The organism is Microbacterium sp. A93 (assembly GCF_051842835.1).
In genome coordinates, this window is record NZ_JBPXMT010000019.1 from 1 (window position 1) to 54,190 (window position 54,190).

At 63.4% G+C, this 54,190-nt stretch carries 60 protein-coding genes and 1 pseudogene (1 of these 61 cut by a window edge); 31 read left to right on the forward strand and 30 right to left on the reverse strand.

Annotated elements, in window-relative coordinates; all coding sequences use genetic code 11:
- Positions 1–187 precede the first annotated feature (187 nt).
- From ACSU1G_RS33050 to ACSU1G_RS33060, 3 genes are all read left to right on the forward strand, one after another.
- On the forward strand, positions 188–970 hold the full coding sequence (locus ACSU1G_RS33050; protein WP_439285655.1) for an isoprenyl transferase: 783 nt from the start codon (positions 188–190) through the stop codon (positions 968–970).
- Positions 971–1,007: 37 nt separating this feature from the next.
- A complete protein-coding gene (locus ACSU1G_RS33055; protein ID WP_439285657.1) occupies positions 1,008–2,126 on the forward strand; it encodes an aminotransferase class V-fold PLP-dependent enzyme in 1,119 nt (372 codons plus the stop codon).
- A 277-nt stretch (positions 2,127–2,403) separates the two neighbouring features.
- Positions 2,404–3,678 (forward strand): PhoH family protein, encoded by a 1,275-nt coding sequence (locus ACSU1G_RS33060; protein ID WP_439285877.1) that lies wholly within the window; start codon positions 2,404–2,406, stop codon positions 3,676–3,678.
- Between the two features lie 90 nt (positions 3,679–3,768).
- Here ACSU1G_RS33060 and ACSU1G_RS33065 read toward each other — a convergent pair whose 3' ends face one another.
- The gene (locus tag ACSU1G_RS33065; protein ID WP_439285659.1) at positions 3,769–4,605 is read right to left on the reverse strand and encodes a DUF559 domain-containing protein; all 837 of its coding nucleotides are present in this window, start codon (positions 4,603–4,605) and stop codon (positions 3,769–3,771) included.
- 217 nt (positions 4,606–4,822) lie between these two features.
- On the opposite strand from ACSU1G_RS33065, the gene ACSU1G_RS33070 reads away from it, so the two are divergent.
- Entirely contained in the window at positions 4,823–5,269 is a 447-nt protein-coding gene (locus ACSU1G_RS33070) for an ASCH domain-containing protein (RefSeq protein WP_439285661.1), read from the forward strand.
- A gap of 193 nt (positions 5,270–5,462) precedes the next feature.
- On the opposite strand, the gene ACSU1G_RS33075 is transcribed toward ACSU1G_RS33070, so the two are convergent.
- From ACSU1G_RS33075 to xseA, 5 genes are read right to left on the reverse strand one after another with little or no spacing between them, the layout of a single operon-like run.
- Positions 5,463–6,857, reverse strand: coding sequence for a class II fumarate hydratase (locus tag ACSU1G_RS33075; protein WP_439285663.1), 1,395 nt, complete (start codon positions 6,855–6,857; stop codon positions 5,463–5,465).
- Positions 6,854–7,528 (reverse strand): carbonic anhydrase, encoded by a 675-nt coding sequence (locus ACSU1G_RS33080; protein ID WP_439285665.1) that lies wholly within the window; start codon positions 7,526–7,528, stop codon positions 6,854–6,856. Before ACSU1G_RS33080 ends, ACSU1G_RS33075 begins: the two co-directional genes overlap by 4 nt.
- Positions 7,525–8,166: a DUF4245 family protein gene (locus tag ACSU1G_RS33085; protein WP_439285666.1), complete on the reverse strand. Its 642-nt coding sequence runs from the start codon at positions 8,164–8,166 to the stop codon at positions 7,525–7,527. Before ACSU1G_RS33085 ends, ACSU1G_RS33080 begins: the two co-directional genes overlap by 4 nt.
- Positions 8,163–8,402 carry an exodeoxyribonuclease VII small subunit gene (locus ACSU1G_RS33090; RefSeq protein ID WP_439285668.1) on the reverse strand — a complete coding sequence of 80 codons (240 nt, stop codon included), beginning with the start codon at positions 8,400–8,402 and terminating at the stop codon, positions 8,163–8,165. The genes ACSU1G_RS33085 and ACSU1G_RS33090 overlap by 4 nt, the downstream gene beginning before the upstream one ends.
- Positions 8,403–8,447: 45 nt before the next feature.
- Positions 8,448–9,725, reverse strand: a complete 1,278-nt coding sequence (gene xseA / locus ACSU1G_RS33095; protein ID WP_439285670.1) for an exodeoxyribonuclease VII large subunit — start codon at positions 9,723–9,725, stop codon at positions 8,448–8,450.
- Between the two features lie 74 nt (positions 9,726–9,799).
- Between xseA and ACSU1G_RS33100 the strand changes: the two genes are divergently transcribed.
- The 4 genes from ACSU1G_RS33100 to ACSU1G_RS33115 all read left to right on the forward strand — a co-directional run bounded on the left by ACSU1G_RS33100 (position 9,800) and on the right by ACSU1G_RS33115 (position 14,048).
- Positions 9,800–10,864 (forward strand): 4-hydroxy-3-methylbut-2-enyl diphosphate reductase, encoded by a 1,065-nt coding sequence (locus tag ACSU1G_RS33100; RefSeq protein WP_439285672.1) that lies wholly within the window; start codon positions 9,800–9,802, stop codon positions 10,862–10,864.
- Between the two features lie 68 nt (positions 10,865–10,932).
- Positions 10,933–11,706 carry an IclR family transcriptional regulator gene (locus ACSU1G_RS33105; RefSeq protein WP_439285673.1) on the forward strand — a complete coding sequence of 258 codons (774 nt, stop codon included), beginning with the start codon at positions 10,933–10,935 and terminating at the stop codon, positions 11,704–11,706.
- Between the two features lie 297 nt (positions 11,707–12,003).
- Entirely contained in the window at positions 12,004–12,543 is a 540-nt protein-coding gene (locus tag ACSU1G_RS33110; protein ID WP_439285675.1) for a DUF6264 family protein, read from the forward strand.
- Between the two features lie 176 nt (positions 12,544–12,719).
- Positions 12,720–14,048, forward strand: a complete 1,329-nt coding sequence (locus ACSU1G_RS33115) for a hypothetical protein (protein WP_439285677.1) — start codon at positions 12,720–12,722, stop codon at positions 14,046–14,048.
- A gap of 105 nt (positions 14,049–14,153) precedes the next feature.
- On the opposite strand, the gene fbaA is transcribed toward ACSU1G_RS33115, so the two are convergent.
- Positions 14,154–15,182, reverse strand: a complete 1,029-nt coding sequence (fbaA, locus tag ACSU1G_RS33120) for a class II fructose-bisphosphate aldolase (RefSeq protein ID WP_439285679.1) — start codon at positions 15,180–15,182, stop codon at positions 14,154–14,156.
- Positions 15,183–15,367: 185 nt separating this feature from the next.
- Between fbaA and glpX the strand changes: the two genes are divergently transcribed.
- The gene (gene glpX / locus ACSU1G_RS33125) at positions 15,368–16,354 is read left to right on the forward strand and encodes a class II fructose-bisphosphatase (RefSeq protein ID WP_439285681.1); all 987 of its coding nucleotides are present in this window, start codon (positions 15,368–15,370) and stop codon (positions 16,352–16,354) included.
- A 129-nt stretch (positions 16,355–16,483) separates the two neighbouring features.
- Entirely contained in the window at positions 16,484–16,777 is a 294-nt protein-coding gene (locus ACSU1G_RS33130) for a hypothetical protein (protein ID WP_439285683.1), read from the forward strand.
- A gap of 51 nt (positions 16,778–16,828) precedes the next feature.
- Here the strand turns inward: ACSU1G_RS33130 and rmuC are convergent, their stop codons facing one another.
- The 3 genes from rmuC to ACSU1G_RS33145 are packed head-to-tail and all read right to left on the reverse strand — an operon-like array spanning position 16,829 to position 19,172.
- Positions 16,829–18,088 carry a DNA recombination protein RmuC gene (gene rmuC / locus ACSU1G_RS33135; protein WP_439285685.1) on the reverse strand — a complete coding sequence of 420 codons (1,260 nt, stop codon included), beginning with the start codon at positions 18,086–18,088 and terminating at the stop codon, positions 16,829–16,831.
- Positions 18,089–18,135: 47 nt separating this feature from the next.
- Positions 18,136–18,543 carry an ankyrin repeat domain-containing protein gene (locus ACSU1G_RS33140; protein ID WP_439285687.1) on the reverse strand — a complete coding sequence of 136 codons (408 nt, stop codon included), beginning with the start codon at positions 18,541–18,543 and terminating at the stop codon, positions 18,136–18,138.
- Between the two features lie 35 nt (positions 18,544–18,578).
- Positions 18,579–19,172 carry a 3'-5' exonuclease gene (locus ACSU1G_RS33145; protein ID WP_439285689.1) on the reverse strand — a complete coding sequence of 198 codons (594 nt, stop codon included), beginning with the start codon at positions 19,170–19,172 and terminating at the stop codon, positions 18,579–18,581.
- 59 nt (positions 19,173–19,231) lie between these two features.
- Here ACSU1G_RS33145 and ACSU1G_RS33150 point away from each other — a divergent pair, with 59 nt between their 5' ends.
- From ACSU1G_RS33150 to ACSU1G_RS33160, 3 genes are all read left to right on the forward strand, one after another.
- On the forward strand, positions 19,232–19,972 hold the full coding sequence (locus ACSU1G_RS33150) for a class I SAM-dependent methyltransferase (protein WP_439285691.1): 741 nt from the start codon (positions 19,232–19,234) through the stop codon (positions 19,970–19,972).
- 130 nt (positions 19,973–20,102) lie between these two features.
- Positions 20,103–21,176, forward strand: a complete 1,074-nt coding sequence (gene ychF, locus ACSU1G_RS33155; RefSeq protein ID WP_439285693.1) for a redox-regulated ATPase YchF — start codon at positions 20,103–20,105, stop codon at positions 21,174–21,176.
- 147 nt (positions 21,177–21,323) lie between these two features.
- Positions 21,324–22,262 (forward strand): MerR family DNA-binding transcriptional regulator, encoded by a 939-nt coding sequence (locus ACSU1G_RS33160; RefSeq protein ID WP_439285695.1) that lies wholly within the window; start codon positions 21,324–21,326, stop codon positions 22,260–22,262.
- A gap of 458 nt (positions 22,263–22,720) precedes the next feature.
- Here the strand turns inward: ACSU1G_RS33160 and ACSU1G_RS33165 are convergent, their stop codons facing one another.
- Entirely contained in the window at positions 22,721–23,554 is an 834-nt protein-coding gene (locus ACSU1G_RS33165; protein ID WP_439285697.1) for a hypothetical protein, read from the reverse strand.
- A gap of 811 nt (positions 23,555–24,365) precedes the next feature.
- Between ACSU1G_RS33165 and ACSU1G_RS33170 the strand changes: the two genes are divergently transcribed.
- The 7 genes from ACSU1G_RS33170 to ACSU1G_RS33200 all read left to right on the forward strand — a co-directional run bounded on the left by ACSU1G_RS33170 (position 24,366) and on the right by ACSU1G_RS33200 (position 27,463).
- Positions 24,366–24,647 (forward strand): type II toxin-antitoxin system RelE/ParE family toxin, encoded by a 282-nt coding sequence (locus ACSU1G_RS33170; RefSeq protein ID WP_439285699.1) that lies wholly within the window; start codon positions 24,366–24,368, stop codon positions 24,645–24,647.
- Positions 24,622–24,942 carry a HigA family addiction module antitoxin gene (locus tag ACSU1G_RS33175; RefSeq protein ID WP_439285701.1) on the forward strand — a complete coding sequence of 107 codons (321 nt, stop codon included), beginning with the start codon at positions 24,622–24,624 and terminating at the stop codon, positions 24,940–24,942. Before ACSU1G_RS33170 ends, ACSU1G_RS33175 begins: the two co-directional genes overlap by 26 nt.
- Positions 24,939–25,778 (forward strand): ornithine carbamoyltransferase, encoded by an 840-nt coding sequence (locus tag ACSU1G_RS33180; RefSeq protein ID WP_439285703.1) that lies wholly within the window; start codon positions 24,939–24,941, stop codon positions 25,776–25,778. Before ACSU1G_RS33175 ends, ACSU1G_RS33180 begins: the two co-directional genes overlap by 4 nt.
- Positions 25,779–25,896: 118 nt before the next feature.
- Complete coding sequence (locus ACSU1G_RS33185; RefSeq protein ID WP_439285705.1) at positions 25,897–26,304, forward strand: RidA family protein; 408 nt, start codon at positions 25,897–25,899, stop codon at positions 26,302–26,304.
- 91 nt (positions 26,305–26,395) lie between these two features.
- Positions 26,396–26,677, forward strand: coding sequence for a type II toxin-antitoxin system RelE/ParE family toxin (locus ACSU1G_RS33190; protein WP_439285707.1), 282 nt, complete (start codon positions 26,396–26,398; stop codon positions 26,675–26,677).
- Positions 26,652–26,972: a HigA family addiction module antitoxin gene (locus ACSU1G_RS33195; RefSeq protein WP_439285709.1), complete on the forward strand. Its 321-nt coding sequence runs from the start codon at positions 26,652–26,654 to the stop codon at positions 26,970–26,972. Before ACSU1G_RS33190 ends, ACSU1G_RS33195 begins: the two co-directional genes overlap by 26 nt.
- A complete protein-coding gene (locus tag ACSU1G_RS33200; protein ID WP_439285711.1) occupies positions 26,969–27,463 on the forward strand; it encodes an HIT family protein in 495 nt (164 codons plus the stop codon). The genes ACSU1G_RS33195 and ACSU1G_RS33200 overlap by 4 nt, the downstream gene beginning before the upstream one ends.
- A 134-nt stretch (positions 27,464–27,597) precedes the next feature.
- On the opposite strand, the gene ACSU1G_RS33205 is transcribed toward ACSU1G_RS33200, so the two are convergent.
- Positions 27,598–27,885: a transcriptional regulator gene (locus ACSU1G_RS33205; protein WP_439285713.1), complete on the reverse strand. Its 288-nt coding sequence runs from the start codon at positions 27,883–27,885 to the stop codon at positions 27,598–27,600.
- Position 27,886: 1 nt separating this feature from the next.
- The gene (locus ACSU1G_RS33210; protein ID WP_439285714.1) at positions 27,887–28,318 is read right to left on the reverse strand and encodes a hypothetical protein; all 432 of its coding nucleotides are present in this window, start codon (positions 28,316–28,318) and stop codon (positions 27,887–27,889) included.
- A 279-nt stretch (positions 28,319–28,597) separates the two neighbouring features.
- Here ACSU1G_RS33210 and ACSU1G_RS33215 point away from each other — a divergent pair, with 279 nt between their 5' ends.
- A complete protein-coding gene (locus ACSU1G_RS33215; RefSeq protein WP_439285716.1) occupies positions 28,598–29,146 on the forward strand; it encodes a hypothetical protein in 549 nt (182 codons plus the stop codon).
- 268 nt (positions 29,147–29,414) lie between these two features.
- Here the strand turns inward: ACSU1G_RS33215 and ACSU1G_RS33220 are convergent, their stop codons facing one another.
- Entirely contained in the window at positions 29,415–30,416 is a 1,002-nt protein-coding gene (locus tag ACSU1G_RS33220) for a zinc-binding dehydrogenase (protein WP_439285718.1), read from the reverse strand.
- Between the two features lie 69 nt (positions 30,417–30,485).
- Here ACSU1G_RS33220 and ACSU1G_RS33225 point away from each other — a divergent pair, with 69 nt between their 5' ends.
- Both ACSU1G_RS33225 and ACSU1G_RS33230 read left to right on the forward strand, forming a co-directional pair.
- Complete coding sequence (locus ACSU1G_RS33225; RefSeq protein ID WP_439285720.1) at positions 30,486–30,719, forward strand: FitA-like ribbon-helix-helix domain-containing protein; 234 nt, start codon at positions 30,486–30,488, stop codon at positions 30,717–30,719.
- Entirely contained in the window at positions 30,716–31,135 is a 420-nt protein-coding gene (locus tag ACSU1G_RS33230) for a type II toxin-antitoxin system VapC family toxin (protein ID WP_439285721.1), read from the forward strand. The genes ACSU1G_RS33225 and ACSU1G_RS33230 overlap by 4 nt, the downstream gene beginning before the upstream one ends.
- Before the next feature lie 316 nt (positions 31,136–31,451).
- Here ACSU1G_RS33230 and ACSU1G_RS33235 read toward each other — a convergent pair whose 3' ends face one another.
- From ACSU1G_RS33235 to ACSU1G_RS33245, 3 genes are all read right to left on the reverse strand, one after another.
- Positions 31,452–32,648 (reverse strand): N(5)-(carboxyethyl)ornithine synthase, encoded by a 1,197-nt coding sequence (locus ACSU1G_RS33235; RefSeq protein WP_439285723.1) that lies wholly within the window; start codon positions 32,646–32,648, stop codon positions 31,452–31,454.
- Positions 32,649–32,803: 155 nt separating this feature from the next.
- Positions 32,804–33,031 carry a tautomerase family protein gene (locus ACSU1G_RS33240; RefSeq protein WP_439285725.1) on the reverse strand — a complete coding sequence of 76 codons (228 nt, stop codon included), beginning with the start codon at positions 33,029–33,031 and terminating at the stop codon, positions 32,804–32,806.
- Between the two features lie 180 nt (positions 33,032–33,211).
- A complete protein-coding gene (locus tag ACSU1G_RS33245) occupies positions 33,212–34,282 on the reverse strand; it encodes an alpha/beta fold hydrolase (RefSeq protein WP_439285727.1) in 1,071 nt (356 codons plus the stop codon).
- A 122-nt stretch (positions 34,283–34,404) separates the two neighbouring features.
- Between ACSU1G_RS33245 and ACSU1G_RS33250 the strand changes: the two genes are divergently transcribed.
- From ACSU1G_RS33250 to ACSU1G_RS33265, 4 genes and pseudogenes are all read left to right on the forward strand, one after another.
- A complete protein-coding gene (locus ACSU1G_RS33250) occupies positions 34,405–34,983 on the forward strand; it encodes an alpha/beta fold hydrolase (RefSeq protein ID WP_439285729.1) in 579 nt (192 codons plus the stop codon).
- Between the two features lie 106 nt (positions 34,984–35,089).
- The gene (locus ACSU1G_RS33255) at positions 35,090–35,647 is read left to right on the forward strand and encodes a HEAT repeat domain-containing protein (RefSeq protein WP_439285731.1); all 558 of its coding nucleotides are present in this window, start codon (positions 35,090–35,092) and stop codon (positions 35,645–35,647) included.
- A gap of 28 nt (positions 35,648–35,675) precedes the next feature.
- Positions 35,676–37,340, forward strand: a complete 1,665-nt coding sequence (locus tag ACSU1G_RS33260; RefSeq protein WP_439285733.1) for an ABC-F family ATP-binding cassette domain-containing protein — start codon at positions 35,676–35,678, stop codon at positions 37,338–37,340.
- Positions 37,341–37,363: 23 nt separating this feature from the next.
- Positions 37,364–37,501, forward strand: a pseudogene (locus ACSU1G_RS33265) (pyridine nucleotide-disulfide oxidoreductase); the annotation flags it as partial.
- A gap of 6 nt (positions 37,502–37,507) precedes the next feature.
- On the opposite strand, the gene ACSU1G_RS33270 reads toward ACSU1G_RS33265, so the two are convergent.
- The 5 genes from ACSU1G_RS33270 to ACSU1G_RS33290 all read right to left on the reverse strand — a co-directional run bounded on the left by ACSU1G_RS33270 (position 37,508) and on the right by ACSU1G_RS33290 (position 40,167).
- Positions 37,508–37,897 (reverse strand): barstar family protein, encoded by a 390-nt coding sequence (locus ACSU1G_RS33270; protein WP_439285735.1) that lies wholly within the window; start codon positions 37,895–37,897, stop codon positions 37,508–37,510.
- Between the two features lie 2 nt (positions 37,898–37,899).
- Positions 37,900–38,496: a flavin reductase family protein gene (locus ACSU1G_RS33275; protein ID WP_439285737.1), complete on the reverse strand. Its 597-nt coding sequence runs from the start codon at positions 38,494–38,496 to the stop codon at positions 37,900–37,902.
- A 127-nt stretch (positions 38,497–38,623) separates the two neighbouring features.
- Positions 38,624–38,923: a Fe-S cluster assembly protein HesB gene (locus ACSU1G_RS33280; protein ID WP_439285739.1), complete on the reverse strand. Its 300-nt coding sequence runs from the start codon at positions 38,921–38,923 to the stop codon at positions 38,624–38,626.
- A gap of 108 nt (positions 38,924–39,031) precedes the next feature.
- Positions 39,032–39,607, reverse strand: a complete 576-nt coding sequence (locus tag ACSU1G_RS33285; protein WP_439285742.1) for a 1-acyl-sn-glycerol-3-phosphate acyltransferase — start codon at positions 39,605–39,607, stop codon at positions 39,032–39,034.
- Between the two features lie 68 nt (positions 39,608–39,675).
- The gene (locus ACSU1G_RS33290) at positions 39,676–40,167 is read right to left on the reverse strand and encodes a DUF6328 family protein (RefSeq protein ID WP_439285744.1); all 492 of its coding nucleotides are present in this window, start codon (positions 40,165–40,167) and stop codon (positions 39,676–39,678) included.
- Between the two features lie 70 nt (positions 40,168–40,237).
- Between ACSU1G_RS33290 and ACSU1G_RS33295 the strand changes: the two genes are divergently transcribed.
- Positions 40,238–40,369 (forward strand): hypothetical protein, encoded by a 132-nt coding sequence (locus tag ACSU1G_RS33295; protein WP_439285746.1) that lies wholly within the window; start codon positions 40,238–40,240, stop codon positions 40,367–40,369.
- A gap of 26 nt (positions 40,370–40,395) precedes the next feature.
- Here ACSU1G_RS33295 and ACSU1G_RS33300 read toward each other — a convergent pair whose 3' ends face one another.
- Positions 40,396–41,823: an MDR family MFS transporter gene (locus ACSU1G_RS33300; RefSeq protein WP_439285878.1), complete on the reverse strand. Its 1,428-nt coding sequence runs from the start codon at positions 41,821–41,823 to the stop codon at positions 40,396–40,398.
- Positions 41,824–42,019: 196 nt separating this feature from the next.
- Here ACSU1G_RS33300 and ACSU1G_RS33305 point away from each other — a divergent pair, with 196 nt between their 5' ends.
- The gene (locus ACSU1G_RS33305) at positions 42,020–44,098 is read left to right on the forward strand and encodes an ABC transporter ATP-binding protein (protein ID WP_439285748.1); all 2,079 of its coding nucleotides are present in this window, start codon (positions 42,020–42,022) and stop codon (positions 44,096–44,098) included.
- 5 nt (positions 44,099–44,103) lie between these two features.
- Here the strand turns inward: ACSU1G_RS33305 and ACSU1G_RS33310 are convergent, their stop codons facing one another.
- From ACSU1G_RS33310 to ACSU1G_RS33340, 7 genes are read right to left on the reverse strand one after another with little or no spacing between them, the layout of a single operon-like run.
- On the reverse strand, positions 44,104–44,877 hold the full coding sequence (locus tag ACSU1G_RS33310; protein WP_439285750.1) for an SDR family NAD(P)-dependent oxidoreductase: 774 nt from the start codon (positions 44,875–44,877) through the stop codon (positions 44,104–44,106).
- A 24-nt stretch (positions 44,878–44,901) separates the two neighbouring features.
- Complete coding sequence (locus ACSU1G_RS33315; protein WP_439285752.1) at positions 44,902–45,843, reverse strand: glycosyltransferase family 2 protein; 942 nt, start codon at positions 45,841–45,843, stop codon at positions 44,902–44,904.
- A gap of 9 nt (positions 45,844–45,852) precedes the next feature.
- The gene (locus ACSU1G_RS33320; RefSeq protein ID WP_439285754.1) at positions 45,853–46,992 is read right to left on the reverse strand and encodes a cysteine desulfurase family protein; all 1,140 of its coding nucleotides are present in this window, start codon (positions 46,990–46,992) and stop codon (positions 45,853–45,855) included.
- 16 nt (positions 46,993–47,008) lie between these two features.
- Positions 47,009–47,860 (reverse strand): carboxylating nicotinate-nucleotide diphosphorylase, encoded by an 852-nt coding sequence (gene nadC / locus ACSU1G_RS33325; RefSeq protein WP_439285756.1) that lies wholly within the window; start codon positions 47,858–47,860, stop codon positions 47,009–47,011.
- Positions 47,860–49,380, reverse strand: a complete 1,521-nt coding sequence (gene nadB / locus ACSU1G_RS33330) for an L-aspartate oxidase (RefSeq protein WP_439285758.1) — start codon at positions 49,378–49,380, stop codon at positions 47,860–47,862. The genes nadC and nadB overlap by 1 nt, the downstream gene beginning before the upstream one ends.
- Positions 49,377–50,696: a quinolinate synthase NadA gene (gene nadA, locus ACSU1G_RS33335; protein WP_439285760.1), complete on the reverse strand. Its 1,320-nt coding sequence runs from the start codon at positions 50,694–50,696 to the stop codon at positions 49,377–49,379. Before nadA ends, nadB begins: the two co-directional genes overlap by 4 nt.
- Positions 50,693–51,421: an NUDIX hydrolase gene (locus ACSU1G_RS33340; protein WP_439285762.1), complete on the reverse strand. Its 729-nt coding sequence runs from the start codon at positions 51,419–51,421 to the stop codon at positions 50,693–50,695. The genes nadA and ACSU1G_RS33340 overlap by 4 nt, the downstream gene beginning before the upstream one ends.
- A gap of 237 nt (positions 51,422–51,658) precedes the next feature.
- Here ACSU1G_RS33340 and ACSU1G_RS33345 point away from each other — a divergent pair, with 237 nt between their 5' ends.
- The gene (locus ACSU1G_RS33345) at positions 51,659–53,359 is read left to right on the forward strand and encodes an ABC transporter substrate-binding protein (RefSeq protein WP_439285764.1); all 1,701 of its coding nucleotides are present in this window, start codon (positions 51,659–51,661) and stop codon (positions 53,357–53,359) included.
- Positions 53,360–53,405: 46 nt separating this feature from the next.
- Positions 53,406–54,190, forward strand: partial view of an ABC transporter permease gene (locus ACSU1G_RS33350; RefSeq protein ID WP_439285766.1) — the 5' portion only. Its footprint extends 211 nt past the window's final position; the window shows 785 of its 996 coding nt (coding positions 1–785); its start codon is at positions 53,406–53,408; the stop codon falls past the right edge of the window.

Genomic DNA, 54,190 nt, shown 5'->3' on the forward strand with positions numbered 1-54,190 from the left:
GGCATCCTCGACGGCTGCCTCCGACACCACACCCCATACGACGAGGAACTTGCCTGGGCGCACCAACACGCCCTCGCGGCTTGACAACTTGCACCCCTGGGATATCTAGATCCCGGCCCATGCCGTTACATGCACGTATCCGGAGCCATACCCCAGAGAAAAGCGGAAGGCGCGGTAGCGTAGACACGTGAAAGCACGCACGAGCGAGGGCCGAGGGCCGCTGTACTGGCTGTACGGCAATCGGCTTCGACGCCAGCTGGATCCGGCATCCGTTCCGCACCATGTTGCGATGATGATCGACGGCAACAGGCGCTGGGCCCGTCAATTGGGCTTTGACTCTCCGGCGGACGGTCACCGCGCCGGCGCTGCAAAGATGCGTGAGTTCCTCGGGTGGTGTGACGACATCGGTGTGCGCGTGGTCTCGTTGTATCTGCTCTCCAGCGACAATCTGATCAAGCGAGACTCGAAAGAGATCGAAGACCTGATCGAGATCATCGCTGAACTTGCCGAGGCACTGTCTCAGGAGGGTGGCTGGCGCGTCAAGCACGTCGGTCGCACTGACATCATCCCTGATGAACTCGCTCGAGTGCTGCACGATGCGGAAGAGCGCACCAAGGAGCACACCGGCCTGCACGTGAACCTCGCGGTCGGCTATGGCGGGCGTCACGAAATCGTTGATGCGGTGCGGTCAATCATCGCGGAGCAGGACGCCTCCGGCGGCACGATGGAGAGCCTCGCGGCTCACCTCACTCCGGAGATGATCGGCGAACACCTCTACACCGGCGGTCAGCCCGACCCCGATCTGGTGATCCGCACCAGCGGCGAGCAGCGGCTCAGTGATTTCCTGCTCTGGCAGAGCGCGCACAGTGAGTTCTACTTCGTGGAGGCCCTGGGACCCGATTTGCGTGAGGTCGACTTCCTGCGAGCGATCCGCGATTACGCCGATCGGGATCGTCGCTTCGGCCGCTGAACTGCGCTCTTATGCAGTTGCATGGGACACTCATAGGGTGAGTACTTTCGATGACTACCTCGCCACTTTCGATGGTGACCCCGGATATCTCGACTGGGCAGCCTTCGGGCCGATATCGCCCACCGTCCGCGCCGAGGTCTTCGCCGACGCCGACTTGCTCGGCAGCGGGCGCCCCTCATCACGTGCGCTGATCGCCGAGCGCGTCGACCAGGCACAGGAATTCGCGGCCGAACTTCTCGACATCGACATCGACAAGGTCACCCTGCAGCCGTCGGCAACGCACGGTCTGATGCACGCGTTCTACGGGCTGAAAGGCACGGTGATCGCCTCTTCCGCAGAGTTCCCGAGCATCAGCATGACGTTGGAGCGCGCTGCGCAGGCATCCAATGGTGAACTCGCTCCGCGTTGGATCACGCCCGAGCACACCTTCGTCACTCCGGAGGCCGTCGCCGAGGCGTTGGACGATGACGTGACCGCGCTCGCTGTCAGCCACGTCGACTTCCGCACCGGCTACCGTGCCGATCTTGCAGCGCTGCGTGAAGTTCTCGGGCCTGACCGCCTGCTGATCGTGGATGCAGTGCAATCCTTCGGCATCCTCGAAGAGGACTACTCCGTGGCGGATGTCGTCGTCGGACATGGCTACAAATGGCTGCGCGCAGCGCGCGGGACCGGATTCGCGTCGTTCTCAGCGAGGGCCAGAGAGCGCATCGCACCGGTTCTGTCGGGGTTCGGAGGGGTCGAGGGCGGCCTTCCATTCGATGACCTGCCTGCGCCTGCGGCATCCGCTCGCGCCTATCAGATCAACGGCGCGGATCAGCTCTCCGTCGCTCGTCTGGCCATCGGTCTGCGCGACGTGCGCGACGCCGGGGTGGCCACGATCGAAGCGACGATCCGTGACCACGTCGACAGAATCTTCGAGATCGCCGATCGCCACAGCATCCCGGTACTCACGCCACGTGACCCCGCGCGCCGCGCAGGCATCGTCGCACTGGCGCCCGAGGCACCCGCCGCGCTCGCCGCAGCACTGACCAACGCCGGAATCGTCGCCACCACGCGGGGGTCAAGCGTGCGTGTTGCGCCGCATGCGGGCACGAGCGACGAGACGCTGCGGATGCTTGATGAGGCGATCGGAACCGCCGTCGTCCCCGGCGTCTGAGCGCGTTCAGCGGCCGTTCACAGAGGCTTAACCCTGCGTGGTGCGTGTCGCTCGCAGGCATCGGCCTGGTCAGTCGTACCTTCGAGGCATCGGGCACGGTGTCCGGTCGAGTCGGCCCTCAGGTCCGCGACTCGTGGCCCCAGGTCGACTCGTGGCTTAGCCGGGAATCATCCCGGGTCGGGAGTGGGTCGTGACCACACGTACAGCGCAGCAGTCCACCCGTCAGGTCTCGCGTCGGGCATCCTCAGGGAAACCCGATCAGGACCTCCGCACCTATGTGCTCGATACCTCGGTGCTGCTGAGTGATCCGCAGGCGTTCTTCCGTTTCGCTGAACACTCGATCGTTCTTCCGATCGTCGTGATCACAGAGCTGGAGGGCAAACGCCACGATCCAGAGATTGGCTACTTCGCCCGGCAGGCTCTTCGCCACCTCGATGATCTGCGCATTGCGCACGGCCGGCTCGACTTCCCGGTGCCAGTCGGCGAAGGCGGCACGCTGCGCGTCGAGCTGGGCAACACCGACGGATCGGTGCTGCCCAGCGGTATCCGGCTCGGCGACAACGACAGCCGCATCCTCTCGGTCGCCATGCACCTTGCCGAAAACGGCCAGGATGTCACGATCGTGTCCAAGGATCTGCCGATGCGCGTCAAAGCGGCCTCGCTGGGTCTTGCGGCGGAGGAGTATCTCGCGGAGCAGGCCGTGGACTCCGGGTGGACCGGCATCGCCAATCTCAACCTCTCCGGCGATGACATCAGCGACCTCTACGAGAGCGAAGTCGGCATCAGCGAGGACGCCAGGGGGCTTCCGGTCAACACGGGACTCATCATCCATTCCGAGCGCGGTTCGGCGCTCGGACGCGTGACAGGCGACGGCGAGTATCGACTGGTGCGTGGCGACCGCGAGCTGTTCGGGATGCATGGACGCTCGGCCGAGCAGCGCATCGCGATCGACCTGCTCACGGACCCGGATGTCGGAATCGTGTCTTTGGGCGGTCGGGCCGGGACAGGAAAGTCGGCCCTCGCGCTGTGTGCCGGACTCGAGGCGGTTCTGGAGCGGCAGCAGCAGAAGAAGATCATCGTGTTCCGGCCGCTGTTCGCCGTGGGCGGGCAGGAGCTCGGATATCTTCCCGGCGACCAGGGCGAGAAGATGGGCCCGTGGGGGCAGGCGGTCTTCGATACGCTCGGTTCGGTCGTCTCGGGCAATGTCATGGAGGAGGTCGTGGAGCGCGGCATCCTCGAAGTTCTTCCCCTCACGCACATCCGCGGTCGTTCGTTGCACGATGCCTTCGTGATTGTGGACGAGGCCCAGTCGCTGGAGCGCAACGTACTGCTGACTGTGCTCAGCCGCATGGGCCAGAACTCTCGCGTCGTGCTCACTCACGACGTCGGACAGCGCGACAACCTGCGGGTGGGTCGCTACGACGGCGTCGCTTCGGTGATCGAGACGCTGAAGGGGCACGACTTGTTCGCTCACGTGACGCTGATGCGCTCGGAGCGCTCGGCGATTGCCGCGCTGGTGACCGAGTTGCTGGAGGGTCGGGAACTTTCTTAGCCCGTTACACCAGTCGGAGATTGTTACACCCGTCGGAGGTTTCTTGGAGAAAACTCCGACGGGTGGAACATCCTCCGCTGTCTGTAACGTTCACGCGTGGTCGCGGAGCCGAATCAAAGCCCCGATGATTGCCGATTGCACTGTCGGCCAGTCGTAGATGAGCTGCGCATAGTCGAAGTGCAGGGTCTCGTATCCCAGGATGGATGCCGCGGCATCCCGCTTCAGATCCTTATGGCGCATCGTCGTACCGTCGTGATTCTCCTTGCCGTCTGCCTCGATGATTAGACTCCCACCGACGACGAAATCGACCCTGCCGACACCGGGTATCTTCACTTGGCATTCGAGTTGGATGCCGATGAGATGCAGCCGGAGCCGCAAAAGAGACTCCAGCCCGCTCTCCGCGTCGGCCCGCGCGAGCTCAACCAGCCAGCGAGCGGATGCCGGCAACAACGCCCGTACTCGGGCTCGGGCCGCGCGGGAGATTAGGCGCTGATTCCATGCCGATTCGAAAGCAGCGAAAAAGGCCTCCTCGCCCTGGCATCGGTACAGATGCAGGAGCGCTTGCTCTATCGAGGCGCGACCCAGCGGAGGTTCGCCCTGGTAGTAGTGGCTCACGCACGCACAGTCCGCATGTGCGCGAGCCTTCCCGGACGTGCCCATCCAGACGTGCGCCTCGGTGCCATCGTGAAGAACCCACACCTTGTGCATGCGCAGGACCGACGTGCAGGTGAGGGCGCCGCCATGGGCGATCGCATCGTGCACGATCGGCGGGAGCGATGGCACGGCGAACACTCCGCTGCGAATACGTTCGATGTTGCCTCTGGCGACGTGCCGAGACAGCATCATGCGCGTGACGCCGAACTTCTGCAGGCGTGAGCCCTTGGCCACGCCGCCGAACTGGGTGATGAGGTGGGCTGGATCGATCATCGATCCAGGGTCGTCATTTGTGTGCGGTTGTGGGGGCCGCGGCATCTGAATGTGGACAAAATCGCGGAATCCGGAAATGTGCAGAACAAGTCAGGGTGTGCCGACTAGCGGGGCCTGTTACGGAGGCCGGAGGTTTTGGCCCATGAACTCCGACGTGTGTCACAACCTCCGCCGTGCGTAACGGAGCGGTTGATCGGACGGCCGATACGATGTGCGGATGCCGGAAGAAAAAAGTCTCCTGTCGGAGAAGGACCTGCCCGTATCTGAGTACGGGTTTCCCGGTGCGCTGCGGGATCAACTCGTCGCCGCCATCCTCCGCGGAGAGAAGACCGCGACGACCTCTCTCGCCGTCGAGTACGAGATCGAGGGTGAAGCGTTGCCCACTGTGGGCGATCGCGCCTTCGTGATCGACTCGGACGGCGAGCCTGTATGCATCGAGGAAATCGTGGGCGTACGGGTGGCGCGGTTGGCGGACGTGGACCTCGAACACGCGATCGCGGAGGGCGAAGGGTTTACGACCGTTGCTGAGTGGCGCGTTGGGCATGAAGGATTCTGGCACGGCGCCGAGTACCGTGCGGCCATGGGCGACCCGACGTTCGCCGTCAATGACGAAACCACGGTCGTTTTGGTGCAGTTCCGTACGGAGCCGCTGCCTCAGGTGTGACACCTGGCGGGGCCTGTTACGGAGGCCGGAGGTTTTGGCCCAATAACTCCGTCGTGTGTCACAACCTCCGCCGTGCGTAACGGGCAGGGGTGTCGACGGGCACGGCCGACGACGGGCAGGGCCGGCGGCCAAGACCCCCAGAAACACGGATGCCGCGAGGTCTGAGCCCCGCGGCATCCGTGTCAGTCAGGCATCAGCCCGGGTGGGTCATGCTCAGCAGGTCGAGCTTCTCGTCCAGCTGCTCAAGGGTGATCGCGCCATTTTCCACGTATCCGAGGGCAATGACGGCGTCGCGCACTGTGATTCCCTCAGCAACGGCGTACTTGGCGATCTTGGCGGCGGCCTCGTAGCCGATGAGCTTGTTCAGCGGCGTCACGATCGACGGGCTCATGCCTGCGAATGCGGCGGCGCGCTCGGTATTGGCGACAAGTCCGTCAATGGTCTTGTCGGCGAGAACACGCGAGGCGTTCGCGAGCAAGCGGATTGACTCCAGCAGGGCGGTGCCCATCACCGGGATGGCAACGTTGAGTTCGAATGAACCGGATGCTCCGGCCCACGCCACGGTTGCATCGTTGCCGATGACTCGAGCACACACCATGAGCACGGCCTCCGGGACGACCGGGTTCACCTTGCCGGGCATGATCGACGAACCGGGCTGCAGGTCGGGGATGTGCAGCTCACCGAGGCCGGTGTTGGGGCCAGAGCCCATCCAGCGCAGATCGTTGTTGATCTTCGTGAGCGAGACAGCGATGGTGCGAAGAGCTCCGGATGCCTCGACCAGGCCGTCACGGTTGGCCTGAGCCTCGAAGTGGTCCTTCGCTTCGGTGATCGGCAACTCGGTTTCCTCCGCCAGCAGTGCGATGACCTTCTGCGGGAAGCCGAGCGGCGTGTTGATGCCGGTGCCGACGGCCGTGCCGCCGAGGGGAACCTCAGCGACGCGGGGGAGAGCCGACTGCACGCGCTCGATGCCCAGGCGAATCTGCCGGGCGTAGCCGCCGAACTCCTGGCCGAGGGTGACGGGGGTCGCATCCATGAGGTGCGTGCGGCCCGCCTTGACGGCATCCTTCCACAGCACAGCCTTCGCCTCGAGAGCCACAGCGAGGTGGTCGAGCGAAGGGATCAGCGTGTCGATCAATGCCTGCGTCACGGCGATGTGCACCGACGTCGGGAACACGTCGTTCGACGACTGCGATGCGTTGACGTGATCGTTCGGATGCACGGCAGAGCCGAGGATGCCGGTCGCCAGGGTCGCGAGCACCTCGTTCATGTTCATGTTCGATGAGGTGCCAGATCCGGTCTGGTAGGTGTCGACGGGGAACTCTGCGTCGTGTACGCCAGAAGCCACCTGGTCGGCGGCCTGAGCGATTGCATCTGCGATGGAACCGTCAAGTGTGCCGAGGGCCTTGTTCGCGAGCGCCGCAGCCTTCTTGATGCGTGCGAGAGCAGCGATCTGCGTCGATTCGAGCCCCTTGCCGGAGATCGGGAAGTTCTCCACAGCACGCTGCGTCTGCGCTCCATACAGCGCATTAATGGGCACGCGAACCTCGCCCATGGTGTCGTGTTCGATGCGGTATTCGGTATCGGTCACTTCGATCCCTCCTGGCTTGTGGGGACGTCTTTGATCCCCGTGTCGATTCCAACAGTGATGGCGGGCACCGCAGTGCCCTCGGAAAGTCGGTAGTTGGCGCCCACGATGCCCAGGCGGCCCTCAGTGACAGCGTCGCTGATCAGCTCGGAGGACTGCAACAGGTTGGCGACCGTGTTACGCAGGTGTTCACGACCGACCTGTTCCGCGTCGATGTCAGCGGGCGATGTTCCGCCGTTGGTGGCGAACACCTTGCGAGCGGCGGGGATGATCGGCGCGATCAGCTTCCAGATGTGCGGCGGCAGCGGGGCTGCGTCGATCGCGGTACCGTCGATGGCAGCGCGCACGGCACCGCATTCGTCATGTGCGAGCACGACGATCAGCGGGACCTTCAGGATCTCGACGGCATACTCCAGGCTGCCGACGATCGATTCGCCGATGACCTGTCCGGCGTTGCGCACGACGAAGAGGTCGCCGAGGCCGAGGTCGAAGATGATCTCAGCGGCCAGGCGCGAGTCGGAACAGCCGAACAGGGTGGCCACCGGATCCTGCGTGTGGGCGAGATCGTGTCGACGCTCGACATCCTGGTTGGGATGCCGGGGCTCCCCGCTCACGAATCGACGATTGCCGTCCAGCATCTGCTGCCACGCCGCCGTCGGGGTGAGAGGGGTCATGAGTTCTCCGCAATCTCTTCGATCTGTGGGATGAGCGACTCAGCGAGCTCAGCCGTCGATTCAGGGGAACGCGAGCCGTACAACAGCACGTAGTCGTCCCCTGCCTGCGTACCGATCGCGTACGAGACGTTGTCTGCCGCGTCGCGGTTGAGCGTGTAAACGTCCCACTCCAGGCCACCGATCTCAGTGGTGTCTGTTGCCGCGGTGCCGTTCAACATCTGAGGTGCCCACGCGGCATCGGCGTCGAAGGCCTGGGCGATGCGGATGAAACCGCGCTCGTCGTCGGCGGCGGGGGCGAGCGTGATGTTCCAGACGACCGTCGCTCCGCCCTGGAGTTCTGCCGCGTTGACACGCCAGAAATCATCCAGTTCAGGGACGATGGCCGGGCTCTCCATCGTGGATTCGACATCGCTGGCGATGCGCGCCACGTCGATCGCCTTCTCGGATGCCGGTGTGCCACGCGGCACGGCGAAGACGATGATGACCACGACTGCCACCGTGATGATGAGCGCCGCGACGAGATTGCGGAATGTCTGACTTGCCCGGTAATTTTTGCTGAACTCCGCCTTGCGGGCCGCGGTCTCTTGCGGTGTCTCCGCGCGGCCGAGCTCGGCGACGATGGGAGCGGGCTTGTTCATGAGTCGTCCTCATCGGATGCCGCGGTGCGCGCCTGTTCGAGACGGCGTTTCGCGCCCAGCAACCACTCTTCACAGCGTGCAGCGAGAGCCTCGCCTCGCTCCCAGAGAGCGAGCGAGTGCTCGAGGGTCGGCGCGCCCTGCTCGAGCTCGGCGACGACGCGCACGAGTTCGTCGCGAGCGGCCTCGAATGACAGTGTTTCCACGGGGGCGTCGGTCGAAGCAGTCACATCTTCCATTCTACGACCCCGCGCCGACGTCGCCTGGCCGTCCGGCCACGACGATTATTCTGCCTCCGGTATCTCGCCTTCGGACCGCGCGCTAAGCGACCCACGGTCGACGGTGATGGTCAGTGCGCTGCCGGCCGGAGCATCCGCGGCATCTCGCAGAATCACTCCGCCCTCAAGGTGAGCGATGGCATAGCCGCGCGCGAGCGTCGCCGCAGGGGAGAGGGCGCGCAGAGACGCGCGCAGCTCACTAGTCTTGCGACCGTTGATGTCGAGCAGGCGAGTGACCGTCTCGCGGCCGCGAGCGAGCAACAGCCAGAGCTCCTGTGCGCGGTCGGCAATGATCGGATCTGGCGAGCGCAGCACCGGGCGGGAACGCAGCTGTTCCAACTGTGCGATGTCGTGAGATATCCGCTGCGTCAGACGCGTGGTCGACCGTGAGCGCAACTGCCCGATGAGTGCACGTTGCTCGCCGACGTCGGGGACGACGCGTTTCGCGGCATCCGTCGGGGTCGAGGCGCGGAGGTCGGCGACGTCATCCAAAAGTGGGTGGTCATTCTCGTGTCCGATGGCCGAGACGATGGGTGTGGATGCCGCGGCCGCGGCCCGCACGAGCCGTTCATCGCTGAAGCCCATCAGAGTCTGTGGGTCGCCGCCGCCGCGGGCGATGATGATGACATCGACTTCGGGGTCTGCATCCAGTGCGGCGAGTGCGGCGAGTGTCTCTGGCACGCAGCGCTCACCCTGCACAGCGACGTATTGCGTCCGGAAGCGCACCTGTGGCCAGCGCAGCTCGGCGTTGCGGTGCACGTCCTTCTCAGCATCCGAGCGTTCGCCGGTGATGAGTCCGATGACATGGGGGAGGAACGGCAACCGCTTCTTGCGCGACGCGTCGAACAACCCCTCCTGGCGCAGCTGCGCGCGCAGCTTCTCGAGCTTCTCGAGCTGGTCCCCGAGGCCGACGTGCTTCATCGATGAGACAGTGAAGCTGAAATCACCGGCCTTGACGAAGTAATCGGCCTTGACTGCGGCGACCACGTGATCGCCGACTGCGAGGTCTGCCGGGATGCGACCACGCACGCTCGACCAGATGCGGATCGAGATCTGGGCATCGGACTGGGTGTCCTTGAGCCTGCCGAATACGTTTCCGCCGCGGACGTTCCAGGACGTGATCTCGCCTTCGACCCAGACGACGTTCCAACGCGCGATGAAGTCCCGGATCGTCCCGTTCAGACGCGCCACGGAGGTCGGAGCATCCGCGGTCGAGTCACGCGGAGCGACAGCATCCGCCGGCGGAATGTCGCCTTGCGCGGATGATGCTTCGAAGACCGTCATCGGGGCCCCTTCATACTTGTGCGCCTGAGCGCTCACACAGGCCTGTCATCGGCGTTCAACGGTAGGATCAAAGGGTGAGCCAGGTCACCGTACATCTTCCCGTTCCCCGCATTCCTCGATCGCGGGCGACGCGGCTTCAGGATATCCCGATCGAAGGACACAAGCGGATTCTGCTGGCTGCTCCTCGCGGCTATTGCGCCGGCGTGGACCGTGCTGTCGTCGCTGTCGAGAAGGCTCTGGAGCGCTATGGCGCACCGGTCTATGTGCGCAAACAGATCGTGCACAACATTCACGTGGTGACCGAGCTCGAGGAGAAGGGCGCGATCTTCGTTGAGGAGGTCGATGAAGTGCCGGAAGGCGCGCACATCGTCTTCAGCGCACACGGAGTTTCGCCGGCAGTCGTGAGTGCGGCATCCGACCGAGGACTGCACGCGATCGATGCGACCTGCCCGCTCGTGACCAAGGTGCACAGGGAAGCAGTGCGCTTCGCGCGCGACGACTTCGAGATCCTGCTCATCGGGCACGAAGGACACGAAGAGGTTGAGGGCACCGCCGGCCACGCACCCGAGCGGGTCACCATCGTCAACTCGCCCGATGAAGCCGACACTGTCGTGGTCAAGGACCCGTCCAAGGTCGTGTGGCTCTCGCAGACGACGCTGTCGGTTGACGAGACGATGGAGACAGTGAATCGTCTTCGCGCGCGCTTCCCGGACCTGCAGAATCCGCCGTCGGATGACATCTGCTACGCCACGCAGAACCGTCAGGTGGCGATCAAGAAGGTCGCAGCAAACGCGGACCTTGTGATCGTCGTCGGGTCATCGAACTCATCGAACAGTGTGCGCCTGGTGGAAGTCGCTCTGGAATACGGTGCCAAGGCGGCGTACCGTGTGGACTACGCCGAAGAAGTCAAGCAGGAATGGCTCGATGGCGTCGCCACCGTGGGAGTGACGAGTGGGGCCTCCGTGCCGGAGATCCTTGTTGAGGAAGTCCTCGAAGCGCTCAGCAGTGCAGGGTATGGCGACGTAGAAGAAGTTCGTACGGCCGAGGAGGATCTGATGTTCTCACTTCCCAAGGAGCTGAGGCAGGACGCATCGGGACAGCGCGATGAGCGCGCGTTGGGTGGGCGCAGCACGCACTGATTCAATCGGCCGACCGATGGTGGCCGACAAAGGTGGCACGGAGCAATATCCTGGCAGGGAGATGAGCGATGTCGACATCCACAGAACGTGAGCAGACGCTGATCGCGTCGGTGCAGCGTGCGCTTTCCCTCGTGGACATCGTCGCCAACTCGGCGCGTCCGGTGCAGACGAAGTCGCTCGCTCAATCCGCCGCTCTCACCATGGGGACGACATATAACCTGGTGCGCACTCTGATTCACGAGGGGTATCTCGTGAGTCAGCCGGATGGACTCGTCCTCGGCCCGCGCTTCCCCGGATTCGCGCCGGGGCAAGAAAGCAGGGGCGTCTTCCTTGCGCACGTGCGCACCGCTCTGAACACGGTCACTGACCAGACCGGCGTCACGGCGTATCTTTCGCGCTTCTCCGATGGGGAGGTGCATCTGATCGATATCGTCGATGCACGTCGCAGTCCGCGCGTTGAACTCTGGGTCGGGCTACACGAAAGCGCGCACGCCACGGCACTCGGCAAGCAGATTCTCGCCGAGCTCCCGCTGGAAGAACGTCTCGACTATGTATCCCGTCATCCGCTCGGTGAGCTGACTCCACACACGATCAGCGATCGGCGCGCGCTGCTCACGGTGCTGGAGCGTCCACGCGAGTGGATGACCGATCGTGAGGAATATGCGATCGGGCACACCTGCATCGCCGTGCCGGTGACCGCTCCTGGCATGAATGCGTCGCTCGCCGTCTCTGTGCCGACAGAGAATCGTGACGTGAACACCGAGGATATCGCTCGACGCCTGAGATCTGCGGCGAGTCGGCTCTCTTTGCAGCTCGGTGCGGAGAAGTTCGGTCAGGCCTGAGGCCATGGCAGAATCGTCGGCCGATTCGAGTAGCAGTTCACTATCTGAAGAACAACCCCTCGCGTTTTCCTGGACAGTTGTCTAATCTATTGCCTGTAGCCCCTGTATCACGGTGCTGCAGATGGAGGAAGCGCCCCCAGCGCTGATTCATCTTTGGTCTGAGCGTCCCCAGCGCTCAGTGCCAGCGGCCCCCGAGGAATCCCCATTCCTCTGGGGCCGCCGCTTTGTTTCGAGACCTGTGCCTGGCAGCGGCCCCGTTGGGGGTCTGTTCAAAGGCGCGAGAGTTAGCATGGCATGATGACCGATCAGCGGCCCCAGTACGGCGAATACGCGACTCCGGAGGAGCAGCGACGACTCGCAGGGCTGCCGCCATTGGATGCTGTGGTCGAGGCGCAGGTGTCGGCTGAGGCCGTGCACGCTGCGCCCGCCACCCTGACTGCACCGGCGCCGGCGGCACCCAAGCCGCGCTCGTGGGACCGGATCATCACGATCGCAATGCTCGCCTATGGCATGGTGAGCGTCTTCATCACGGGTATGGCGTACCTCGATCTGCCGACTCTGATGAACGAGAGCATGAAGATTCTCGGCGTCGAGGGGGAGTTCACGAACTTCGCCCAGGGCAAGTTCTGGGGCACGATTGCCGCTGTGATTCTGGTTGCGGGATGGGTTGCGACTGCCTGGATCTCGCTCAGACGCCTGCGCACGGGCAAGCTCACCTGGTGGGTGCCGCTGGTCGGCGCCGCGGTCACCATGATCATCGTGTCGATCTGCCTCGCGGTGCCGATGATGAACGACCCTGCCTTCGTGAGTTACCTTGACGGGGCTACGCAGCCGTAGCAGCGCTCAGCCCCAGACCTCGCGGGCACCGGAACCACGCCCACTGCAACGCGGCGACGACGAACAGCGCGATCGCCCAGGGCAGCAGCATCCGCCCCCACAATTCGTGATGCAAGACGGGGGAGCGGATGGCGGAGTGAGGGTTCGGGCTAACTGCAGCCGATTAGGCTTAGGCAGTGAACAATTTCGGCGTCCAGCTGTCCTATGCCTCCGTCGATCGCGGCGATGGGTCTGATCCGCGGGCGGATGCTCGAGGGGTCTTCACGCGTCTGCGGGTGCCTGCCGGCCTGTTCGACGGCGATGGCGAGTGGGATGACTCCCAGCAGGAGGCCGTCGTCACGATCCCGGTGACCGACGCCGGTCGGGTGCTCACCCTGACCGTCGAGGACACCATCGCCACGACACTGACCGTGCCGCAGCTGCGCAAGGAATTCGCGGATGCCGGGCTGACGCTGTGGATGCAGTCAGGAGACGATTCTGACGATGACGAGTGCTGTGGCGAAGGCTGCTGTAGTGCGGACGCGGACGGCGATCTCTTCGAGCCTGCTGCTGCTCTCGTTGCGGACCCGGTGGAAGAGGCATCCCTCGACGAATCGGCGTTCGACGCACCGCCCGTCCGTATTTCGGTTTTCTCGCACCGCGGGCCGTTCGCCGGTCGGATGATCGCCCAGTTGAACGGTCTGGAGGTCCAGCACGTCGAGTCCGGCTCCTGGTCGCTGCTGCGTTTCGAGTCTGACGATTCGACCAACGCGGGGATTGCGACGAAGTCGGAGATGCCGGTCATCGAGCTGAATCGCGTGGATGACGCCGGAGACTGGTTCGAGGTCACCACGAACGGTGGCGTTCACCAGTTCTGGCCTGGGGCCGAGCGTCACACCGTGCCGGTTCTGGATTTGGATGCGATCACCGTGCCGGAGACGGCGGAGATCTGTCGCCGGCTGATAAGCGATGGTGACGGCAGTCGTGACGAGCTCGCCGAGGTCGCGACGCACTCGAGGGTCGATGTGGCCGCCGCGCACCGCGCGCTGCAGCCTGAGTCGCTGGGCGGAGTGGTTGGCATGCGCGCGCGTCAGGAGGCGTTCCTGGCTGCCTTCGGCATCCCTGCAGATCTCATTGCGGCCGCCTTCGATGACGCTGACCCCGCCCAGACCGATCTTGCCCGGATCGATCTCGCCGTGACCGATCTTGCCCGGATCGATCTCGCCGTGACCGATCTTGCCGTGCAGCGCTTCGAGCCGACGGGCTGGGGTACGGCGATCCTCGAGACTCTGATCGACGGGATACCGGCAATGACGCCGCTGACGCGTCGTGATCGACCGTTGGCTCGCATGGCGGATGCGCTGCGCCGTAACCCCGTACTTGCAGCGGCGCTCAGCGTGAGCGAACTCGCACTCGGTGTCGCGGCATCCCGGCGCCGCGGGTTCGGACGATTCCTCGGCATCCTGCTCATCATCGATGCAGTGGCCGATCTGGTCATCTGCGCCGTGCGTGCGCGTCGGCGCTGACCCGCGCCCTGCGCCGCCTTGCCTCGCCTCACCGAGACGACAAAACCACGCCGAGACTACGTCATTTCGACGTAGTCTCGGCGTGGTTTTGTAGATTCGAGAGGGTCAGCTCTTGGACTGGCCGTGCGAGCCGAGCTGGCGGGTCGACTCGATGACGCGAGCGGCCATGGCCGTCTCAGCGACCTTGCCCCAGGCGCGCGGGTCGTAGAACTTCTTGTTTCCGACCTCGCCGTCGACCTTCACGACGCTGTCGTAGTTCTTGAACATGTAGTCGGCGATCGCACGCGTGTACGCGTACTGCGTGTCGGTGTCGATGTTCATCTTGATGACGCCGCTGGCGACCGCGAGCGCGATCTCCTCATCGCTGGAACCCGATCCACCATGGAAGACGAGGTCGAGGGGCTTCGCGCCAGTGTTGTACTTCGCGGCGACCTGCTGCTGGATCTCGCCCAGCAGTTCGGGACGCAGCTTCACGCCACCCGGCTTGTACACGCCGTGCACGTTGCCGAAGGTGAGGGCGGCGATGTAGCGGCCCTGCTCGCCGAGGCCCAGAGCCTGGACGGCCTGGTCAACATCGGCAAAGGTCGTGTAGAGGGCGTCGTTCGAACCCTCGTGCTCGACGCCGTCTTCTTCGCCGCCGACGACACCGATTTCGACCTCAAGGATCGCGTTGATGTTCTTCATGCGGGGGAGAAGTTCCTGGGCGATCTCGATGTTCTCCGCGAGCGGCACGGCAGAGCCATCCCACATGTGCGACTGGAAGATCGGGTTGCGGCCGGCCTTGACCTCTTCCTCAGAAGCGGCGATCAGCGGCTCAACGAAGCCGGCGAGGGCATCCTTCGGGCAGTGGTCGGTGTGCAGCGCGACGGTGATCGGGTAGTTCTTGGCGACCTCGGTGGCGAAGCGCGCGAAGGCGAGGGCGCCCGTGGCGCGGGCCTTCACGGTCTGGCCGGCGAAGTAGTCGGCGCCGCCAGTGGTGACCTGGATGATGCCGTCAGAGCCGGCCTCGGTCAGGCCCTGGAGGACGGAGTTGATGGTCTGCGAGCTGGAGACATTGAACGCGGGATACGCGAAGGAACCGGCCTTTGCGCGGTCGAGCATTTCTGCGTACTGGTCCGGTGTGGCGACGGGCATGAAAACTCCTGCGATAGATGAGCCGGGACAGCCTCAACTCTATCGCTGGCGGCGAGCGGATGCCGTGAGGTCCGGTGCTCGTCAGGAGAGGGCGTCCTGCGCTCCTGTTAAGAAAAGCGATTCCTTCACTCGATTCGATGTGAAACACCGCCTGTTTCGAACGACCCGGTGGATAAGCTGACCACATGGTGAGTCTGACGGCCGATATGAGCCCATTGCGTCCCGATCGAAATCTTGCGTTGGAGCTGGTGCGGGCGACCGAGGCCGCATCGATTCGGGCCGTGCCGTTCATCGGCCGAGGCGACAAGGAAGCAGCTGACGGCGCCGCCGTTGATGCGATGCGTGCGTTCCTTGGCACCGTGAACTTCCAGGGCCGCGTCGTGATCGGCGAGGGGGAGAAGGACAACGCTCCCATGCTCTTCAACGGCGAGGTCGTCGGTTCGGGCAGAGGTCCGGAATGCGACATCGCCGTCGACCCGATCGATGGCACATCGTTGACCGCGGCCGGACGACAGAACGCGCTCTCAGTGATTGCGGTTTCTGATCGCGGCACGATGCTCGATGCCTCCAGCGTCTTCTACATGGACAAACTCGTCACGGGCCCCGCTGGCGTCGGCATCGTCGACATCCGACTCCCCGTCGGTGAGAACATCCGTCTGCTCTCGAAGGCCCTCGGTAAGCCCGTCGATGAAATCGTCGTTTCGGTGCTGAACCGCCCGCGTCACGAGCGGCTGATCGAGGAAATCCGCGAGGCCGGCGCAGGCACGCGTCTGATGAGTGATGGTGACGTCGCCGGTGGCATCAACGCGGCACGGCACGGTGCGCGCACGGACATGTGCGTCGGTGTGGGTGGCAGCCCGGAAGGTATCGTCACGGCCTGTGCGATCAAGGCACTCGGCGGGCACATCCAGGGCCGGCTCTGGCCCCGCGATGATGATGAGCGCCAGCGCGGCATTGATGCGGGCCTCGCCATGGATTACGTCTACGAGGCGAACGAGCTCGTCAGGGGCGACAATACGATCTTCGTTGCAACCGGTGTGACCGACGGGCAACTTGTCGACGGCGTTCGCCGTGAGGGCAACTACGTCTACACCGAATCTGTCGTGTTGCGTGGGGCTTCCGGAACGCTGCGTCGCATCGCTTCAGAGCACCTCGTCTCCAAGTGGCTGTAAGTCGATCGTTACCGACCCGGTACTGCAGCTGAGCCGCGCCTGCCGTTGTTCTCAGGCTTTGCTGGCACAATAGAGCCTGGATTCGTCGCCTTTGCAGGCCCCCACCATGGCGGCATCCGGGAGGGTGCGATGACCACGCAGCAATCGCGGAGCGATAAGAAGTCCGTGCCAGTCAACATGGTCACCACCAACACCGGGCGCATCCTGCGGATCTCTCCTCAAGATGAAGCCGCTCGCGCCGCCGCTGCTGCGGCAGCGACCGTGGCACCAACTCACGCTGATCCTGCTCGTCGCGCTGACGTGCTCTTCCGGGTGCGGCGTGCTGAGGGGCATGAGCTCAGCTCCTGGTGGATGATCGGCGCGTTCGTCGTCACTTCCGGTCTCGTGATCGCTCTGCTCAGCTGGGTGCCGTACAGCGCCTGACGTTCGAGCAATGATGTTCGGGCCTTGATGTTTGAGCGCTGATGTGTGAGCTCAGTGCTCGTCCAGCCGCTCGCGCACCGCGCCCAGGTCGGCTTCGATCTCTGCGGACTGGGCACCTTCGACGAGCTCTGGCGCAGTAAATCGCCGTGCCGGTGTCGTGATCGTGGAAGGTGTCGTCTCGAGTGCTGACGCATCGATACCAGGGAACTGGCGAGCGGTGACGAGCACCCGATTCTCCAGCGACCCTGCGAACTTGTTGTAGCTGTCGACAGTGCGTTCCAAAGCGCGACGCAGATCGTCAGCGTGACCGGCCAGAGTTCCGAGTCTGTCGAGCAACTGCGTGCCGAGGTTCAGCAGCGTGCGTGCCTCGGTCGAGACCTCATGCTGGGTCCACGTGAAGGCGACGGTCTTCAGCACTGCCCACAGATTTACGGGGGACGCGAGGGCTACTCGCTTGCTGAACGCATAGTCGAGCAGCGTCGGGTCTTCGTCGATTGCCGCCGCAAGCAAGGATTCACTGGGCAGGAAGCAGATGACGAACTCGGGGCTCGCGTCCAGCCCCGACCAGTAGGCCTTCTTCGCGAGCGCGTCGACGTGTGCGCGGACAGCCTTGACGTGCTTCTGCATGTACTGCCGGCGCAGCCCTTCATCAGCGTCGCGCCCGGCGAGGGCGCTCGCCTCGAGATACGCGTCGAGTGGAACCTTCGCATCGACCGCGATCGAGGTGCCGCCAGCCAGGCGGATCACCATATCGGGGCGCCCCTGGCCTCGATCGGAGGAGATCGTGGACTGCAGGTCGAAGTCGACGTGTCGCATGAGGCCGGCCGCTTCGACGACCCGCCGCAACTGCGTCTCGCCCCACACGCCGCGCGCTGAAGTCGAGCGCAACGCACCCGCAAGAGATTCGGTGGTGGCGCGCAACGCTTCGTCAGACTCCTGTGCGCGGCGCAACTGCTCGGCGAGAGAGCCGAACTGCTCATGTCGCTCCTGTTCGAGCGTCGCCACCTTGTTCTGCATCTGCTGCAGAGACTCGCGCACCGGAGCGAGCGCCGTGAGTACCGCGTTCTGTTGCTGCACTCGTTGAGCTTCGGCCCGCTGCTCGGTGCGGGCGTGCTCAACAGCATCCCGATACAGGTCGTACTGTCGATCGCGGTCATCGCGCGCTGCCTTCAGCTCTGCCTCTGCGCGGGCAAGGTCAGTGCTGCTGCGCGAGAGCTCGGCAGCGCCGCGCGCAGCGCGCGCGAACCATCCCACCGCAACGCCCAGAGCGAGGGCTGCGATGGCGAGAAGAACGATCAGTGGAGCATCCATACCTTCATGATGCCGAAGGCCTCAGACATTGCGGGGATGCGCGAAGCTCAGTGGCTGGAGTACTCGTCGAGAATCGTGCGCATTCCGGTCAGTGCGAACTGGTCGGCGATCGCCGCAGCGGATAAGCCGCCGGCGTTCGGATCGGCACCAGCATCCAAAAGCATGCGCAGCAGCGTCTCGTTCTTGCGGAACACCGCACACGAGACAGCGGTCTGACCGTTGGCGTTCGACGCATCCAGATCGGCACCGCGGCGCACCAGATCAGCGACCGTATGCTCCTGTTCGGCATACGTGGCCACGGTCAAGAACGTGTCACCGCGCGGGTTGCGTACATCGATCGGCACGCCGGCATCGATCATCTCGCCGAGCGGGCCGGTACGGCCCTGCCGGGCGAGGTCGAAGGTGCCCTCAATGACCTCGAGGCTGACCGGGGAGTCGCCGGATGTATTCGTCATGCTCCCATTGTCGCGCGATCGGAGCACGGATGCGCTCAGGCGGCGCGCTCACGTTCCACGACCACGGGCGGGTCTGTCACGCGCAGGCCGAGCGTTTTTGCCAGGGCTTCGACATCGTCAGCACCGGCCCGATGGGCGGCGTCGATGACGATCTGGGCGCAGGCGCGAGCATCCGCCAACGCATCGTGGTGCGAGAACTCGGCAAATCCGGCCGCGGCGGCGGCCTTCGGCAGACGATACGACTCGAGGTCGTATGTCTTGCGGGCCACCTGCAGACTGCACAACGAGCGGTACGGAGGGCAGTCAAGGTCGGTGACCTCGGATGCGGTGCGCAGTACCTTCAGGTCGAATCCGGCGTTGTGCGCGACGAGGACGTCATCTCCGGCGAAATCGCAGAGGAAATCGAACTGCTCGGGCCACGTGGCTGCGGTGGCAACATCCTGCGGGTAGATGCCGTGGATCTTGATATTCCATTCCTGGAAGTCATCGTGCCCTGCTGGTGGCCTGATCAGCCAGCTGTCGGTGGCGACAACTTTGCTGTCGCGGACGCGGACGAGTCCGACTGAGCACGCTGAGGCGGGGCTGGAATTCGCCGTCTCGAAGTCGATTGCGGTGAAATCCAAGGGCACCTGTCCACCTTCTCTCCAGGCCCGCGGGAGACGTCGGAGACTCGCCGTAGGCTGGCGATATGAGTGACGCGAAGGCGACTTCTTTCGGTGCGGCGGCAGACGATTATGAGGCTGCGCGTCCCGATTATCCGTTCGAGGCGGTTGCCTGGATGCTGGATCGACTCCCGCCGGGATCTGGCCGAATCGCTGACGTCGGCGCGGGCACCGGAAAGCTGACGCGGGTGCTGGCGCAGGCCCCGGATGCTCAGGTCGTCGCGATCGACCCCGACCCGGTGATGCTCGCGAAGCTGCGCGAGGCGGTGCCCGGTGTGCCGACATTCGCCGGGACGGCCGAAGAGCTACCGCTGTCGAATGCGAGCCTCGACGTCGTTGTGCTCGGGCAGGCCTGGCACTGGGTGGATCCGGTTGGGGCATCCGCGGAGATCGGTCGTGTTGTGCGGCCAGGCGGAACGCTCGGGCTCATCTGGAACACTCGCGATTCCCGGACCGGCTGGGTGCGTCGCCTGACCGCGATCATGCACGCGAGCGTGGCGGAGGTTCTCTTGGATACGACCGGCCCGACTGTCGCCGCACCGTTCGGCGGGCTGGAGGCAAACGAATGGCTGTGGGTACGGCCGATGACGCGGGGTCAGCTGCACCGCATGGCAGATTCGCGCAGCCACCTCATCACGGCATCCGTTCCCGAGCGTCGTCGTATTCATGACTACATGGATGCGCTCTTCGACGAGCTGGGGCTGACATGGGAGCAGAGCATCGATCTGCCGTACGTGACGCGGGTGTTTCGCGCGGTGCGGGGCTGAGCCTGGTTGTCTGCCCTCCCCAAATCAGGAGGTTGTCCGCAGGTCAGGAGATTTAGCACGAAACGTCCTGATCTCGGGCGGTCGTCCTGTTCTCAGGTGGGGATGCTGGCGCCCGGTAGACTATTGCCCCGTGGCTCTAACTATCGGAATCGTGGGCTTGCCCAACGTCGGCAAGTCGACTCTTTTCAACGCACTCACCAAGAATGACGTGCTCGCGGCGAACTATCCGTTCGCGACGATCGAGCCGAATATTGGTGTGGTCAACCTGCCAGATTCGCGGCTTGCGAAGCTTGCCGAGATCTTCGGTAGCGAGCGGCTTCTTCCTGCTGCGGTGTCGTTCGTCGATATCGCCGGGATCGTGCGCGGCGCGAGCGAAGGGGAGGGGCTCGGCAACAAGTTCCTCGCGACCATCCGAGAGGCCGATGCTATTGCTCAGGTCGTGCGTGGCTTCGCCGATAGCGACGTCGTGCACGTTGATGGCGCGATCAACCCCAAGGACGACCTGGAGACGATCAATGCCGAGCTGATGCTCGCTGATCTCCAGACGGTGGAGAAGGCGATCGTCCGCCTCGAGAAAGAGGTGCGCGGCAAGAAAGCTGAGCCCATCGTTCTCGAGACCGCCCTTGAGGTGAAGGATGCCCTCGATCGCGGCATCCTCCTGTCGGTCAGCGGCATCGATCTCGATCCAATCAAGGAACTTGGCCTGATGACGGCCAAGCCCGTCATCTTCGTCTTCAATGTGGACGAGGCAGTGCTGACGGATGCTGCGCGCAAGGAAGAGCTCGCCGCTCTCGTCGCGCCGGCGAAGGCGATCTTCCTCGACGCGAAGATCGAGTCGGAGCTCATCGATCTCGAGCCGGAGGATGCTGCGGAGCTGCTGGCATCGACCGGCCAGGACGAGTCTGGCCTCGACCAGCTCGCCCGTATTGGCTTTGACACGCTGGGGCTGCAGACGTACCTGACCGCAGGCCCGAAGGAAGCTCGCGCATGGACGATCCCCAAGGGAGCTAAGGCCCCGCAGGCTGCCGGCGTGATCCACACTGATTTCGAAAAGGGCTTCATCAAGGCCGAAGTCATTTCCTTCGAGGACCTCGTTGCGACAGGTTCCGTCGCCGAGGCTCGTTCCAAGGGCAAGGCGCGCCTTGAGGGCAAGGAGTACGTCATGCAGGATGGCGACGTGGTGGAGTTCCGCTTTTCGAACTAACCCTTTGGTGTGCGACCAGGTGGATATGGAGCTGGCTGTCAGCAGCGTCTCTCTGGCTCGTGCGCGAGCAACGTAACCAGTCGACCCGCCTAGACTTTGACCTTGCCCTACAGGGCAAGGTCTAGCGTCGACAGCGGAGGGGATGAGATGCGGATCGGTGAGCTCGCGAAGCGCTCGGGCGTGACGGTGAAGGCTGTGCGCTATTACGAGAGCCTCGGGTTGATCCGGCCGGACAGGCTATCCAACGGTTATCGGGATTACCGCGAAGAGGACATGCGCGCGGTGATTGAGATTCGCGAACTGGCCGTCGCGGGGATCACGGCGCGTCAGGCGATTTCATTCCTGAATTGTCTTTCGCTCGGCCATGAGCATGGAGATGACTGCGCATCCTCACTGGTCGCATACCGGGACGCTATCTCTGAGATTGATCGTGCCATCGAATCCCTCCGAGCAAAACGATATGAGCTTGTGCAGCGCCTCGACCAGAGTGCGTCCCGCACGTTCACGAAGGAGTCGACCATGGCCGATTTGAATACACTGCCCGAGGGACTGCCCATTCCGGTTGATGATGGAGCTGCGGATCACCTTCCCGGCGTTTCGATGCCTGCTCTGACGCTTCAGGCCAGCGACGGTGATCGCGTGAACCTGGGCGAGCTCGGTGCGGGGCGCACGGTGATCTATCTGTACCCACTCACCGGGCGGCCGGGTGCCGACCTGCCAGACGGGTGGGAGTCGATTCCCGGCGCTCGGGGATGTACCAGCGAGGCCTGTGACTTTCGTGATCACTTCGACGACCTTCGATCGGCTGGAGTGAGTGCGGTCTACGGATTGTCGAGTCAGAACGTCGGTTATCAGGCCGAGGTCACGGAACGGCTTCGGTTGCCGTTCGCGATGCTCTCTGACGAGCGATTCCAAGTCGCGGATGTCCTGGACCTGCCCACTTTCGACGCCCCTGGCCAAGGTCGGCTTTATTCGCGACTGACGCTGATCGTCAGCGACGGGCAGATTGAGCATGCGTTTTACCCGATCTTTCCGCCAAATGCTCACGCTCAGCAGGTGCTTGCTTGGCTGCATGAACACCCATGAACGTTGAGCTCGCCGCACCTTGCTTCTGCTCGATAGTGGTCAGTCGCCGAGAGGTTGGTACGTGCGGCGACGTGGTGGAGTTCCGCTTTAATAACTGAGAACAGCTGGTCAAACGCAAATTGGCAAGAACGCGGCCTTGGCGGTTCCCGAGCTCTATTATGAGCAGAAGACGATCGTAGAACCGGCGCTTATCACGTGCACCGCGTTATTCGGGTGTGCCTAGCTGACCATTGGACGTACGCGCCTCTCAGAGACGAACTGAACTCCGCCGGGAGCGCAAGCGGGTATTGCCTGGGCGAGTTCAGATATGGCCTTGATGGCGGCACTGGTTATTGTGAAAGCTGACCGAACGTCTCTGGCATAGCCCGCGCCACCTATTCCCAGATTCGTGGCGAGGCCGCAGACCATCCGCCGCCCTCGGCGGTGCCCAGAGGACGGCTCCTTGCGTGTGGAGCAGCTCAGCGCTTGCGATTGTTCCTCCGCGCCTGTTTACTTTGCTTTCGTGCAATCTTCTTCTTTGCTGCTGACTGACGCGGCTTCTGAGCCTCGGTGTGGGGACCGGCCTGTTGCCATTGGAGTTCTCCTAGCGCGCTATCTGATCTGTTGCTGAGCGCGCCAAAGGTGATGACGCGTAGCAGTATGGTACCGATGTTGCGTAGCAGTATTGCACCGATATTGTAGCTGTCCTTGCGAAGCCACTTGCCGAAACGACCGTTAAGATAGGCAGCTTCGCCCTTCCTCAATCGGATTCTCGTCGCCTTCAAGGTCACGAAGAGTCCAGGGACAGTCAGTATTAGCGTGAGGCCAGTGACAGCGGCAGAGAGGTAGCCGAAGGCGTCATCGACAAAGTCAAGGTAGTCCGAGATTAGTGGGCTCGGAAGCAGAACGTGGAGGCTCTTGACGAAGATGCGCTTGGGGTCTTCCCAGAACACGTTGCTGAGGACGAGCCCGACGGTGAGCAGTATGCCGCCAGGCACCCAGGCTTGGAACGCTATGACCACGAAACCCAGAAGAATTAGAACGGCGAAGACCGTCGCGATGTTTCCGATGGTGCTCGTGACGGTCGTCAACCAACTCACGTCGAATAACGCACTCGCAGCTTGACCGAACGTGACTGTAACGACAAACTCAGCCCAGGTGACCAGAAACAGCGGTCCAACGAAGATCGCCAGCGCGAGCGTAAAGCGAACGATGCCCGCTGTCTTGAGCTTGTTCTTCCAATCCTTCGAGCTGTTCTGAAACGCATTCCAGAGTTTCATGGGGGACACCCAAAGTGCCTTGACCTGCTGCACGGTGGACCTCCAGGGCGTGACGACTACAGGATCTCCAATATGCCACCCCGGATCGGTCACCGCTGATTGCGCAACAGATATCTGCTCCCCCTAGTCTGCCGTAGGCCTTAGACGATCTACGGAGAACGCGTGCGGAGTGTGGGCATCGAACTGATGTGCGGGCCGGCTCGCTCATAGGAGCGCTGTCGCGAGCAGGGCATCGCAGTGATTGAGCGCCTCGAGGAGCGTGGCCCGCAGTCGGACTCGATCATTGCGACGTGTCAGCGTCGATGGATGCATCGCAGCATAAAGGAATCGAGTCCCGCTCGATCTATCAAACTGGGCTGTGCGTCCTTGCTTCTACGGCGGACGTCGCAATCGGGTGGCTGCCCTGCCTCTCTATATTCGCAGCGCGACGTCCGGTACGAGCACCTCGCTCGCGCAGCGTCTGAGTCATGTCGTACTATCCCAGCTTCTCTATCCCGAAGCCGGTCCGCGTCCGTTGCCGCCGAGGCGCGGAGTGAGACGGCGCATCTGCTCTATTACAAGCGTGGCTTACAGCACGATGCTTCGCTCCTCGACGTCAAGCGATATCCACGTGAACATCACGCCGACGTGCTGCCGGAAGGACTGTTCTCGGAGGATCGCCCGAAGTAGACCGATGCTCGGTGCCCGTTTGCTTTCCGCGTGCGCTCCTGCACGTGGCGGAGCAACACAACCTCAGGAAGCAAGAAATGAGATCGTGCTCCCACGGGTTATTCCGTACCGTAATGTGGTGGAGTTCAGGTTTAACGTATAGCGTTATTGACGCTTCGCGTTATACACTTGTCGTGTGATCAGATCGTTCGGCAGCAAAGCTACCGAGCGCATCTGGCATGAGCAGTACGTCAAAGGTGTCGACCGGACCGTGCAACGAGCAACCCTGAGGAAGCTCGAGCTAGTTCACGCGGCTAAGGATGTCGAAGATCTTCGGATCCCTCCGGGGAACCGTTTGGAACGATTGGTGGGTGACCGTCGAGGTCAGCACAGCATCCGAGTGAGTGCCCAGTGGCGTATCTGCTTCGTCTGGAGAGAAGGAGGAGCGGAAGATGTCGAACTCGTCGATTATCACTGAGACCGACCTGATCGAGCCGATCCACCCGGGGGAGATCCTCATGGAGGATTTCATCGAGGGGTTCGGGATCACGCAGAACAAGCTCGCCGTGTCGATCGGCGTGCCCCCGCGTCGAATCAACGAGATCGTGCATGGCAAACGCGGCATCACTGCCGACACCGCCATCCGCCTTGCACGGTACTTCGGGACATCAGAAGAGTTCTGGATGAACGTGCAGTCCAACTACGAGTTGCGGATTGAGCGCCGGGTGCTACGGAACAAAGGTGTGGCGATCACACCGTTGAAGGTCGCATGAGTACGACGAACGCAGCGGGGCAGCACCTGCTTACTCTGCAGGGGTGGGACACTGTGGAGCTCAGCGCTTTCTTTGAGCTCGTGGATCGGTACGACGCTGGTACTGGGCCGAGCTTCGACGGCGCAGTTGCCATGTTCTTCCCGCCATCGAGCTTGCGCACTCGTTTTTCGTTCGAGCGGGGTGCGGCCGAGATCGGACTCCAGCCGGTTACTTTGCCACCGGAGACATTAGATAAAGATGAAGATCTGGCTGACGTTGCCGGATATCTTGCTCAGTGGGCCGATCTCATCGTTGTTCGGCACCCGGAAATAGAAGTGTTGGAGCAGTTGGCTGCGCCAGGGTTTTTGCCCGTCATCAACGCAATGACCAGCGTGAATCATCCCTGTGAAGTGCTGTCGGATCTTTATGCACTTTCGCGCGATGTCGATGTTACGCAGCTGCGTTACGTGTTCGTCGGCGCGGACGGAAACATCGCGCGGGCATGGTGGGAAGCAGCTCAGACGTTTGGCTTAGATATTCGCCAGAGCTGTCCGTCTGAGTTGCGTGTCGTTGGAATGCCGTGGGAGGAAGATTTGCGCCACGCAATCGCGACCGCTGACCTTGTGCTCACCGATGCCCCAGGGCCTCATGCCGAACTCCTCGACCCGTATCTAGTGACGAGCGAACTGCTAGATCTTGCACCGCGCGGTGTTCGGTTTGCCCCGTGTCCGCCTTTTGTACGGGGGCGTGAGGTTAGCGCGGATGCGATTGAACATCGCTCCTTTGTTGGATACGAGTTCAAGCGATTGCTGAAGCCCGTGCAACAGGCGGTGATGGCGCGGTCGCTCTTGCCTTGACAGATTGGTATCTGCGGCGACGTGGTGGAGTTCCGGTTTTCGAACTGAACCTCTGGGCGTCGTTGAGGTCGTCAGGCGGCATGTAATCGGGGACCGTGCCGACGTTAGAGTGGCTGGTATGGCGAGCTCTGTGCAGTTGATCCGGTCCGAGAAGCTCTCCGATGTTGCTGAGTACGCGTATGCAGCAACCGCCCCGAAGGGTGCTCGGTTGGTATTCCTGGCAGGGTCGTATCCTTTGGATGAGGCTGGGGGAACCATCGCAGTCGGCGATTACGCGGGCCAGGCGGCTGCTTGTGTGAGAACCATGAAGGACGCATTGGCTGCCGCTGGTGCGACGCTTACCGATGTGATCAGCACTCGCGTGCTCGTGGCATCGTCAGTGCAGGCTGATCTTGTCGCTGCATGGGAGGTAGTGCGCGATGCGTTCGGTGCGCACGACGTTCCGAGCACGCTCATGGGTGTGACGGTCCTTGGGTACGACGACCAACTTGTAGAGATTGAGGCGGTCGCCGCGGTCCTCGACTGACCGCGCTGCAAACGTTGGTATCCGCGGCGACGTGGTTGAATTCCGATTTAACGTCTAGCGTTATTGACGGCCTCCGTTATACACTGGTCTCGTGATCAGATCGTTCGGTAGCAAGGACACCGAGGGCATCTGGCATGAGCAGTACGTCAAGCGCGTTGACCGCACGGTGCAGCGGGCGACCTTGAGGAAGCTCGAACTGGTCCATGCGGCCAAGGACGTCGAAGATCTTCGGATTCCTCCGGGCAATCGCTTGGAGCGGTTGGTTGGAGATCGTCGAGGCCAGCACAGCATCCGAGTGAGTGCCCAATGGCGTATCTGCTTCGTCTGGAGAGAAGGAGGAGCGGAGAATGTTGAACTCATCGACTATCACTGAGACCGACCTGATCGAGCCGATCCATCCGGGGGAGATCCTGATGGAGGACTTCATCGAGGGCTTCGGAATCACGCAGGACAAGCTGGCCGTGTCGATCGGTGTGCCGCCGCGCCGGATCAACGAGATCGTGCACGGCAAGCGGGGGATCACGGCGGACACGGCGATCCGTCTCGCACGATACTTCGGTACGTCCGAAGAGCTCTGGATGAACCTGCAGTCGAACTACGAGCTGCGTCTCGAGCGTCGTGCACTGCGGGACAAGGTCGACGCGATCACGCCGCTGAAGGTCGCATGAGTGACTGGCGCAAGGATCGTGTCGGTGCGGCCCTTGCTGGCACAAACCCGACCGTTCTCGCGGAGCTGAGCGCCTCATTCGCGGTATTCGGCGATGTGCAATGGCTTCCGGGCTACTCGCTGGCGCTCACGAAAATCCCGGGCGTGGACCGTCTCAGCGACCTGCCGAGGCCAGATCGAATCCGATACCTGGCAGACGTCGATCTTCTTGCGACAGCGGTCGAACGCGTGTGCAGCCGTCGGGACGAGGCCTTCCGCCGGGTCAACGTGGAGATTCTTGGGAACACGGACGCATTTCTCCATGCGCATATCTGGCCCCGCTACGACTGGGAGCCGGGCGCGCTTGTCACAAAACCAGTCTGGCTCTATCCGGCGGATCATTGGTCGGATCCAGGTCATGCGATGAACGAATCTCATGATGACTTGCGTGCGCAGCTCGCGGCTGAGGTTGCTCTGTACCGGAACTCGGTCGAGTTCAGGTTCAACGTCTAGTCGAGTTCCGCTTTAACGTCTGCGCGAGCGCCGGATCCCAATGCGGGGTACGGCGCTTGCGTTTTGCATGGGTCACTCGTTGCGCGAGCATTCAGTGTGCTTCGCTCCTCAAGGGCGTGGGGAGCCCGCAATGCTCAGCCTCCGGCAATGCGATTGAGTGTGGTCACCAGCTCACGGAACGTTCCTCTGCCCTCTGGTGTCAATCGGATCAGTGTCGTTCCGTAACGGTTCTTGCGTTCCTTAGAGACTTCCACCAGGCCTCGCTCCTCCAAGTCGCGAAGGATCTTCGATAGATCGGGCTTCGATAGGCCAGTCGTCTCTTGCAGTGCGGAGTAATCCGCTTGCTCTACCTGACTCAGATGCGACAGTGTGACGAATCGCTTGGGCGCGACCAAGTGCGCATCGATCTCTGCATATGACATCTCAGCGGCGGATCAGAAGCACGACATAGAACACCAGCCATGCCGCAGGTGCCAAGCCCGCGAAGATGAACGCTTCAGGGAACGGAATCGTCTCGCCATGCACAAGGCCCCGCCAGGTGGGGATCAGGAGCCAAACGGCAAAAGCTGCGGAGATGATGGTCCCCTTGAGTCGGGGCTCGTTCGGCTGCCTCAGTCGCTTGGAGATCCAGACGTTTGACAGGACGATTGCACCCAAGGTGAGTGGGATGGCCCACCAGGGAAATCCGCTCAGCGCGAGAAGTCCGGACGTGAAAGAGAGCACGATCGTGGCAATCGCGCTCAGATGATCACCGGCAGTAAAGACTCGCTGCGGTCGAGGCGGCATCGAGTCAAGCAGTCGCTGTGCTTCGACTGCGGTGACGTTCTGGCGCTCGCTCGGTTCTGTGTCCTTCATGGTGCCAAGCTAGCAACTAGTTGCAGAAAATGAAAGTAGCGCTCGAGGTGACCCGCACGCCCGTCGTTTCGCGGTCTTGCCAGCGGGCTGGAATGTCGGCTGTAGAGGTTGTTAACCGTGGCGACGTGGTTGAGTTCCGGTTTAACGTCTAGCGATCCCTGAGTCGTTGCTACGCGTGATCTCTTGCGTGCGTGCAGCTTTCGCGAACCACGAGGCAATGCATCTCCGCAATTGCGCTTCTGCGGTCGTGGAGGAGGGGACAGCCGTAGTCTCGTTAGTATGGGTAATCTTCCGCCAGCAACAGGTATGAACGAGCCCGAGCCGCAAATCGATGCGGCGTCGACGAAGGCATTGGCATTTTTCGGAGCGCTCTACTGGCGCAAAAGCTGGTTCGGCCCAGGATGCCCCCCAGCTATCCTCTTCTGCCGCAGCGGCTATCTACGCTTGGAGACTCATTCTGAGGTGCTCTTTGACGTTCCTATCTCTGAAGTGCAGGTCAAACTCACGATCTTCAAGACCCTCAAACTCACTGTGCAGGGTCGCCACTACGCGCTTGTAGGGTCTGCAGGCGTCGCCTCACGTGGTCTCAGCTGCGAACAATTGGCAACGCTCGTCGCTATGTCAGGGACGCCGCAGGCCTGGCCGGTCAACTCGAGCGAGCCAGCACTGTATGCCAAAGTCGACACGAGCGTGGGGCAGAACCGGCTGAACTTTGCGGCGAACGGCTCCACAATTCGCGCGATCGCTAGAGGAGGAGCGGCAAGCTTCACGCTTATGCAGCGATGGTCTTCACTTCTCGTCGCGCAGGGTGCACAGATGGCACCTTAGCGCGGTCCTGCGGGAGTAACGCGATGAAGCACTTGATCAAGCTTGAGAGCGCGTGACGTTCGCGCCCCGGATCTAGATCCATGGTCAGGCGGGACCGTTCAGTGTTGTCTGGCGATGTGGTTCAGCGTGAACAGGGGGTGTTCTTGAAAGTCTCGCGGCTGAGCAGCCGAACTACGTGGTGCGGATCGAGCGCCGGACGCTGCATGACCATTGACTCCGACGCGTGCGGTCTAGGGGTGCGCCGAGATATTCGCGAAGGACCTGTTGTTCAGCGCTTAACGACAGCCACGATCTTGCCGCGCGTATGGCGCTCACGCATTCCGGTAAGCGCTGCATCAATTCCATCGAGCCCGATGACCTGTGCTATTGGCACCACAAGACGACCGTCGGCCACTCGGCCAAGCAGGTCAGTGAGCATGACGCTGAGGTCGCGGCGATGGCGGTCTTCGCCGTGGCTGTAAGCGGCACCAAGGGCAATTTCGTGAACCGATGGCGAGATGCCGAAGGACGCAATCGCGTGCAAATCCGGCAAACCCGCGATGCAGGCGATGCCGCCTGCATACCTCAGCATGGCGAGGTGGCGCGTAGCGCTCGCTGAGCTGACGGCGTCCACGATTGCGTCGAGACCACGGCCATCATTGGCAGCAAGAACCTGTTCAGTTGCGTCGGCGGCGCGGTAATCGATGACCTCGGAGGCTCCGAGGCGCATGACGTCCTCATGTCCATGCGAGGCAAGTGCAATAACGTGCGCACCGGCCTGGCTGGCAAGCTGCACGGCGAATCCGCCAACTCCACCGGTGGCTCCAGTAATGAGGATGCTCTGCCCCGAACGGACATCGAGCCTGCGATGTACGGCCTGATAGGCAGTCATGCCGGCGCAGGGAGCGGCCGCTGCCTCAATAAAAGAGACGCCGTCCGGGATTCGCGCCAGAACTTCCCCGCCAAAGATGGCGAACTGAGCCGCCGCGCCGGTGGCGCGGAGGTCGCCGTGAGCCGCAACTCGATCACCAGCGCGCCATTCTGTGACGTCATCACCAATCGCGTCGACGACGCCTGCGGCATCCAAGATCGGCACGTGCGGCCAGGACCACTCCGAGTTTCCCGACGCTACAAGGTCTGCATCTACAGGATTCAGGCCGATCGCCTCAACCTTGATCCGCACTTGACCAGGACCCGGTTGGGGGATCGCTAGATCGACCAACGTAAGCGGAGCTCCGGCCCGTTCCTGCGCAAGAGAAAGCATCGTGATCTCATCGTATACAGCCGACATGGCGGTAGCCCGTGTGAGAGAGCGGACTCGTGATATCGTGATTGATATCACACAGGGAGGTGATCGCCCATGGCGTCGATCATCGTCCGCGGACTCGATGAATGGGTCAAGGAGCAGCTCGCCGCGCAGGCGAAACAGCATGGCCGTTCTATGGAGGCCGAAGCTCGTGACATTCTGACCAGCGCCGCACGCAGACCGAACATCGGGATGGCCCTCATGCAGGCCGCACAGCAGGTAGGTGGTGTAGACGAGCTCGTGGTTCCGGAGCGCATCGACATCGCGCGCGTGGTGGAGTTCGAGTGATCATTCTCGATACGAATGTCATCTCGGAGATATTCCGGTCAACCCCGAATCATCGCGTGGTCGCATGGCTTGGAGCCCTCACGGGTGACGTCGCGATCACTGCGGTGACGCTCGCGGAGCTGCTGGCTGGAGTGAGCAGACTTCCGGAAGGCCGGCGTAAGGCCGAGCTGTCCACCCGCATCGAAGTTGCAATCGAGCCTTTTCGTGGTGGCCGCTCGATTCTGGCCTTTGACGCCACAGCAGCAGCCCACTACGCGGATGTCCTTCTTGCGCGGGAGGCAGTAGGGCGTCCGATCAGTACGGCCGACGCCCAAATCGCCGCGATCTGTCTGGCGCACGAAGCGACGTGCGCGACCCGAAATCTGAAGGATTTCGCGCACACCGGGGTCGACCTGCTCGACCCGTGGGGCGACTGAAACTCGGCTCAGGGTGCGCCTTCTTGCGGGATTGAAGGGGTCGTCCACTCCGAGGAGCGGCTACCCGTACGGCCGTCCGTACCGCAAGATGGATGCACACGATCGGAGTCGAATGTGCGGATGCTATTGACGTCGGGAGGCATGACCAACGCGTCCATCCGTGGTGCCTTGGTCTTCACTTCTCGTCGCGCAGGGCGCGTGGAAGGCGCCTTAGTTCGCGGATCGTGCAGTCGTGTTCCAGGTCCACGAGTGAAGAGTGTCTGGCTCACATCGGCCCCGGCATGACACGATTTGTTCGTGGCGTCGATTCAGGCTCTCAGCGATTCAGCCTGTGCGGATACGCCGATTCACGATTCTGAAAACTCAGGATGCTCGGATTTTTGATCACGCCGTTCTGAATCTCGATCGCGCGGGCGAGGGTCACATCCTTCGCCCATGCGGCCGGACCTTCCATGACCGTTCGCAGGAACGGCAGGACCGCCTCGCTGATCTCCCATGTGGATGAGTTCCACAGGTACGACGGGCTGTGGTCGACGGCGTAGTAGTTCACACCTTGACCGACTGTGAACATCGGCTCGTCGAATGTGGTGGGCCGTGCCCATTCGAAGCCCATGCCCAGGTCGCACGAAACATCGATGATCAGGCTTCCGGCCGCGAAATGCTCCAGGTCCACTGTCCTCAGGTAGGTCAACGGCGCAGCGACGTCCTGGAAAGTGCAGTTGACGACGATGTCGTGCGATGCGAGGAAATCCGGGAGCAGGACGTCGCCGTCCTCGGTGAGGACCTCGCTGAGATGGGTGGCGCCCCCGTCGGTGTTGAGCTGGGCGATGTGTGCGTTGTGAATCGGGGAGCCGACCGCGGCGACACCGCGCTGTGTGAGGACCTGGATGTCGTGGATCCCCTGTGCGTTCAGCGCGGTCACGGCACCTCGCGCCGTGGCGCCGAAGCCGATGACAACCGCGCTGAGTCGAGGCCCGTAATCACCAGTCGAGCCGATCAGGCTCAATGCGTGCTGCACGGAGCTGTAGCCGGCCAGCTCATTGTTCTTGTGGAACACGTGCAAACTGAGCTCCCCACCGGGCGTCCAGTGGTTCATTGCCTCGAAGGCGATCAGCGTGAGCCGGCTGTCGATCGCAGCCTGCGCCATCTCAGCATCCTGCACGCAGTGCGGCCAGCCCCACAGAACGCGGCCCTCCGGGATCGCTGCCAGGTCCGCAGCTTGGGGCTTGGGTAAAAGGAGGACGTCAGCGGATTCGAGCACCTCGGATCGTTCCGCGACCCTGCCCACGCGCGCCTCTACGTAACCGGGTTCCAGTTGGAAGTCGGAGCCATAGCCACGCTCGACAATCATCCGCGTGCGCACATCCGGGTCGATCCGGTCCAAGTGGTGGGGATGTATCGGCAGTCGCCGTTCGTTCTCCATCGACGATCCTGCGAGCAATCCGAGGGTGAGCAGGTCGTTGCTCGACGAGGCGGTGGGGGTATTAAGGGAAGGTTGAGTGGCGCCGGACATCCGGACTCCCATCATTGGGGAACCAAAATCAGCTCCTGCTTTGACTGTACGTGGCTCTCCGGCAGTTCACCGCCGGAGCGGCTTCGTGACTGGTGCTGTGCACGCAAAAGAGCGCCGTTCGCAGGCGGACGGCGCTCCTCTCGACCAACCGGTGGTCAACCGACGACCGCACCGCGGGCGAGGGTCATCACATCCTCGGTGGTCAGAGGCTGCCCAGCGATTCCCCAGTCACCGCTGCGCACCTCCTCGATTACGCACGAGGTGACGGAGCGCATGTTCTCGCCCTCGATCTGCACCATGGTGTCGGTGAGGTTCTTGATGATCTCGTGCTTCTGCTCTGACGTGAATACGCCCTCGATGATCTTTACGTTGATGAATGGCATGTCGTCCTCCTAGTGTGTCGATCTGCGGTTTGTGCAACTGATTTCACGCTAGGTCGATGCCTCGGCCCGCGCATCGGTGATACCCGCCACGTTTGTCGCGTATTTTGGGCGCGGATGTCGGGCACCACCCAGCGCAGCCGGGCTACGGCTATTCGCGGCGCGGCCTGACACTAAGAAGACTCACTCGTCCAGCGCGCCGCGTTCCAGTTCGGTCAGTCGTGCCGCCACTGCGGCTCTCGCTGACTTGCCAGTGAGCGAGAGCTTCGCATAGACGTTGGAGAGGTGGCGTTCGACGGTTCGCGTGCTCATCGACAGTTGGTTGCTGCACTCGTCGTTGCTCAATCCCTGGGCAACAAGGCGCACTACCTCGAGTTCACGGCTCGTCAAGCCCGCGCTCGGAGGTTTCGCCGACGCTGCGCCGGCGAAGGCCGTCACCTCGTCGACGAACTCACCCCAGGCTGGCTCATCGGACAGCAGAATGTGGTTCTTTCCCTGCAAGCAGACGAGCCTGGCGCCCGGGATGAGGCCCGCCATCCGCCGTCCTTCCTCGAAGGGGACAACTCGATCCCCGTCGGCGTGCAACACGAGCGTGGGGGCGGTAACGGCGGAGGCGGATGCCGTCACGTCAACATGTGCTCTGGCGATACTGCTGGCCAGGGCAGCCTCCGGTGTCATCGACCGACGTTGAAGGTCGTCGAACCATCGCATCTGCGTCTCGCTCGCGCCGGGAATGAATGAAGAAGTGAAGACGCGGCGATAAATCGGGTCAGCGCGTCCCCAACCCACCTTGATCATCTGCCGCTCGAGTTTCATCTCCTCACGCACCTCCGCGCCGGGGTTTCTCGCCAATATGCCTCGACCGTATGCCCCCAACAGGATGAGATGAGTGACCCGTTCCGGGTGGCGCCGCGCGTACTCCACGGCCACAGCGCCGCCCTGTGACATGCCGAACAGGGAGAAGTTGGCAAGCCGCGCCGCGTCCACGACGGCCTCAAGGTCCGCCAGCATCGCAGCCAGACTGTAATCGACCGGATTGCGGTCGGACAGCCCGTTACCGCGAGCGTCGTAGCGGATGTAGCTGAAGCGCTGGCCAAGAGTCTCCAGCCAGTGACTCCATACCGGGCTGGACCAGTCATATTCGAGGTGCGTGAGCCACGTGCCCGCTCGCACAAGCGGTGGGCCTTCGCCGTGACGGGACCACGCAATTCTCGTGCCGTCTGCGGAGGTTGTGAACGATATCTCGTTCCTCATGACCCGAGTATAGGCCGCGGTATTTTCGGTGTCGCAGCATCCGGCGCGGTAACGTTGTGGCGTTCCCTTTCGCTCATCGAGCGAAAGGGGAACACGTCGACGACACAGGAGGACTGGCGACAGTGACGCAGAAGAGTATCTTCGAATCGGAAGGCCGCGCCGTGCCTTACATCGTCGAGGGCGACGGCCCCGTCTCATTGGTTCTGATTACCGGATCGGGTCGCAACGAGGATGCTCTGGGAGTCGTGTCGCACTACCTCGCAGAAGAGGCGGGCTTCCATGTCATCCAGATTGGATCGCGTGCCGATGTTGCCTCCGACCGCGCGGCGGCCATCCGCGAGCGGGTGGAAGACGTCATCGCTGTCATCGATCACCTCGGGCTCGACGACGCCTGGATTGGCGGACATGAAGTCGGTGGCACCGCGGCGCGAGTGTTCGCCACAGAGCACACTGACCACGTGAACGGACTGCTGCTGCTCGGGGTCGAAGACGAAGAGATTGCGCTCGCCGCAGGGATTCCGGTGCTCATCGTCCAGGCGACGAAGGACGAGATCAACCTGCCCGCCGTCGCGGAGAAGCTGCAGGCGACCGCGCCAGAGCGTGCGAGCATCAAGACGATCAACGGTGCAGATCACCTGTTCCCGGCGACGCACCCTATCGAGACCGCGGTCATCATCGAGGAATACCTCGACTGGGACTGAGCCTCGGCTAGACCGTGTGGGTGAGCCGGCGGAATCTGACGGTGAGCGGCCGTCAACGCGATCACGCACACACGGCACCATCAGCACCGAGAACTATGGTTGAGGTGTGCCCCGAAATTCAGCAGCAGAATCTTCACCCAACTCGGTTCCCGTCGATCTCCCGCCCGAGCGTCGATTGGCGGTGGCTGTCGAGCGGTATGGGGAAGCGGCCGTAGTTTCTCGTTCGCTGTCGCTACTCGCCGGTAACAACGAAGGCGGGGACTTTCTGCTCTTCGTCGGCGGCGAACATGCCCGCGGCATCCTGGACGGCGCGCCAGTTCTCTACTGGCCGGAGCTGTGGGGCCTGCGTGCGTTGCTTTACGTCTGGGATGAGTCGGCGGCCTCCACTGTGATCGGCACCCTGGATAACCCAGCGTGGCGTGTGCGCGAAATGGGGGCGCGGGTCGTTGCAGCGCGCGAGCTCCCCGCAGCATCCGAACTTGCGGAATTGCTCGGTGATGACGTGCCGCGCGTGCGTGTGGCCGCGGCCAGGGCATTGGGAGCGGTGGGGTCCGCGGATGATCTGGACCGCATACGCGTGCTGCTCAAGGACCCGGAGGTCGAGGTTCGCCGAGGAGTCCAGCAGAGCCTCGACGTGCTGCGAGCGCGGTTCCCGAAGAACTGACACCATCTGCGGATGGCAGGATTGAAGCATGACCGCAACACTCGTGGCCCAAGGCCTGGCCGGCGGGTACGGCCACCGCACCCTCTTCGATTCGCTTGACCTGACCGTCGCACCCGGTGACGTCGTCGGAGTCGTCGGCGCGAACGGGGCCGGGAAATCGACGCTGCTCAGACTACTCGCCGGCGTCGACCAGCCGCAGGCCGGCACGATCGCGTTGGCACCGGCCGACGCATTTATCGGCTGGCTGCCGCAGGAACATGAGCGTGTCGCAGGCGAGACCGTCGCCGAATACATCGCTCGCCGCACGGGATGTGCGGATGCGACCGTCGAGATGGATGCCGCGGCCGCTGGCCTCGGGGACCCATCACTCGTCGCCGACGGGGTAGACCCCGCCGACGTCTACTCAGCAGCACTCGATCGCTGGCTGGCGAGTGGCGCCGCGGATCTGGATGAGCGAATCCCCGCCGTGCTCGCAGACCTGGGTTTCGCGCTCGACGAGGGGGCGTCGGAGCAGATTCTGATGACCTCACTGTCCGGTGGACAGGCGGCGCGGGTCGGACTGGCCGCGCTGCTGCTCTCGCGATTCGACATCGTGCTGCTGGACGAACCGACCAACGACCTCGACCTCGACGGACTCGAGCGGCTGGAGACCTTCGTTCGCGGGCTCCGTGGCGGCGTGGTGCTGGTCAGCCACGACCGTGAGTTTCTCGCGCGCTGCGTGACACGAGTGCTGGAACTGGATCTGGCGCAGGGATCGAACCAGGTGTTCGGCGGTGGCTACGACTCCTATTTGGAGGAACGGGCGACGAACCGCCGTCACGCACGAGAGAAGTATGACGAGTTCGCCGGCAAGAAGGCCGACCTCGTCTCGCGCGCCAGAACTCAGCGTGAGTGGTCGAGCCAGGGTGTGCGCAATGCGATGAAGAAGGCGCCGGATAACGACAAGAACCGGCGCAAGGCCGCGACAGAGTCCAGCGAGAAGCAGGCGCAGAAGGTCCGCCAGATGGAGAGTCGAATCGCACGACTCGACGAAGTGGACGAACCTCGCAAGGAATGGCAGCTCGAGTTCACCATTGGCGCGGCACCGCGTTCCAGTTCGGTGGTCTCAACGCTGAGTTCCGCAGTCTTCCGGCAGGGAGACTTCACCCTCGGCCCGGTGTCGCTGCAGGTGAACGCGGGGGAGCGCATCGGAATCACCGGGCCCAACGGCGCCGGAAAATCGACGTTGCTGCGCGCTCTGCTCGGCCGACAGACACCCGATGAAGGAACGGCGAGCCTCGGCGCCAGCGTTCAGGTCGGCGAGATCGATCAGGCCCGCTCTCTGCTCGCCGGATCCAGGCCCCTCGCGGACGCCTTCGAGGAGCTCGTTCCAGACATGGCCTCTGGTGAGGTGCGCACGCTCCTCGCCAAGTTCGCGCTCAAGGCTGACCACGTGAATCGACCCGTCGACGAGCTGTCGCCGGGAGAGCGCACTCGCGCGGGTCTCGCCCTGCTGCAGGCGCGCGGTGTCAACCTTCTGGTGCTCGACGAGCCAACGAACCACCTTGACCTTCCTGCCATCGAACAGCTGGAGGAGGCACTGGAATCATACGAAGGCACACTGCTTCTCGTCACCCATGACCGGCGGATGCTCGCCACAGTCCAGACCGATCGGCACTGGCGAGTCGAGGCGGGGCAGGTCACAGAGCTTTGAGAGAGCAACTTCGCTGATCAGGCGTGCATGCTGAGGAAGTCATCAACCTGATCGCGATGGCGATTCGTCATGGCATCACCGCCTCCGAGCTTCGTGACTCGATCTACACCCATCCGTCGATGACCGAGGTGCTCAATGAGGTGCTTGGCGCTCTGCGGTGAAGCGGGTCAGTGCAGCTGAAGCTCGATGAGCGGGTGATCGGCGAAGACTTCGAGGATGAGTTCGAAATACGTCTTGCCGACGCCGCCCCGCAGGTCATCAAGCTCTGACTTGATGCGGCGATCATCGAAGGTGCCAGGGCGGGCGAGCTTGTCGAGCATCCAGCGTTGTGTCTCATCGAATCCGAGCGTCTCACGGCTATGCGCATGATCATTCCAGACGAATGTGGCCGGATTGCCATCGCGGATGGCGCCGTCGACTCCGTAGAGGACATCGTTGAGTGCATCCAGGCTCTGCCCCATAATCCAGTCTGCATCGGCCATCAGCTCGCGGTTGAACTGCTCGTAGAGGTCGGAGATGCTGTTCACCTCGGCGCCGTCGATGCGATATTTCGTCATGATCATTCCAGACGAGATTCGTCGCTGAGCCGGTGCCAACTGCGGTTGTGATAGACGAGCGCGTTGCCGTGGTCACCGGGTTCGATGTCGCGTTCGATGTGGGCTTGGAGCGCGCGCGCAGCGATGACGATTGATCCGCCTGCCTCCATCCGGCTTACGATCGCGCAACGTACCCATGCGCGAGCGCCGGCGTAGACCGGCTCTCCCGTCGCCAGTCGTGCCCAGGAAGAAGCATCGGCGAAGCGGTCCACGCCGCTTCGTGCACCGAGTTGTGCGATCGCCAGGTCGTCGGCATCGAGCATGTGCACCACGATAGTCGCGACACTGGAGATCACCGGAGTCGCGGATGACTGACCGGATACCGAGAAGATGAGTAGCGCCGGGTCGACGTTGACCGATGAGACAGACGAGGCGGTGAGCGCAACAGGCCCGGATTCGTCGTGGGCGGTGATCACAGCGACACCAGATGGATGACCGCGGAACACGGCCTTGAACGTGTGGGCAGAGACAGATCCGCCTTCCAGTAGATTCGCGGCATTGTCTGCGCGATCGCGAACGGGTGCAACCGTGGAAGGGGAGGCGAAACGCAGCTCAGTCATAACGCGACCATAGACACCGGCGGACATCGTCGTATGTAGAACTGAAACACACCGAAATGCGGCGGTGATGAGTAAGGGGGCGAGATGCCGTCGCATCCCGCCCCCTGGGGTAAGTCGAAAGTGATCGTCAGCGAGGTTGCGGCAGGATCGTGAAGCTGACAGCGCCTTGGTCATCCACTCCGGCGTCGAGCACTTTGTCAGCGAGTGCCTCGGCGGCATTCTCTTCCAGGAAGACGCGACTGCCGGTTCCCTCGATCACGAGGTCAGCGTCTTCGGGGGAGGGCACGACGTGAACGGCGAAGCGTGCTTCTCCATTCGCCCCCTGCCCCTCGGCGGTTTGGATGCGAAGCCCCGCGTCTGCGCTGGCATCCTCTCGGCCGACGATCGTGGTGACGACGGCATCTGCGTTTTCGGTCAGGGTGAGCACAGGGCTCTCCTTCCGGTTGCGGACATGCTCCGGTCAGAACATGTCCGGGCCACGATGCCTCAATACGCGGTGGCCTTCAACCCCCAGCGGGGGATTGTGAGGAACCTCTCAAGTCGGAGAGCTCTCTTCGCGTAGACGTGGTTCGGTGCGCAGTTCGGGGCGAAATCCCGCCTTGTCTGCGTAGAACGCGCGGATACGATCCATGTCGGCTACGACATCGCCGGTCAGCTCGAACGTCGGACCGAGCCCCGTGGTCTTCGTGGTTCGGTCGACGAAACCGAGCGTCACCGGCATTCCTGACTCACGGGCTATTCGGTAGAAACCCGACTTCCAGTACGAGTTCGAACCGCGCGTGCCGTCGGGGGTGACGACCAGACCGAACACCTCACCGGAATTGATCCGCGCGACGACATCCGTCACCACTCGGCTGGGGTCCGCACGGTCCACCGGGATTCCACCGAGTCTGTGCATTACCGGTCCGCGCCAGCCGGCGAAAAGACTCGCCTTACCCAACCAGCGCACATCCATTCCCAGACGCCAGGCGATGGCAAGCATCAGCACGAAGTCCCAGTTCGAGGTGTGCGGTGCGCCGATCAGCACAGTGGGGCGATCGGGAGCGGGCTGGCCGGTCAACTTCCAACGGCTGAACGTCCAAAAGACACGGGCAAAGAATCGACGCAGCATCCCTCAACCGTAGGTCAGCCGACATGCCTCGCCCGGAATGGACCCGGAATGCATATCGCCGCGCCTGCTCAGCGATCGCGGGCGATCCGCAATGGCACCATGAGCCACAATCCGATCACGATGAGGGTCCCGACGATGAGCACGGCGATCGCCAGTCCGCGCTGCAGCGTGAAATCCACGATCAGAGTCGGGACGCCGACGCTGAGCATTCCGATGACGACCAGATCGGCCTTGACCATTCGCGCGGCCACTTGGACAAGCTGTGGTTTGCGCCGCATCCCGAACAATGATCGATGCATCCCTACCGGCGCGAGCGACAGGATCGTCGCGAGCGCGGCGAGGCCGACCAGCACGAGATACAGGCCGCGTTGCAAGTCATCGAGCTCGGTGAAGCGTGGTTGGAAGGCGACGGCGAGGAGGAAACCGGAGAGCACCTGGGTGCCGGTCTGCATCACTCGCAGCTCCTGCATGAGCTCATCCCAGTTACGATCCGCGCGTTTGTTCGCGGACTCGTCTCGGCCGTCGCCGCTGTGCGCTTCGCGGGAAGTATCTCGATCCATACGTTGAGTCTTCGCGGCGGCATCGCGGTTGTCTAGAGCCTGTCTGCGCCGGTGGGCGTAGCATGGAGCCATGACCAATTCGCAGAACTCAGAGGCCACGCTGAACGTGCAGCCTCTTACCGCTCCCGCAGGCCTCAACCTGCTGGGTGATGAGAGTGCGGGATCCTGCTGTGGCGGGTCCTGCGCAGTCCCGGCAGAGTAACTCGCGCGGTCGCGCTTCCGCCGCGATCAATGACCGCTGCGGAAGGCCTCATCTATGTCATCCGCTGGCTTGCGGACGAAGGCGCTCAGCGCGACTGCTCCCAGTGAGATGATCGCAGCGATCAGGAACGCCATGCGTGCACCCGGCGCGCCGGCGACCGCGGTCGAGAGTCCTTCGTGCTCACCGGCGTGCAGGAACGACGAGTAGGTCACTGTCAGCACTGCGACACCAGCGGCACCGCCGACCTGCTGAAGAGTGTTCAGCACGGCAGAGCCATGCGAATACAGGTGTCGACGCAGCGAACCCAGCGATGCGGAGAACAGCGGCGTGAACGACATCGCCATTCCCACCGACATCATCGTCTGTGCGATCACCAGCATCCACCACTCGGTGCTTTGACCGACCGTGGAATAGAAGAACAAAGCCGCGGACACCATGATCGTGCCAGGGATGAGCAGCGGGCGAGTGCCGACGGCGTCGTAGACGCGCCCCATCAGCGGGCCGAGCAGACCCATCAGCACCGAACCGGGCAGCAGGATCAAACCCGACTGGAATGCGTCAAGACCGGCGACGTTCTGCAGATACTGCGGCAGCAGGGTGAGCGTTCCGAACATGGCCAGCGACAGCACAGCCATGATGATGACGGCAATGGTGTAGTTGCCGGAGCGGAAGACTCGCAGATCAAGAAGCGCATCGTCTTTGCGCTGCAACAGCAACTGGCGCCACACAAACAGCACGAGTGAGATTGCGCCGACGACGAGCGAGATCACGCCGATCGTTGCACCGTTCGACTCGGCTTCGCCGCCGAACTGGCTCAGACCGTAGACGACGCCACCGAAGCCGAAGGCAGACAGCACAATCGACAGCACATCGATCGGAGCATCCTTCGTCTCGCCGAGGTTGGTCATCCACTTCACGCCCATCGCCAAAGCGATGATCGCGATCGGCAGCACGATGGCGAACAGCCAACGCCAGTTCAACGTCTCCAGCACTGCACCGGCGAGGGTGGGGCCGATTGCGGGTGCGAGCGAGATCACGAGACCGACGCGACCCATCATCCGACCGCGGGAGTGTGCGGGAACGACATTCATCACGGTGGTCATCAGCAGGGGCATCATGATGCCGGTGCCGGCTGCCTGGATGACACGGCCGACAAGGAGAACCGCGAAACCGGGCGCCAGCAGACACACCAGAGTTCCGAGGGTGAATGCGCTCATCGCGGCGATGAAGATCTGACGAGTCGTGAAGCGTTGCAGCAGGAAGCCGGTGGTTGGGATCACGACCGCCATTGTGAGCAGGAACGCGCTCGTCAGCCACTGACCGAGTTCGGGCGGGATGCCCAGGTCGTCGTTGAGGTGCGGGATTGCGATACCCATCGTCGTCTCATTGAGAATCGCGACGAATGCGGCAACCAGCAGCAGCCAGATCACGCGCATGTCAGAGGGCGCGATCATCGGCTCCGGCTTCACGATGGGTGCCGAACCGGTGGATGTGGTGGCCAAGACGTCTCCTCAGTGGATGGGGGTGGCGGATGGCCAGAGATGAAGCCGACAGATACGGCATGCTCTCGTGCTCAACGATCAAGGATAACGCGCTATGTCGCGGCGGCATTCCCGAGGCGGCGAAACTTCTCGCCGATAAGCTGACCGAATGAGTATGGGCGGCGGCGGTATGGGTGGCGGCGGTGGACGCGGCGGCGGTGGTGGCGGTTTTCGCGGCGTCGATGCAGTCGCGCAAAAGAAGCTGAATGCGCAGGCTCCGACGATTTCTGGTCTGGGCAAACGCGTCGTCTCGCTGTTTCGCCCCTACCTCGGCCGCATCATCATCACCGGCATCCTCGTGGTCATCGGTGCTGCCATCGCCGTTATCCCCCCACTGATCGTTCAGCGGATCTTCGATGATGCCCTCTTCCCGGTCGCCGGCGGCAGCCCGCAGATCGGTCTGCTCATTCGGCTCGTGCTCATCATGGTGGGCCTCTTCCTCGTCTCCGCGGTGCTCGGTGTGGGGCAGACCTGGCTGACCTCGACGGTCGGTAACAGCGTCACCGGAGATTTGCGAGTGCGGCTGTTCCAGCATCTGCAGGCGATGGAGCTCGGTTTCTTCACTCGCACCAAGACCGGAGTGATCCAATCCCGACTGCAGAACGATGTCGGTGGAGTCTCCGGCGTGCTGACGAACACCGTCACGAGCATTCTGGGCAACGTCGTCACTGTGGCCGCATCGCTGGTCGCGATGATCATCATCGACTGGCGACTCACGCTCATCGCAATCGTGATCATGCCGTTCCTGATCATCGTGCAGCGCCGTGTCGGCCAGGTGCGGGCGCGCATCGCGGGGGAGACGCAGGAGTCGCTGAGTGAGTTGACCAGCATCACGCAGGAGACGTTGAGCGTCTCAGGGATGCTGCTATCGAAATCATTCAACCGTCAGCGCACGGAGTCCGCCCGCTACCAGGCCGAGAATGAGAACCAGGTCACGCTGCAGGTACGCCGGGCAATGAGCGGTCAGGGCTTCTTCGCGGTCGTGCAGGTGCTGATGGCCAGCGTGCCGGCCGTGATCTATCTGGTGTCGGGCTACCTGATCGCGGGAGGCGCGGGTGCGATCACCGCAGGAACAGTTGTCGCCTTCACCACCGTGCAGGCGCGACTGCTGCAACCACTGATGGGTCTGATGCGCGTCTCGCTCGATCTGCAGACGTCATCGGCCCTGTTCGCCCGCATCTTCGAGTACCTCGACCTCGTGCCTGAAATCAAGGATGCCCCGGATGCCATCACGGTCGACGAGGCACCCGGCCCCCGTGGACGCGTTGAGTTCGACAAGGTCATCTTCCGCTACCCGGATGCCGCCGAAGACAGCCGCCCGACATTGCAGGGAATCTCGTTCGTCGCGGACCCCGGCCAGCACGTCGCCTTCGTCGGTCCGTCAGGCGCAGGAAAGACGACCGTGCTCTACCTCGCTCCGCGGCTCTACGAGGCTCACGGCGGAGCCGTACTGTTCGCCGGCGCAGATGTGCGCACGCTGACCCAGGAGTCGATCATCGACAACATCGGCATCGTGTCGCAGGAGACCTATCTCTTCCACTCCACGATCCGCGAGAACCTGATGTACGCGAAGCCGGAAGCCAGCGAGGAGGAGATGATCGCAGCCTGTGAGGCAGCGAACATCCATCACATCATCGCCGGATTCGAGCGCGGCTACGACACGATCGTCGGCGAGCGCGGATACCGCCTCTCCGGTGGCGAGAAGCAACGCATCGCGATCGCTCGGGTATTGCTGAAGGACCCGCCGGTGCTGTTGCTCGATGAGGCGACCTCTGCGCTGGATACCGTGTCTGAGCGCGTCGTTCAGGAAGCACTCGACGAGGCGTCGAAGGGGCGCACCACGATCTCTATTGCGCACCGGCTATCGACCGTGATGGGAGCCGATGTCATCCACGTGATCGAGGCAGGGCAGATCGTCGAGTCCGGCACGCACAGCGAACTGCTGGCGCAGGGCGGGCTCTATGCGGAGCTGGCGGCGCAGCAGGTGGCCGCATCCCGCGTACTCGAGGCTGAGGCGGTCGCGGAAGGAACGATCACCGGTGACATCGCGGCAGGGTACGCCGGGCGGCGGGCCGATCGGGCTCCGGACGATTCAGCAGGTGCCGATGCCGTCGCGACGCTCACCGCACCGGTGCCACTGCTCGATGGTGCCGGCACGGATCAGCGCGTGTATCCCGCGGAGGGGTGATTCGCTCAGTGCGCTGACAAGCCGCCATCGACGAACAGCGAATGGCCGGTGACGTACGCCGAGCCCGCGCCGGCGAGGAACACCGCGGCGCCGGCGAAATCGCTCGGCAGGCCGTTGCGGCCGATCATGGTGCGCGCGGCGAGGGCGGCAATTTTCTCCGGATCCTCCTGCAGTCGGGCGTTCAGCGGAGTGAGCACGAAGCCGGGAACGAGCGTGTTGCTCGTGACTCCGGTGCCGCCCCAGGCCTCCGCCTCGGAGCGCATCAAGGATTCGACCGCGCCCTTCGAGACGCCGTAGATGCCGCTGCCGACGAAGGCACGATGCGCCTGCTGTGAACTGATGTGGATGAGGCGGCCGTAGCCGCGTTCGGCCATGCCGACGCCGTAGCGCTGTCCCAGCAGGAACGGGGCGAGTGCGTTCACGGTCATCGTGGCATCCCAGTCGTCCTCGGTGATCGCAGCGTACGGCGGGCGGATGTTGATGCCAGCCGAGTTCACCAGAATGTCCGGCTCCCCGAAAGGCTCGATCGCAGCCTCTGCGAGCGCGTGAATGCCGTCGCGCGTGCTCAGATCGCCCACGACGCCGGCGACGCGGCATCCGGCAGTTCGCAGGTCGCGCACGGTCTCATCGATGCGTTCCTGGCCGCGAGCGACGATCACCACGGATGCGCCGGCGCGGGCAAGCGCGGTCGCGATGCCGCGGCCGATGCCGGAGCTGCCACCGGTGACGATGGCGGTGCGGCCATCGAGCGAGAAGAGGGAATCGAGGTAGGTGCTCACGATGTCAATGCCTTTACTGCACGCTCACCAGGCCAGCGCGGCGGTGAGGTGCGGATCGGGGTGGGTGTCGGCGAACTCGGGAAGCGAGCGCAGCTCGTCTATGAACGCCGTGACCTCCGCGGCGTAGGCGGGGTCGGGGTGGGTGTCGATGATCTTCTGGAGCGGCGGCACATCCATCGCGAGGATGAGATCGAGCCTGGCGGTTACCGCATCCGTCGCTCCCGCAGCATGGAGGACTCGGATGCCGCCGCGCAGGGCCGCCAGATAGTCGCGCAGCACCGGCAGACGGCCCTTGCCCTGGGTGATCGACGTGCCGTCAGCGCGTAGCCGCCAATGCACCACGACATCGGGGATGACATCGAAGGTCGCGGCGCGTGTATACATCTGTTGCGCGACGATCTGGTCTTCGTAGGCGACGCCCTCGGGAAAGCGCAGATCATCCCAGAAGCTCGTGCGGCTGATCTTTGACCACGCGACGATATTCGCCGACGCGTGTGGGTGCTCGAAGATCGTCGTGGCACGGCGCGCGGGATCTGTGGCCGCGGCCGTCCACGGCTGCACTTGCCCAGGAACATAGACCTCACCCTGCAACCGGGATCGCACGTAGGCGCCCGCAACGAAGTCGCTGCCTGTTTCGGCGAGAGTGCCGGTGAGGCGTGCAAGAGCCGTGGGTGTCAGTTCATCATCACCGTCGAGGAAGCCGAGGAAAGGCGTGTCGACCTGACCGAGACCGATGTTGCGTGCGGCGCCCAGGCCGCGCGAGGCCCCGTGGCTGAGGAAGGTGAACCGTGGGTCGGACGCTGCGGCATCCGCAAAGATCTCACCTGTCGCGTCGAGAGATCCGTCATCGATGAGGATGGCGCGCCAGCGCGGCTCCGTCTGCGCCTGCAGGGAAGCGATTGCGGCGGGCGCGAACGCGGCGATGTCGCGGCCGGGGACGATGAGCGTGACGATCGGTGCGGGCACCAGCCGAGTCTATGGCCCTGCGACGGCGCGCACGGCGTCCGCAACGAGCGCCGCCAGCTGCTTCGGTGCGTTCTCGGCCAGCGGCGTGCGGGCGAAGGTGAAGCGCACTGAGGTCTGCGCGATCTCCGGCGCGATCCCACAGGCCAGCAGCACGTGTGAGGGGTCATCGCTGCCAGCCGCGCACGCCGAGCCGCTTGAAGAGATCACTCCACGGCGCTCAAGCTCCAGCAGCACGGCCTCTCCGCTCGTTCCGGCGAATGTGAAGCTCGCGGTGGCGGGCAGGCGGTGCACGGGATCGCCGGTCAGCGCAGCCTTTGGCACCGCGGTCAGCACACCGGTGATGAAGCGCGCAGTCATATCCCCGACCTGAGCGGAGACAGCATCCCGCTCAGCCTCCGCCAGCTCCAAGGCGACGGCAAGCCCCACCGCTCCGGCGACATTCTCGGTGCCCGAGCGGCGTCCGCGTTCCTGCCCGCCGCCGTGCAGCAGCGGCTCCAACGGGACCCGCCCGCGCACCACCAGCGCGCCGATTCCCTTGGGTGTGCCGAGCTTGTGCCCCGCGATCGAGATCGCATCGGCCCCGAGGCCAGCGAGCGGAAGCCATCCGGCTGACTGCACGGCATCCAGATGCAGTGGCACACCCGCTGCTTTGGTTACAGCGGTGATGGCTGCCGCATCTTGCACGGTACCGATCTCGTTGTTCGCGTGACCGAGCGAGACCAGCGCTGTGTCGTCGCGCAGAGCATCCGCCACGGCATCGGGGGTGACACGCCCCTCGCCGGTGACCGCCACATAGGTCACGTCGACGCCATGGAACCGCCGCAAGTACTCCGCAGATTCGAGAATCGACTCATGCTCGATCGGTGTCGTCACGAAGTGGCGGCGACCTCGCTCAAGGCCAGCGAGTACGACCCCCTTCACCGCGAGGTTATTCGCCTCCGTGCCACTCGCCGTGAAGATCACATCACCTGCACGCATGCCCAGCACGCGAGCGACCCGGGCTCTGGCATCCTCCAGCGCGCTCGCCGCAGCCTCACCGACGGTGTGGTGACTGGACGGGTTGCCGAACACACCCGTCAGGAACGGACGCATGGCATCCAATACCTCCGGACGCACCGGAGACGTCGCCGCATGGTCGAGATAAAGCATCAGTCGAGGTACCGCATCAGTCGATCCGCACGTCCAGTCCGAGATCCAGCGCACGCGCCGAGTGGGTGAGCGCTCCGACCGAGATGACGTCGACGCCGGTCTCGGCGATGGCGCGCACCGTGTCGAGATTCACACCACCGGATGCCTCGACCGTCGCGCGCTCTCCAATCAGAGCGACCCCTGCGCGGAGATCATCGAGCGAGAAGTTGTCGAGCAGCACGGTGTGTGCACCGCCGTCGAGAACCGCGGCGATCTGGTCGAGCCGGTCGACCTCGACCACCACGTGGGTGGTGTGCGGGAGTCTCGACAGTGCTTCGCGCAGGGCGGTAGCGAGATCCGCTCCCGAACGCTGCAGGACGGCCAGATGGTTGTCTTTGGCCATCACCGCATCCGACAGCGAGTGGCGATGGTTGCTGCCGCCGCCGGAGACGACCGCCTGCCGTTCGAATGCGCGCAGCCCCGGCGTCGTCTTACGGGTGTCGGCGATCCGGACGCCGGTGCCTTCGACAGCCTGCACATACTGGGCGGTCAGCGTCGCGATGCCGCTCATGCGTTGCGTGAAGTTCAATGCCACACGCTCGGCGGTGAGGATGCTGCGCGCAGGTCCAGACACTGAGGCGAGCACATCGCCCGGTGCAAACGTGTCGCCCTCGCCCACGTGTACGTCGACACGGACGGTCGGATCGGTGAGAGTGAACGCAGCCGCGAACACATCGCCACCGCTGAAAACTCCCTGCTCGCGGGCCGCGAGATCGGCGGTCGCCGTGGCATCGGCCGGAAGCAGCGTCGAGCTGGTGAGGTCGCCCCAGGGGGCATCCTCCTCGAGGGCTGCGCCGACGACGCGGGTGAGGGTGGCAATGGTGAGCATCAGGCTCCGATCAGGGCAGGGAGGGCGGTGAGATGGTGGGCGCCGACGGAATCGGTACGGGCGAGAGCAGCGGATGCCGTGGCTTCGGCGAGCAGGAGGAGATTGGCATCTTCGTGCTCGGTGAGCGTGGCCGGAGATGGTGCTGCGGCACGCCAGGCACGGAGTGTGGCGAGAGCATCGGCGAGTCCGTCGTCGGTGCGGTGGAGCCCCACGTCGTTCCACATGAGCTGCTGGATATCCGCTCTCGAGTAGCGACTGTCAGCGTTCCCATCGCAGTTTCCGTCGCCCAGCGCGCCGTGTGGCGACAGAAACTGTGACGGGAACGGAGTGCTGAGTGCCGCTGCGGCCCGAGCGCCGAACACGGCACCCTCCAGTAGCGAGTTGGATGCCAGACGATTCGCGCCGTGCACGCCAGTGCAGGCGACCTCACCGGCCGCGAAGAGACCGGACAGTGACGTGCGTCCGTCGAGATCGGTCACGATGCCACCCATCAGGTAGTGCGCGGCGGGCGTCACTGGAATCGGCTCGCGTGCCCAATCGAAACCGCGTGCACGCGTGACCCGGTCGATGGTAGGGAACCGGCCCGAAAGACGATCTGCGCCGAGCATCGTGGCATCGAGCAGCACCGGTCGGCCCTGGCCCGCGGCCTGCCGCGCGATGGCGCGTGACACCACATCGCGTGGGGCGAGCTCGCCGTCAGGGTGGCTGTCGAACACGAAGCGTCTGCCCTCGTCGTCGATGAGCGTCGCACCCTCGCCGCGCACTGCTTCGGAGATGAGAAACGCCGCATCCGAGGCAAGCACGGCATCCGAGGCAAGCACGGCATCCGAAACCAGCACGGTCGGGTGGAACTGCATGAACTCGAGATCGGCGACAGCGGCACCAGCCCTGATCGCCGCGACGATCCCGTCGCCCGTCGCTCCGATTGGGTTCGTCGTGTGCGCATAAAGCTGGCCCGCACCGCCGGTCGCCAGAATCACGGCATCCGCGTGGAGATCGACCGCTGCGCTGCTGCGGAGGAGTCGAATGCCGTGCACCCGCCCGCCAGTTACGAGGAGGTCGACCAAGAAGGCGTCTTCGACGACATCGATCTGGAGCGATCGCACCTGCGCGATGAGGGCAGCCGAGATCGCGGCGCCCGTGGCGTCGCCACCGGCGTGCACGATGCGGGCGTGGGCGTGCGCGGCCTCACGGCCGAGCATGAGAGCGCCGTCGGCTGCGCGATCGAAGGCCACTCCGCGGGCAATCAGCTCGGCGATGCGCGCGGACCCATCACGGACGAGCACGTCCACGGCTGCGGGGTCGGAAAGCCCGGCGCCGGCGACGAGCGTGTCTGAGGCGTGCACCTCCGCGGAGTCGTTCGGGCCGTAGACGCCGGCGACTCCGCCCTGGGCCAGGGGAGTGCAGCCGCCGCCACCGAGCGCGCCCTTGGTGACGATGGTGACCGCGTGGCCAGCCTCCGCGGCGTGCAAGGCCGCGGTGAGTCCGGCGATGCCGGATCCGACGACGAGGATGTTCATACGCGGGGCTTTGCGGCCAGCATCCGCTCCAGCGCGAGGCGCGCAGGGGCCGCCACGTCGGCGGCGACCTGGATGCGATTCGGAGTGCGCCCGGCGACCAGTTCCTCCAGCACCCAGGCGAGGTATCCGGGATGGATTCGGTACATCGTCGAGCATGGGCAGACGACGGGATCAAGGCAGAAGATCTCGTGCTGCGGGTACTGTGCGGCGAGCCGACGCACGAGGTTGATCTCAGTGCCGATCGCGAAAGTGCTCGGCTCGGTGGCCCCGTCGATCGCGCGACGGATGTAATCGGTGGAACCGGCCTCGTCCGCGGCATCCACAACCTCCATCGGGCACTCCGGGTGCACGATCACGCGTACGCCAGGATGCTCGATGCGCGCCTGATCGATCTGGTCGACCGTGAAGCGGCGGTGCACAGAGCAGAAGCCGTGCCACAGAATGGCCTTCGAATCGGCCAGTTGCGAAGCGGATGATCCGCCCAGGGGCCGGCGCGGATTCCACATCGGCATCTGTTCGAGCGGCACTCCCATCGCCTTGGCTGTGTTGCGTCCGAGATGCTGATCGGGGAAGAACAGCACGCGCTGTCCGCGTTCGAACGCCCACTCCAGCACAGTCTCGGCGTTCGATGAGGTGCACACGATTCCGCCGTGGCGGCCAACGAAACCCTTGATCGCCGCCGAGGAGTTCATATAGGTCACGGGGATCACCGGCACGCGGCCCTCTTCATCGACCGCGTCGAGATCGCCGAGCACATCTGCGAGTTGTTCCCAGCAATCCTCTACCTGGTCGATGTCGGCCATGTCAGCCATCGAGCATCCCGCGGCGAGATTCGGCAGGATCACCGCCTGATCGGGTGTGGAAAGCAGATCGGCGGTCTCGGCCATGAAGTGCACGCCGCAGAATACGATCGCCTCGACCTCCGGGCGTGCCAGCGCGGCATTCGCGAGCTGGAAGGAGTCGCCGACGTAGTCAGCGTGCTGCACGACCTCTTCGCGCTGGTAGAAGTGTCCGAGGACGACGACGCGCTCGCCGAGTGTGGCCTTCGCCGCGCGGATGCGCGCATCGAGAGCTTCCTCGCTCGCCTCGCGGTACGCGGTGGGCAGTTCGCCCTGGCGTGGTGCCCCGGTGGGGATCACATCGCCCATAGACGACCCGGGGCCGTAGCCAGGGCTGCTGTCGAACGTCCACGGGCCTTCTGCGAGATCTGTGCTGCACGTGGCATCGGTGCCGGTGTCATTTGCGGGATCGACGATCGATTGGATCAGGTGATCCACGGATGCATCGGTGATCTGCGGGAACGGCAGAAGGGTCATCGGGTCCTCTTCTCTTCCACGGCGAGCGGGCCACGATCGGCGAGCTCGACGGCGTCGTTGTAGCGGTACAGGCGGGCGGGACGGTGGCTGCCGGTGCGGAACTCGTCGGTCGGCAGGAGTGTGCCTGACGTCTCTACCTGACGGCGGAAGTTGGCCGGGTCCAGCCGCTTGCCGAGAATCGCCTCGTAGGCCTCGCGCAGATCGGCAAGGGTGAACGTCGGCGGCAGAAATCCATGCGCTACCCGGCTGTAACCGACCTTGTTGCGTAGGCGCCATAGGGCGTAGTCGACGATCTGGGTGTGATCGAACGCGAGGGCGGGGAGGGTCGCGGCATCAAAGGACTGCACATTCTCTGGTGCGAGACCGGATGCCACGTGCGCGGCGCTCTGCGCATCGACCTCGTCGGAGCGCAGCAGCGCCCAGTAGACGATCGATACGACGCGGCTCGGAGAACGGTCCACCGCGCCGAAGGCGTAGAGCTGCTCGAGGTAGCTGGGGGAGAGACCGGTGGTCTCGTGCAGGGTGCGCGCCGCGGCATCCTCGGGGCTCTCGTCCGGTTCGAGCCATCCACCTGGCAACGCCCATTTCTCCTGATGTGGATCGCGTGTACGCAGCACGAGAGGCAGCGCAAGCGAAGGAAACTCGTCTCCGGGAGCGCGTCTCAGCGTCAGAATCACCGTCGACACTGCGACGCGAATGCCGGATTCTTGAGTTTTGGTCGTCATGACTTTAACCTCCGTCATCGATCTTAGTGTCTTCGTGACCCGAAGGTGAAGAAAAGTCGCTCGATGACGGAGAGGCGTGTTGCCCGCGATCCCAAATCGTTACATCGAGGTATCGGAAAGACACTTGTTACCCCCGGATGGGTTTGTTAGGTTACTGTCCTAACAAACCCCTTCGAGGGGTTATGTCGTAAATGATGAGCAGTCCCTCCAAGCAATGAAGCACCGAGAGGAATAACAATGATTCGCAATGGAAAGCGCCGTGTCGTGCTCGCCGCGATCGCGGGTGTGTCCGTCCTGGCTATGGGCCTCACCGCCTGCAGCGGCGGCGGGGGAGACGAGGGCGGTGACAGCGGTGGTGATGGCGACCGTACGCTGCGCGTATGGGCCGGAAGTCAGACGCCGATCACCGCGAACTTCAACGTGTTCGCTCCGACAGTGCTCCACGGTGCACTGGGCCCGATCTATGAGCCGCTGTTCTTCTTCAACAAGACAGCAGCCGAAGACCCCACCGGTATGATCGGCGACTCGTACGAGTACAACGAAGACGGCACCGTGATCACCATCAAGATCAAGCCCGATCTGAAGTGGAGCGATGGCGAGCCGCTCACCGCAGCGGACGTCGCCTTCACCTACAGCTACGAGGGCAACAACCCCGAGGGCAGCGGTCTCGTATCTGCTGAGGCCACTGACGACACCACAGTCGTGCTGACGTATGACTCGGCGCAGTACACCACCGAGTTCCAGCGGCTCGGCGGCACCTGGATTCTCCCGGAACATATCTGGAGCGAGGTGGACGACTTCGCGAGCTTCGCGAATGAGGAACCAGTCGGATCGGGCGCGTACGTCGTTGACAGCGTGACCAGTGAGTCATACATCCTCGTCGCCAACGAGAACTTCCGCGATGCCGGAGTGCCCGCCGTCAAGACGGTGCAGTACATCGCTGTCGACAACAACCAGACGGCGCAGGATCTCCTCGCCGCCGGCGAGTTGGACTGGGCGGGAATGTTCATCCCGAACCCCGACTCGGTCACCGCGAATGGGAAGATCGACTGGATCAACACCCCTCAAGACCCCACGGTTCTCTACACCTGCGCGAACGCCGACCTCGGCTGTACTGGCGCGCAGACCGACGTGGCTGTCCGACAGGCGCTCAACGTCGCCATCGACCGCGCGACCATCAAGGACAAGGCATTCGTCGGACTCACCGGTGACATGTCGCCGACGTACGCCCTGCTGCCGCGCGACGCGAAGTGGGTCGCTGACCCCGCCAACGAGGTCAGCCCGCAGGAGGCCGACGTCGCCGAGGCCGGATCCATCCTCGAGGCAGCCGGCTACACGAAGGACGCGGACGGCTTCTACGGCAAGGACGGCGTCCCGATCGAGATGACACTCACCTCGGTCGACGGCTGGACCGACTACAACGACGCAGCCAAGCTGATCACCGAGCAAGCAGCTGATGCGGGTATCAAGATCAACGCCTCCACCGTGCAGTGGCAGGAATTCTCCGACTCGCGCCAGACCGGTGCCTTCGAGCTGATCGTCGGCGGCATGATCGGCACGTCCGTCGCAGACCCGTACCAGATGTACCGCGACTGGGTTGGCGGGGTCGAAGCCGGATCCACCGGGGCCGTGGGCGAAGAAGTGCCCGTCGGACGCTGGAACTTCAGCCGCTACAACAACCCTGTCGTCGACGAGGCGATCATGGCGGCGAGCGCGACAAACGACGAGGCGACGAAGCTCGACCTCTACGCCACGATCCAGACCGAGATCGTCCGCGATCTGCCGTACATTCCGTTGGTTATCAACGCGACGCAGACCTTCTACAACACGAAGGACTTCACGGGCTGGCCCACAGAAGAAAACCTGTACGCCTTCCCGCCGTCCTGGGGTTCGATCGCCGCGGGCTACATCCTGCAGCACCTGGAGCCGGTCGGTTAATCACTGACCGTCCCCCGACAATGCAAGGAAGCAGGAAGTCGAGTACATGAAGTTCTATGCCAGAAGGATCGGGTTCTACGCGATCACGCTGTGGGTCACGATCTCACTCAACTTCCTGCTTCCGCGCATGATGCCTGGCAACCCTGCCGACATCATGATCGCGAAGATCCAGCGTGCGGGCGGCGAGGTCTCCGAAACCACGATCCGCAACATCAAGCTGCTGCTCGGCTCGGATGATTCGCCGCTGTGGGAGCAATACATCGGCTACTGGGGTCGGATGTTCCAGGGCGATCTGGGGGTCTCTGTCACCAAGTATCCGGCCCCTGTTGCCGAACTCATCGGCGCAGCGCTCCCGTGGACGGTCATCCTGGTGGGCGTCGCCACGTTCATCTCGTTCGTGCTCGGCATCGGGCTGGGGGCCTGGGTCGGCTGGAAGCGCGGCACCTGGGTGGATCACATCATTCCTGCCACAACGATCCTGCAGTCGATTCCGTACTTCTGGCTCGCGCTGGTGCTCGTGTCGGTGTTCTCCGTCGGCATGGGGGTCTTCCCGATCTTCGGCGGCTACAACGTCTTCGATTTTCCGGGCGGACCGGAATGGACGTGGGCATTCTTCTCGGATGCCGTGGCGCACGCCATCCTGCCGGCGCTCACCATCGTGCTGAGCTCAGTGGGCGGTTGGCTGTTCGGCATGCGCAACATGATGGTCTCCACCCTCGCCGAGGACTATGTCACTACAGCTGAGGCCAAGGGGCTGCGTCCCCGTCGTATCCTCACTGCTTACGCCGCACGTAACGCGGCGATTCCTTCGATCGCCGGGTTCGCGATCAC

Bases quoted from the DNA above. Each gene is read 5' to 3' on its own strand.
- ACSU1G_RS33065 (WP_439285659.1), bottom strand. From the start codon at position 4,605: ATGATCGATCCAGCCCACCTCATCACCCAGTTCGGCGGCGTGGCCAAG.
- ACSU1G_RS33070 (WP_439285661.1), top strand. From the start codon at position 4,823: ATGCCGGAAGAAAAAAGTCTCCTGTCGGAGAAGGACCTGCCCGTATCT.
- ACSU1G_RS33080 (WP_439285665.1), bottom strand. From the start codon at position 7,528: ATGACCCCTCTCACCCCGACGGCGGCGTGGCAGCAGATGCTGGACGGC.
- ACSU1G_RS33085 (WP_439285666.1), bottom strand. From the start codon at position 8,166: ATGAACAAGCCCGCTCCCATCGTCGCCGAGCTCGGCCGCGCGGAGACA.
- ACSU1G_RS33090 (WP_439285668.1), bottom strand. From the start codon at position 8,402: ATGGAAGATGTGACTGCTTCGACCGACGCCCCCGTGGAAACACTGTCA.
- xseA (WP_439285670.1), bottom strand. From the start codon at position 9,725: ATGACGGTCTTCGAAGCATCATCCGCGCAAGGCGACATTCCGCCGGCG.
- ACSU1G_RS33105 (WP_439285673.1), top strand. From the start codon at position 10,933: ATGTCGACATCCACAGAACGTGAGCAGACGCTGATCGCGTCGGTGCAG.
- ACSU1G_RS33110 (WP_439285675.1), top strand. From the start codon at position 12,004: ATGACCGATCAGCGGCCCCAGTACGGCGAATACGCGACTCCGGAGGAG.
- fbaA (WP_439285679.1), bottom strand. From the start codon at position 15,182: ATGCCCGTCGCCACACCGGACCAGTACGCAGAAATGCTCGACCGCGCA.
- glpX (WP_439285681.1), top strand. From the start codon at position 15,368: ATGGTGAGTCTGACGGCCGATATGAGCCCATTGCGTCCCGATCGAAAT.
- ACSU1G_RS33130 (WP_439285683.1), top strand. From the start codon at position 16,484: ATGACCACGCAGCAATCGCGGAGCGATAAGAAGTCCGTGCCAGTCAAC.
- rmuC (WP_439285685.1), bottom strand. From the start codon at position 18,088: ATGGATGCTCCACTGATCGTTCTTCTCGCCATCGCAGCCCTCGCTCTG.
- ACSU1G_RS33140 (WP_439285687.1), bottom strand. From the start codon at position 18,543: ATGACGAATACATCCGGCGACTCCCCGGTCAGCCTCGAGGTCATTGAG.
- ACSU1G_RS33150 (WP_439285691.1), top strand. From the start codon at position 19,232: ATGAGTGACGCGAAGGCGACTTCTTTCGGTGCGGCGGCAGACGATTAT.
- ACSU1G_RS33160 (WP_439285695.1), top strand. From the start codon at position 21,324: ATGCGGATCGGTGAGCTCGCGAAGCGCTCGGGCGTGACGGTGAAGGCT.
- ACSU1G_RS33175 (WP_439285701.1), top strand. From the start codon at position 24,622: ATGTCGAACTCGTCGATTATCACTGAGACCGACCTGATCGAGCCGATC.
- ACSU1G_RS33180 (WP_439285703.1), top strand. From the start codon at position 24,939: ATGAGTACGACGAACGCAGCGGGGCAGCACCTGCTTACTCTGCAGGGG.
- ACSU1G_RS33185 (WP_439285705.1), top strand. From the start codon at position 25,897: ATGGCGAGCTCTGTGCAGTTGATCCGGTCCGAGAAGCTCTCCGATGTT.
- ACSU1G_RS33195 (WP_439285709.1), top strand. From the start codon at position 26,652: ATGTTGAACTCATCGACTATCACTGAGACCGACCTGATCGAGCCGATC.
- ACSU1G_RS33200 (WP_439285711.1), top strand. From the start codon at position 26,969: ATGAGTGACTGGCGCAAGGATCGTGTCGGTGCGGCCCTTGCTGGCACA.
- ACSU1G_RS33205 (WP_439285713.1), bottom strand. From the start codon at position 27,885: ATGTCATATGCAGAGATCGATGCGCACTTGGTCGCGCCCAAGCGATTC.
- ACSU1G_RS33210 (WP_439285714.1), bottom strand. From the start codon at position 28,318: ATGAAGGACACAGAACCGAGCGAGCGCCAGAACGTCACCGCAGTCGAA.
- ACSU1G_RS33215 (WP_439285716.1), top strand. From the start codon at position 28,598: ATGGGTAATCTTCCGCCAGCAACAGGTATGAACGAGCCCGAGCCGCAA.
- ACSU1G_RS33220 (WP_439285718.1), bottom strand. From the start codon at position 30,416: ATGTCGGCTGTATACGATGAGATCACGATGCTTTCTCTTGCGCAGGAA.
- ACSU1G_RS33225 (WP_439285720.1), top strand. From the start codon at position 30,486: ATGGCGTCGATCATCGTCCGCGGACTCGATGAATGGGTCAAGGAGCAG.
- ACSU1G_RS33235 (WP_439285723.1), bottom strand. From the start codon at position 32,648: ATGTCCGGCGCCACTCAACCTTCCCTTAATACCCCCACCGCCTCGTCG.
- ACSU1G_RS33240 (WP_439285725.1), bottom strand. From the start codon at position 33,031: ATGCCATTCATCAACGTAAAGATCATCGAGGGCGTATTCACGTCAGAG.
- ACSU1G_RS33245 (WP_439285727.1), bottom strand. From the start codon at position 34,282: ATGAGGAACGAGATATCGTTCACAACCTCCGCAGACGGCACGAGAATT.
- ACSU1G_RS33260 (WP_439285733.1), top strand. From the start codon at position 35,676: ATGACCGCAACACTCGTGGCCCAAGGCCTGGCCGGCGGGTACGGCCAC.
- ACSU1G_RS33270 (WP_439285735.1), bottom strand. From the start codon at position 37,897: ATGACGAAATATCGCATCGACGGCGCCGAGGTGAACAGCATCTCCGAC.
- ACSU1G_RS33275 (WP_439285737.1), bottom strand. From the start codon at position 38,496: ATGACTGAGCTGCGTTTCGCCTCCCCTTCCACGGTTGCACCCGTTCGC.
- ACSU1G_RS33285 (WP_439285742.1), bottom strand. From the start codon at position 39,607: ATGCTGCGTCGATTCTTTGCCCGTGTCTTTTGGACGTTCAGCCGTTGG.
- ACSU1G_RS33290 (WP_439285744.1), bottom strand. From the start codon at position 40,167: ATGGATCGAGATACTTCCCGCGAAGCGCACAGCGGCGACGGCCGAGAC.
- ACSU1G_RS33295 (WP_439285746.1), top strand. From the start codon at position 40,238: ATGACCAATTCGCAGAACTCAGAGGCCACGCTGAACGTGCAGCCTCTT.
- ACSU1G_RS33300 (WP_439285878.1), bottom strand. From the start codon at position 41,823: ATGATCGCGCCCTCTGACATGCGCGTGATCTGGCTGCTGCTGGTTGCC.
- ACSU1G_RS33305 (WP_439285748.1), top strand. From the start codon at position 42,020: ATGAGTATGGGCGGCGGCGGTATGGGTGGCGGCGGTGGACGCGGCGGC.
- ACSU1G_RS33320 (WP_439285754.1), bottom strand. From the start codon at position 46,992: ATGCTTTATCTCGACCATGCGGCGACGTCTCCGGTGCGTCCGGAGGTA.
- nadC (WP_439285756.1), bottom strand. From the start codon at position 47,860: ATGCTCACCATTGCCACCCTCACCCGCGTCGTCGGCGCAGCCCTCGAG.
- nadB (WP_439285758.1), bottom strand. From the start codon at position 49,380: ATGAACATCCTCGTCGTCGGATCCGGCATCGCCGGACTCACCGCGGCC.
- nadA (WP_439285760.1), bottom strand. From the start codon at position 50,696: ATGACCCTTCTGCCGTTCCCGCAGATCACCGATGCATCCGTGGATCAC.
- ACSU1G_RS33340 (WP_439285762.1), bottom strand. From the start codon at position 51,421: ATGACGACCAAAACTCAAGAATCCGGCATTCGCGTCGCAGTGTCGACG.
- ACSU1G_RS33345 (WP_439285764.1), top strand. From the start codon at position 51,659: ATGATTCGCAATGGAAAGCGCCGTGTCGTGCTCGCCGCGATCGCGGGT.